This is a genomic window from Bartonella sp. TT110JLCBS (assembly GCF_042193405.1).
In the GTDB taxonomy this organism is placed as follows: domain Bacteria; phylum Pseudomonadota; class Alphaproteobacteria; order Rhizobiales; family Rhizobiaceae; genus Bartonella.
Map to the genome: position 1 here is coordinate 1 of NZ_JBHILT010000008.1, position 57,671 is coordinate 57,671.

55 protein-coding genes and 2 pseudogenes (1 of these 57 running past the window's edge) are annotated in these 57,671 nt (G+C 39.2%); 39 read left to right on the forward strand and 18 right to left on the reverse strand.

Annotation, left to right across the window (positions count from 1 at the left end; all coding sequences use genetic code 11):
• Nucleotides 1–81: 81 nt before the first annotated feature.
• Nucleotides 82–597 (forward strand): hypothetical protein, encoded by a 516-nt coding sequence (locus ACFILW_RS04685; protein WP_375685250.1) that lies wholly within the window; start codon nt 82–84, stop codon nt 595–597.
• Nucleotides 598–722: 125 nt separating this feature from the next.
• On the opposite strand, the gene ACFILW_RS04690 is transcribed toward ACFILW_RS04685, so the two are convergent.
• A complete protein-coding gene (locus ACFILW_RS04690; RefSeq protein ID WP_273756873.1) occupies nt 723–1,028 on the reverse strand; it encodes a BrnA antitoxin family protein in 306 nt (101 codons plus the stop codon).
• Nucleotides 1,006–1,305, reverse strand: a complete 300-nt coding sequence (locus tag ACFILW_RS04695) for a BrnT family toxin (RefSeq protein ID WP_375612484.1) — start codon at nt 1,303–1,305, stop codon at nt 1,006–1,008. The genes ACFILW_RS04690 and ACFILW_RS04695 overlap by 23 nt, the downstream gene beginning before the upstream one ends.
• 194 nt (nt 1,306–1,499) lie before the next feature.
• Here ACFILW_RS04695 and ssb point away from each other — a divergent pair, with 194 nt between their 5' ends.
• Together ssb and ACFILW_RS04705 are read left to right on the forward strand one after the other, a co-directional pair.
• On the forward strand, nt 1,500–1,943 hold the full coding sequence (gene ssb / locus ACFILW_RS04700) for a single-stranded DNA-binding protein (RefSeq protein ID WP_375612485.1): 444 nt from the start codon (nt 1,500–1,502) through the stop codon (nt 1,941–1,943).
• 53 nt (nt 1,944–1,996) lie between these two features.
• Nucleotides 1,997–2,491 carry a hypothetical protein gene (locus tag ACFILW_RS04705; RefSeq protein WP_375646523.1) on the forward strand — a complete coding sequence of 165 codons (495 nt, stop codon included), beginning with the start codon at nt 1,997–1,999 and terminating at the stop codon, nt 2,489–2,491.
• A 7-nt stretch (nt 2,492–2,498) separates the two neighbouring features.
• On the opposite strand, the gene ACFILW_RS04710 is transcribed toward ACFILW_RS04705, so the two are convergent.
• A complete protein-coding gene (locus tag ACFILW_RS04710; RefSeq protein ID WP_273758872.1) occupies nt 2,499–3,203 on the reverse strand; it encodes a hypothetical protein in 705 nt (234 codons plus the stop codon).
• Between the two features lie 68 nt (nt 3,204–3,271).
• Nucleotides 3,272–3,649: a hypothetical protein gene (locus ACFILW_RS04715; RefSeq protein ID WP_375646524.1), complete on the reverse strand. Its 378-nt coding sequence runs from the start codon at nt 3,647–3,649 to the stop codon at nt 3,272–3,274.
• A gap of 297 nt (nt 3,650–3,946) precedes the next feature.
• Here ACFILW_RS04715 and ACFILW_RS04720 point away from each other — a divergent pair, with 297 nt between their 5' ends.
• The 22 genes and pseudogenes from ACFILW_RS04720 to ACFILW_RS04825 form a co-directional block, all read left to right on the forward strand.
• Entirely contained in the window at nt 3,947–4,261 is a 315-nt protein-coding gene (locus ACFILW_RS04720) for a hypothetical protein (RefSeq protein ID WP_273724397.1), read from the forward strand.
• Nucleotides 4,242–5,567 (forward strand): PBSX family phage terminase large subunit, encoded by a 1,326-nt coding sequence (locus ACFILW_RS04725; RefSeq protein WP_375685251.1) that lies wholly within the window; start codon nt 4,242–4,244, stop codon nt 5,565–5,567. Before ACFILW_RS04720 ends, ACFILW_RS04725 begins: the two co-directional genes overlap by 20 nt.
• On the forward strand, nt 5,552–7,606 hold the full coding sequence (locus ACFILW_RS04730) for a portal protein (protein WP_375646527.1): 2,055 nt from the start codon (nt 5,552–5,554) through the stop codon (nt 7,604–7,606). Before ACFILW_RS04725 ends, ACFILW_RS04730 begins: the two co-directional genes overlap by 16 nt.
• 11 nt (nt 7,607–7,617) lie before the next feature.
• Complete coding sequence (locus ACFILW_RS04735) at nt 7,618–8,529, forward strand: hypothetical protein (protein ID WP_375685252.1); 912 nt, start codon at nt 7,618–7,620, stop codon at nt 8,527–8,529.
• Between the two features lie 96 nt (nt 8,530–8,625).
• Nucleotides 8,626–9,768, forward strand: a complete 1,143-nt coding sequence (locus tag ACFILW_RS04740) for a N4-gp56 family major capsid protein (RefSeq protein ID WP_375685253.1) — start codon at nt 8,626–8,628, stop codon at nt 9,766–9,768.
• A 19-nt stretch (nt 9,769–9,787) separates the two neighbouring features.
• Nucleotides 9,788–10,237, forward strand: a complete 450-nt coding sequence (locus ACFILW_RS04745; protein ID WP_375685254.1) for a hypothetical protein — start codon at nt 9,788–9,790, stop codon at nt 10,235–10,237.
• A 72-nt stretch (nt 10,238–10,309) separates the two neighbouring features.
• Nucleotides 10,310–11,008, forward strand: coding sequence for a hypothetical protein (locus ACFILW_RS04750; RefSeq protein WP_375685255.1), 699 nt, complete (start codon nt 10,310–10,312; stop codon nt 11,006–11,008).
• Entirely contained in the window at nt 11,008–12,465 is a 1,458-nt protein-coding gene (locus tag ACFILW_RS04755; protein WP_375627859.1) for a hypothetical protein, read from the forward strand. Before ACFILW_RS04750 ends, ACFILW_RS04755 begins: the two co-directional genes overlap by 1 nt.
• A gap of 41 nt (nt 12,466–12,506) precedes the next feature.
• A complete protein-coding gene (locus ACFILW_RS04760; protein ID WP_375612500.1) occupies nt 12,507–12,890 on the forward strand; it encodes a hypothetical protein in 384 nt (127 codons plus the stop codon).
• A 1-nt stretch (nt 12,891) separates the two neighbouring features.
• Nucleotides 12,892–13,947, forward strand: a complete 1,056-nt coding sequence (locus tag ACFILW_RS04765; RefSeq protein WP_375646532.1) for a tail fiber domain-containing protein — start codon at nt 12,892–12,894, stop codon at nt 13,945–13,947.
• Nucleotides 13,947–15,710, forward strand: coding sequence for a hypothetical protein (locus ACFILW_RS04770; protein ID WP_375685280.1), 1,764 nt, complete (start codon nt 13,947–13,949; stop codon nt 15,708–15,710). Before ACFILW_RS04765 ends, ACFILW_RS04770 begins: the two co-directional genes overlap by 1 nt.
• Entirely contained in the window at nt 15,703–17,940 is a 2,238-nt protein-coding gene (locus ACFILW_RS04775; protein ID WP_375685256.1) for a hypothetical protein, read from the forward strand. Before ACFILW_RS04770 ends, ACFILW_RS04775 begins: the two co-directional genes overlap by 8 nt.
• Nucleotides 17,940–18,932, forward strand: a complete 993-nt coding sequence (locus tag ACFILW_RS04780) for a transglycosylase SLT domain-containing protein (protein ID WP_375685257.1) — start codon at nt 17,940–17,942, stop codon at nt 18,930–18,932. The genes ACFILW_RS04775 and ACFILW_RS04780 overlap by 1 nt, the downstream gene beginning before the upstream one ends.
• Nucleotides 18,925–19,902 (forward strand): tail fiber protein, encoded by a 978-nt coding sequence (locus tag ACFILW_RS04785; protein WP_375630251.1) that lies wholly within the window; start codon nt 18,925–18,927, stop codon nt 19,900–19,902. Before ACFILW_RS04780 ends, ACFILW_RS04785 begins: the two co-directional genes overlap by 8 nt.
• Before the next feature lie 9 nt (nt 19,903–19,911).
• Nucleotides 19,912–20,163: a hypothetical protein gene (locus ACFILW_RS04790; protein WP_375612617.1), complete on the forward strand. Its 252-nt coding sequence runs from the start codon at nt 19,912–19,914 to the stop codon at nt 20,161–20,163.
• 17 nt (nt 20,164–20,180) lie between these two features.
• Nucleotides 20,181–21,890, forward strand: a complete 1,710-nt coding sequence (locus ACFILW_RS04795) for a hypothetical protein (protein WP_375632561.1) — start codon at nt 20,181–20,183, stop codon at nt 21,888–21,890.
• A 13-nt stretch (nt 21,891–21,903) separates the two neighbouring features.
• Complete coding sequence (locus tag ACFILW_RS04800) at nt 21,904–22,569, forward strand: lysozyme (RefSeq protein ID WP_375612619.1); 666 nt, start codon at nt 21,904–21,906, stop codon at nt 22,567–22,569.
• Nucleotides 22,566–22,793 carry a hypothetical protein gene (locus ACFILW_RS04805; protein WP_375612620.1) on the forward strand — a complete coding sequence of 76 codons (228 nt, stop codon included), beginning with the start codon at nt 22,566–22,568 and terminating at the stop codon, nt 22,791–22,793. The genes ACFILW_RS04800 and ACFILW_RS04805 overlap by 4 nt, the downstream gene beginning before the upstream one ends.
• A complete protein-coding gene (locus ACFILW_RS04810) occupies nt 22,726–22,944 on the forward strand; it encodes a hypothetical protein (protein WP_375685281.1) in 219 nt (72 codons plus the stop codon). Before ACFILW_RS04805 ends, ACFILW_RS04810 begins: the two co-directional genes overlap by 68 nt.
• Nucleotides 22,925–23,143, forward strand: a complete 219-nt coding sequence (locus ACFILW_RS04815; protein ID WP_375685258.1) for a hypothetical protein — start codon at nt 22,925–22,927, stop codon at nt 23,141–23,143. Before ACFILW_RS04810 ends, ACFILW_RS04815 begins: the two co-directional genes overlap by 20 nt.
• Nucleotides 23,144–23,216: 73 nt before the next feature.
• Nucleotides 23,217–24,002 (forward strand): DNA adenine methylase, encoded by a 786-nt coding sequence (locus tag ACFILW_RS04820; RefSeq protein ID WP_375685259.1) that lies wholly within the window; start codon nt 23,217–23,219, stop codon nt 24,000–24,002.
• A 64-nt stretch (nt 24,003–24,066) separates the two neighbouring features.
• Nucleotides 24,067–24,420, forward strand: a pseudogene (locus ACFILW_RS04825) (helix-turn-helix domain-containing protein); the annotation flags it as partial.
• Between the two features lie 124 nt (nt 24,421–24,544).
• Here ACFILW_RS04825 and ACFILW_RS04830 read toward each other — a convergent pair.
• Nucleotides 24,545–25,900: pseudogene (locus tag ACFILW_RS04830) on the reverse strand (MFS transporter); the annotation flags it as partial.
• Nucleotides 25,901–26,214: 314 nt separating this feature from the next.
• On the opposite strand from ACFILW_RS04830, the gene rpsO reads away from it, so the two are divergent.
• From rpsO to ACFILW_RS04845, 3 genes are all read left to right on the forward strand, one after another.
• On the forward strand, nt 26,215–26,484 hold the full coding sequence (gene rpsO, locus ACFILW_RS04835) for a 30S ribosomal protein S15 (RefSeq protein WP_375611819.1): 270 nt from the start codon (nt 26,215–26,217) through the stop codon (nt 26,482–26,484).
• Between the two features lie 248 nt (nt 26,485–26,732).
• Nucleotides 26,733–28,925, forward strand: coding sequence for a polyribonucleotide nucleotidyltransferase (gene pnp / locus ACFILW_RS04840; protein ID WP_375611820.1), 2,193 nt, complete (start codon nt 26,733–26,735; stop codon nt 28,923–28,925).
• Nucleotides 28,926–28,997: 72 nt separating this feature from the next.
• Nucleotides 28,998–29,993, forward strand: coding sequence for a class I SAM-dependent methyltransferase (locus tag ACFILW_RS04845; RefSeq protein ID WP_375613304.1), 996 nt, complete (start codon nt 28,998–29,000; stop codon nt 29,991–29,993).
• A gap of 19 nt (nt 29,994–30,012) precedes the next feature.
• Here the strand turns inward: ACFILW_RS04845 and hslU are convergent, their stop codons facing one another.
• Together hslU and hslV are read right to left on the reverse strand one after the other, a co-directional pair.
• Nucleotides 30,013–31,323 (reverse strand): ATP-dependent protease ATPase subunit HslU, encoded by a 1,311-nt coding sequence (hslU, locus tag ACFILW_RS04850; RefSeq protein WP_375623021.1) that lies wholly within the window; start codon nt 31,321–31,323, stop codon nt 30,013–30,015.
• On the reverse strand, nt 31,324–31,905 hold the full coding sequence (gene hslV / locus ACFILW_RS04855; RefSeq protein WP_375685260.1) for an ATP-dependent protease subunit HslV: 582 nt from the start codon (nt 31,903–31,905) through the stop codon (nt 31,324–31,326).
• Nucleotides 31,906–32,122: 217 nt separating this feature from the next.
• Between hslV and ACFILW_RS04860 the strand changes: the two genes are divergently transcribed.
• The 4 genes from ACFILW_RS04860 to ACFILW_RS04875 all read left to right on the forward strand — a co-directional run bounded on the left by ACFILW_RS04860 (nt 32,123) and on the right by ACFILW_RS04875 (nt 36,634).
• Entirely contained in the window at nt 32,123–33,112 is a 990-nt protein-coding gene (locus ACFILW_RS04860; RefSeq protein WP_375685261.1) for an asparaginase, read from the forward strand.
• Nucleotides 33,113–33,234: 122 nt separating this feature from the next.
• Nucleotides 33,235–34,233, forward strand: a complete 999-nt coding sequence (coaA, locus tag ACFILW_RS04865) for a type I pantothenate kinase (protein ID WP_375685262.1) — start codon at nt 33,235–33,237, stop codon at nt 34,231–34,233.
• Between the two features lie 13 nt (nt 34,234–34,246).
• On the forward strand, nt 34,247–35,614 hold the full coding sequence (locus ACFILW_RS04870) for a M17 family metallopeptidase (RefSeq protein WP_375685263.1): 1,368 nt from the start codon (nt 34,247–34,249) through the stop codon (nt 35,612–35,614).
• A 165-nt stretch (nt 35,615–35,779) separates the two neighbouring features.
• The gene (locus tag ACFILW_RS04875) at nt 35,780–36,634 is read left to right on the forward strand and encodes an NlpC/P60 family protein (protein ID WP_375685264.1); all 855 of its coding nucleotides are present in this window, start codon (nt 35,780–35,782) and stop codon (nt 36,632–36,634) included.
• Nucleotides 36,635–38,091: 1,457 nt separating this feature from the next.
• On the opposite strand, the gene mutT is transcribed toward ACFILW_RS04875, so the two are convergent.
• The 3 genes from mutT to ACFILW_RS04890 form a co-directional block, all read right to left on the reverse strand.
• Entirely contained in the window at nt 38,092–38,505 is a 414-nt protein-coding gene (mutT, locus tag ACFILW_RS04880) for an 8-oxo-dGTP diphosphatase MutT (RefSeq protein ID WP_375623010.1), read from the reverse strand.
• 124 nt (nt 38,506–38,629) lie between these two features.
• On the reverse strand, nt 38,630–39,862 hold the full coding sequence (gene argJ, locus ACFILW_RS04885; RefSeq protein ID WP_375685265.1) for a bifunctional glutamate N-acetyltransferase/amino-acid acetyltransferase ArgJ: 1,233 nt from the start codon (nt 39,860–39,862) through the stop codon (nt 38,630–38,632).
• Between the two features lie 131 nt (nt 39,863–39,993).
• The gene (locus tag ACFILW_RS04890) at nt 39,994–40,947 is read right to left on the reverse strand and encodes a peptidylprolyl isomerase (RefSeq protein WP_375623006.1); all 954 of its coding nucleotides are present in this window, start codon (nt 40,945–40,947) and stop codon (nt 39,994–39,996) included.
• A 434-nt stretch (nt 40,948–41,381) separates the two neighbouring features.
• Here ACFILW_RS04890 and secA point away from each other — a divergent pair, with 434 nt between their 5' ends.
• The 4 genes from secA to prmC all read left to right on the forward strand — a co-directional run bounded on the left by secA (nt 41,382) and on the right by prmC (nt 46,689).
• A complete protein-coding gene (gene secA, locus ACFILW_RS04895) occupies nt 41,382–44,099 on the forward strand; it encodes a preprotein translocase subunit SecA (protein ID WP_375623004.1) in 2,718 nt (905 codons plus the stop codon).
• Nucleotides 44,038–44,535 (forward strand): Fur family transcriptional regulator, encoded by a 498-nt coding sequence (locus ACFILW_RS04900; protein WP_375623002.1) that lies wholly within the window; start codon nt 44,038–44,040, stop codon nt 44,533–44,535. Before secA ends, ACFILW_RS04900 begins: the two co-directional genes overlap by 62 nt.
• 214 nt (nt 44,536–44,749) lie before the next feature.
• On the forward strand, nt 44,750–45,826 hold the full coding sequence (prfA, locus tag ACFILW_RS04905) for a peptide chain release factor 1 (RefSeq protein ID WP_375685266.1): 1,077 nt from the start codon (nt 44,750–44,752) through the stop codon (nt 45,824–45,826).
• On the forward strand, nt 45,823–46,689 hold the full coding sequence (prmC, locus tag ACFILW_RS04910) for a peptide chain release factor N(5)-glutamine methyltransferase (protein WP_375685267.1): 867 nt from the start codon (nt 45,823–45,825) through the stop codon (nt 46,687–46,689). The genes prfA and prmC overlap by 4 nt, the downstream gene beginning before the upstream one ends.
• Here prmC and nrdF read toward each other — a convergent pair.
• The 4 genes from nrdF to nrdH are packed head-to-tail and all read right to left on the reverse strand — an operon-like array spanning nt 46,686 to nt 50,426.
• Nucleotides 46,686–47,660 (reverse strand): class 1b ribonucleoside-diphosphate reductase subunit beta, encoded by a 975-nt coding sequence (nrdF, locus tag ACFILW_RS04915; RefSeq protein ID WP_375685268.1) that lies wholly within the window; start codon nt 47,658–47,660, stop codon nt 46,686–46,688. The two genes, prmC and nrdF, sit on opposite strands and share 4 nt — an antisense overlap.
• 11 nt (nt 47,661–47,671) lie before the next feature.
• Entirely contained in the window at nt 47,672–49,822 is a 2,151-nt protein-coding gene (nrdE, locus tag ACFILW_RS04920) for a class 1b ribonucleoside-diphosphate reductase subunit alpha (protein ID WP_375622994.1), read from the reverse strand.
• A complete protein-coding gene (gene nrdI, locus ACFILW_RS04925; protein ID WP_375613294.1) occupies nt 49,804–50,202 on the reverse strand; it encodes a class Ib ribonucleoside-diphosphate reductase assembly flavoprotein NrdI in 399 nt (132 codons plus the stop codon). The genes nrdE and nrdI overlap by 19 nt, the downstream gene beginning before the upstream one ends.
• Nucleotides 50,202–50,426 carry a glutaredoxin-like protein NrdH gene (gene nrdH / locus ACFILW_RS04930; protein WP_005774163.1) on the reverse strand — a complete coding sequence of 75 codons (225 nt, stop codon included), beginning with the start codon at nt 50,424–50,426 and terminating at the stop codon, nt 50,202–50,204. Before nrdH ends, nrdI begins: the two co-directional genes overlap by 1 nt.
• Before the next feature lie 681 nt (nt 50,427–51,107).
• Between nrdH and ACFILW_RS04935 the strand changes: the two genes are divergently transcribed.
• Genes ACFILW_RS04935 through ACFILW_RS04945 form a run of 3 tightly spaced genes read left to right on the forward strand, consistent with a single transcriptional unit; the run spans nt 51,108 to nt 53,658 of the window.
• Nucleotides 51,108–51,860, forward strand: coding sequence for an ABC transporter ATP-binding protein (locus ACFILW_RS04935; protein ID WP_375685269.1), 753 nt, complete (start codon nt 51,108–51,110; stop codon nt 51,858–51,860).
• A 3-nt stretch (nt 51,861–51,863) separates the two neighbouring features.
• Nucleotides 51,864–52,733 (forward strand): metal ABC transporter permease, encoded by an 870-nt coding sequence (locus ACFILW_RS04940; RefSeq protein WP_375685270.1) that lies wholly within the window; start codon nt 51,864–51,866, stop codon nt 52,731–52,733.
• Between the two features lie 10 nt (nt 52,734–52,743).
• Nucleotides 52,744–53,658 (forward strand): metal ABC transporter solute-binding protein, Zn/Mn family, encoded by a 915-nt coding sequence (locus ACFILW_RS04945; protein ID WP_375685271.1) that lies wholly within the window; start codon nt 52,744–52,746, stop codon nt 53,656–53,658.
• A 604-nt stretch (nt 53,659–54,262) separates the two neighbouring features.
• On the opposite strand, the gene ACFILW_RS04950 is transcribed toward ACFILW_RS04945, so the two are convergent.
• From ACFILW_RS04950 to ugpB, 4 genes are all read right to left on the reverse strand, one after another.
• Nucleotides 54,263–55,309 carry a sn-glycerol-3-phosphate import ATP-binding protein UgpC gene (locus tag ACFILW_RS04950; protein ID WP_375685272.1) on the reverse strand — a complete coding sequence of 349 codons (1,047 nt, stop codon included), beginning with the start codon at nt 55,307–55,309 and terminating at the stop codon, nt 54,263–54,265.
• 2 nt (nt 55,310–55,311) lie between these two features.
• Nucleotides 55,312–56,163: a sn-glycerol-3-phosphate ABC transporter permease UgpE gene (ugpE, locus tag ACFILW_RS04955; protein WP_375646016.1), complete on the reverse strand. Its 852-nt coding sequence runs from the start codon at nt 56,161–56,163 to the stop codon at nt 55,312–55,314.
• Between the two features lie 10 nt (nt 56,164–56,173).
• Nucleotides 56,174–57,058, reverse strand: a complete 885-nt coding sequence (gene ugpA / locus ACFILW_RS04960; protein ID WP_375622981.1) for a sn-glycerol-3-phosphate ABC transporter permease UgpA — start codon at nt 57,056–57,058, stop codon at nt 56,174–56,176.
• Nucleotides 57,059–57,153: 95 nt separating this feature from the next.
• Nucleotides 57,154–57,671 carry the 3' end of a sn-glycerol-3-phosphate ABC transporter substrate-binding protein UgpB gene (gene ugpB / locus ACFILW_RS04965; RefSeq protein WP_375622979.1) on the reverse strand. The gene runs 817 nt beyond the window's last position, so only the last 518 of its 1,335 coding nucleotides appear in the window; its start codon lies off the right edge, out of view; it ends in the stop codon at nt 57,154–57,156.

Genomic DNA, 57,671 nt, shown 5'->3' on the forward strand with positions numbered 1-57,671 from the left:
AAAGCGTTCTCAATTACGAACCTCTTATAGACGAGATCAATAAAGAGATCAAAAAATTATCGAAAACCGCAGGAAATGAATATGTTGACAGATAAACAGCTAAGAGCCTTGTTTGGCATTATAACTTTTATATCTTTATGTTTTTTAGGAATTAAAAAAAATCCCTACTTTATTCAAAGTATTTTGACATTCGCATCTGTTTCTTTGGTAATAGTCACAGTGGTTTTTGCAATTTTATGCAATTCTCATATTCCTTTTGAGTTGCAGAACAATCCAAAATACAAACGCGGCAATACAACAGGTTGGAAGACATTAACACGTGATTTACAACAGTATTTGCACAGACTTTTAAAGCTAATAAGTTTAGCGCTTGTCGTTTTAATTTTTCCAAATAGTTATAAAGAAACTGTTTCTTTACCTTTCATTTCTAAGTACGTGGAGTATAAGCTTTCTTTTCCATTGGATACTGTACTTTGGTACTCAGATATTGCTCTTTGGTATTCTTTTTTAGTTTGTGTATTTTTCCTTATGTTACGTACACGCAGTTTAATAAATATATCTATTTACACACTACAGTGCTCAGTTAAAAAGCTATAGTAAAATTTCCGATTTTATAAAACTGTTCAGATTACGTTGTCTCTTCTCAACGTTCATAGATGAGATCAACAAGGAGATAAAAAACTATCGAAAGCAGTTTGATACTCTTTGTAGCAGGAAAGAGATCAACGCATTGAACGAAGCATGGCGTCACGTAAAATTGCGTTAATCCGTGTTTGATATCCTTTCCCTTGACTTTTAAGCCACGCTAGAACGTCTGAATCCACACGTACTGTTGTGACAGTTTTGGTTGGTTTATAGAATGGATTGCGAACGGCGTTTTTCCAAAATGCATCATTGAGTGACGGAATATCACTATGATCAATTGCACTGTCCGGCATTGCAGCCAGCTTATCAACTTCAACTCTCTGTTTATCTGTCAAAGGTGATAAGTTACCTACATCAATTTCATAAAGAACTTTCTTCTTCATAACGTTTCCTTTCTTTCGAGTTAGCTCGCCGCGCTGAAATAATACGGATTACTTCTATACCATCTTTATCATCATGGACAGTATGCGCCACGAGCAGCAGTAAAAAACCATCCACAAGACCCAAAGTTTGCCAACGATATTCTCCGTTTTCAATACGGTCTTGTTTAACCATGGCGAACGGGTCTGCAAAAACACGAGCAGCAATTTCAAAACTGACACGGTGCTTTCTAAGATTACTTTTCGCTTTAGCTTCATCCCATTCAAATCTTATTTTCATATCTTATGTTAATACATTTATGTATGTATTTCAAGAGTTTTAAATGAACACTGAACTATTTATGTTTTTTTGCATATTAAATATAATTTTATATGTTAAAAAACAATAATATCATTTTGAAATAATTGAAAAAATAAGCAAATCATGCTAAGATTTTCTATGTATTAAAGTACAAGTTTAAGGTAAGAAAAAACATGCTAAATAAAGTGACATTAATCGGGCGTTTAGGTGCTGATCCCGAAAGCAAAACAATGAATTCTGGAGCAGAAGTAGTCAATTTTCGTATGGCAACTTCTGAGAGCTATACAGATAAAAATACTCATCAAAAAGTAGAGAAAACTGAATGGCATTCAGTTGTGATTTTTAATCCACATTTGGCAAAAATTGCACTTCAGTATCTCAACAAAGGTTCAAAAGTTTACGTAGAAGGAAAATTACAGACACGCAAATGGCAAGATAAAAATGGGCATGACCGTTACACAACAGAGATTATTTTACCACAATTCAAAGGCGAGTTGTATTTGCTTGATGTAAAGAAAGATCAATCTGCCCCTTCATCTATTACTTCTCAAAATTATGCTATCGCTTCAGGTGCCGCTGATCATAGTGCATCTCTTAATGACAGCATACCATTTTGATTGATAAAATATAACAAAGAGAAACATGTGGGCTCCCACAGATTAGGGGATGTATGAAGAAGAAAGATGCTTACATTTCACAAGTGAAAGTACGTCAAGATCCTGTTAATCAATTGGCAATTGAAATGCGTGCTAAACGCTTTGGTTTGACTATTGAAGAGGCTAAAAATCCGCTTGCTGGTACTTATGTTGGGCGGCTGTGTTTGCAAGGCATGCTTACTCAAGACCAGTATGATGCTGCGCAAAAATATCTTGAAGTGAAAAATGACTATTTGTGTGCAAAAGGTTTACCAAGCGCTGTTTATGATGAAATACCATCATCTTCTGATGACAAAGCAAGAGAAAAATGGGTTGAATTTGCAACAGAACAGTTTTCTAATATGCAAGAGGCGATAAAAGAAACACAACATCTCTATAGACAGTATAATCTTTATGCAGCAATACAATATATTGTTGTCGAAGACAAAACATTACCACATCTTGTGAATTCATTGCGGGTCGCTCTTAACGCGCTTCATAAATATTTTGACAGAAAAACTAAATGGTAAATGTTTGTTATAATGTTTCAAAGGCAGTTGATTGCTCTTCTGATATTTCGGCTATAAATACTGCGTGAGAAAAGCTAAATAATATATATACGAATAGCTCAAAGAATGCGATATAGAATACAATACCCATAGAGAGGTTTTCGCGAAACTGAATCCAGAGAAGCATTGTTTGTAGTAAAAATGAAACAGGTAGCGCTTGTATTCTATATTGGATTGGTGCCATACAGACTGTAAGGGGAAGAGTAAGCATTAAAATAATTGTCCCTAACAAATAAGGGGCAAAAGAGCGGGGGAAAAACGTAGCAATGATGTACCCTGTAGAAAACATAATTATAAAGGTAACCACTGCTGTGAAATAGGAGAGTGCCATAAGGCGTAAGAATAAAAATAAGCTGCGTTTAGCAAAACGAAAGTAATAATTTATCGTTTTTTCTCCGTTTTTTTTCTTAATCGCTTTATGTTCTCTAAATCTTTCTCGTTTCTCAATTATTTCGTTCCATTTGCTTTTATCCTTTGTAAAAGCATAATCGATAGTTTCTAACGTTGGCAGTATTATTGTTAATAGTATTTTTCCTACTAAATTTAGGAACTCTTTTAGAGTTTCAAGTATGCCCCCTAGAAATAATCCAATGCCGTAAATTACTAATATAATAATATCAATTAATATTGGGATTATTAAGATAAGGATTACAATTCCTATAATAAACCACATTTTCTCCCCTTTTTTATTAATTATCAATCATAGTATTGAACCTTTAATTGATTTTTTCTCAACCAGATTCATTCTTTTTCTGTTGTTGCCAAAGCTTTTATTATTATCTTGGACAATTCCTCATTAATTATTTCCTCTTCAACCGCTTGAAGTTCATTAATTCTTTGATCTTTCCAATCAGACGCTGCCTGATAATTTTCAATTAAGCGATCATGTTCAAAATTTGCTTTTATTCCTAGGTAATTTCTCCAAGCAAACAACGAAATTGCTACCACTAATAAAAAGTTTCTTGAAAATTCAAGATGCCAAAGCACCCCGAGTACTATGACCAATAAAAGAGTACCTTGAAATTCTGTATTCCGACCATTCTCTGCTTCTTCCCACATGTCAGAGACTATAGCCCATAGTATGAGTATACCCACTATTACTATGACAATATCACGCATTGTTCTCCCCCGCTTTTTATTAGTTTCTAGTCATATAATTGATTCGTTTAGAAGATACAATTGTGAGTGGTTGGTTGTTAAAGACACTAGATTTAGGTAAAAAAAATAAAAAATACACAATATAGTGATTTTTTTGTTGACAGGATATGAAAAATAGTGTTTTATGGCGTTGCTGTACTAGTCGAATTGCGTCTAGAATTACGGTAAAGGTATAACCTTTCTTATAAGTTTATATGATTGTTCAGAGCCCTGCTTTTGCGGGGTTTTTTATTGTCTTGTTTACAAAAAGAAACACACATGAAAACCACTGAAAAACTTGCAAAAAGAACGCCCCCAAAGGCAGGTCAAGGGCGGGTAAAAGGTGTGCCAAATAAAACGACACGTATTTTGAAAGAAGCAGTGCTTAAGGCAGCAGAGCGCGCTGGTAAGAAATATGGTGATGATGGTTTGGTCTCTTATCTAGAAAAACAGGCAATCAAATGCCCCGCTGCTTATTTGGCATTGTTGGGGAAGATTTTGCCTCTTCAAGTGACAGGGGAAGATGGCGGGGCGATTAAGATGATAACGCGTGTGGAAATCGCGCCTTTAGTTCATGACAACACGACAGATTAATATTGTTCCAAAGCTTATACCGATTTTTACAGATAAGGCTTTGGTGCGTGCGGCTTGGGGTGGACGAGGGTCTGGAAAGACAAGATCATTTGCCTTGATGGCTGCTTTAAAAGGCTATCAATTTGGTAGAAGAGGGATATCAGGCACTATACTTTGTGCACGTCAGTTTCAAAACTCGCTAGCAGAAAGTTCATTGGAGGAAATTAAACGCGCCATTGAAGCGCATGACTTTTTAAAGGACTATTACAAGGTTGGGGAGTCGTCGATTAAATCGATAGATGGTCGTATAGCCTTTCAGTTTTCTGGTCTGGACCGGAATATTGCAAGTATCAAGTCTATGGGGCGTATTTTGCTTTGTTGGGTTGATGAGGCAGAGCCCGTTACAGAGACAGCTTGGCAAACGCTTATACCGACTTTGCGTGAAGAAGGAGAGGGATGGCGGGCAGAGTTATGGGTGACATGGAACCCGTTGCGAGAGAATGCCCCCGTTGAGAAGCGGTTTCGCTTTTCAGACAATGAGGCAATCAAACGTGTTGAGATCAACTGGTCAGACAATCCGAAGTTTCCCAAGATCTTGAATGAAGCACGACTTGATGATCTGAGAAACCGCCCCGAGACCTATAAGCATATCTGGGAAGGGGATTATCTGAAAGCGGTTCAAGGTGCTTATTATCAAAAGGAAATGTTGGCAGCCGAGCAGGAGGGGCGGATAGGGCGTGTTGCTCGTGACCCCTTGATGCAAATACGTGCTTTTTGGGACATTGGGGGTACGGGCGCCAAGGCAGATGCAACAGCGATATGGATAGCGCAATTTGTTGGTAGAGAGATCAGAGTGCTTAATTATTACGAAGCACAGGGGCAGCCTTTATCGGAGCATATCGGTTGGTTGCGTCAAAATGGTTATGAGAAGGCGTTGATGGTTCTCCCCCATGACGGTGCGACGAGAGACCGTGTGCACAATGTGAGTTTTGAGAGTGCTTTAAATGATGCGGGTTTTGAAACGCAAGTGATCCCTAATCAAGGGGCAGGGGCGGTTAAGATGCGTATAGAGGCGGTGCGTCGTATTTTGCCGTCTGTTTGGTTTAATGAAGAGATGACGGTAGCAGGGCGCAAAGCACTGAATTGGTATCATGAGAAATGGGATGAGAAGCGCGGCATTGGTTTGGGTGCAGAGCATGATTGGTCGAGCCATGGGGCGGATGCCTTTGGTTTAATGTGCATTGTCTATGAAGCCCCCCATGTCAAACCCAAGCAAGAGCGTTATTGCACTATGGAAAGAGAAGCGGCATCATGGATGGCATTCTAGATCAAGACTTTCAAAAAACGACAATCCTTGATGAATATGAACTCTATAAGCGTTTAAAGTCTTGGTACGCAGAAGATGTTGAACGTGTCAATGAATGGCGTGAACAGGCGCGTGAAGATTTTGATTTTTATAATGGTCGTCAATGGGCAGAGGAAGATCTTGCGGTTTTAAAAGAGCAACGCCGTCCTGTCATGACTTTTAACCGCATTGCACCCCTTGTGAATGCTATTGTTGGGGCGGAGCGTAATAATAAGCGCGAAGTACAGTTTCAACCACGGCAAATGGGAGCAGCAATACCCAATGAATTGCTTACTGGAGCAGCAGAATGGTTTCGTGATGAGGCGGAGGCGGAATATGCCGATTCCGATGCTTTTCAGGATATGGTTATTTGCGGTATGGGCTGGACAGATACGCGGCTTGATTATGATACAGATCCCGAAGGGATACCTGCTGTTCAACGTTTAGATCCCTTAAAAATGGTTTGGGATGCTAATGCTGTAAGACCAAATCTCATTGACGCACAGCGTATGTGGTATGTTGATCGCAAATCCGTTGAGGATGCTAAAAGTCTTTTTCCTGATGTTGCTGTTGAAGATCTTAACGCCGATTGGGCTATCGATAGTACAACCGCTTCTGAGGATTCTCATGTGTCGCTTGATGCGTATCAAGATGACTCCAATGCGACTTCTCTCTCAGATCCGTATTCTGGGAAACGCTATGTTACGCTGGTTGAATGCCGTTGGTTTGAATATGAGACCACTTACAAGGCGCCTGATCTTCAAACCGGCCAGATGCGCAACTATAGCAAACAGGAGTTTGAACAGCTTCAAAGGGTAATGCCACAATTACAAGGGGTGTGTTTTAATAAAAAAGTGGTGAGACGCGCTTTTCTGGGACGACGTCTTTTAGCAAAGCCCGATAAGCCATTAGCACCTGATGGGCAACTTGGGTGGGAGTGTATCACGGGCACGCTGGATAAGCTTAAAAACCAGTTTTACGGGATTGTTCGCCCCGCAAAAGATCCACAAAAATGGTCGAATAAATATTTTAGCCAAGTGATGTATATCCTTAATAGCCAGTCTAAGGGCGGCTTGATGGCAGAACGAGGCGCTTTCGATGATGATCGCCAAGCCATGGAAAGCTGGGCGCGAACGGATACGATTACTTGGGTTAAAAATGGCGCGCTTACAGGAGGGAAAATTCAACCAAAGCCAAGTGCACAATTTCCCAATGGATTTTTCCAGCTGTTTAATGAATCGCGTGAAGCGATAACGCATGTAACAGGGTTATCGGCTGAGTTTATCGGAACACGGGAGGTCAACCAAGCCAATGTGCTGGAAAATACACGCCGGCAATCAACGCTTAATTTGCTTGCGGGGCTGTTTGATAATCTCAAGCTTTATCGGTGTAGGCAGGGAAAGATTATCCTTTATCTTATCCAGAATTATCTCTCTGATGGGCGTCTGGTACGTATTTCTGGACAAGAGAATGCCCAATATGTGCCGTTGACGCGTGAAGCTGTTACGACGCTTGAGTATGACATTATTGTTGATGATTCACCGACAAGCCCCAATGAAAAAGAGAAAACTTTTGCGACAATTACGCAGATGTTGCCATTGCTTGGTGGGTTCTTAACACCGGAGATGATTCCAGATCTTTTAAAGCTTTCCCCACTACCGGCAACATTGGTAGCAAATTTAACGGCAAAAGCACAGCAGGCACAACAAGAACAACAGCAACAGCAGATGATGCAACAAAGCCAAGGGGCGCAATTAACTCCAGAGCAACAAGCAAAGATTACTGTTTTACAGCAAGAAGCGCAAGCAAAGAGCACACTCTATCAACTTGATGCGCAGCAGAAACAAGCGGCATTGCAGCAGAAAAATATCGAACTTTTCTTGAAACAAGAACAAGCGCGCATGCAGCTCGAACTTCAACAGGCAAAAAATGAGATAGCGCAGCGTGATTTAGAACGCAAAGCTTTACAGACACAGTTGGAACACTATCGAGTTTTGACAAAAAATATAATAGCACATTGAAGGGACAGAATATGGAAGAAGAGTTTACGCCAGAAGAACAAGCAATCTATGATGAACATTTTGCCAGTGATAATGTTGTTGAGTTGGTCGAGCCAGAACAAGTTGAGGAAGTTTTTGATGCAGAGGAAAGTTCTGAACAGCCAGCTGTAGAACCACCTCAAGAGCAGCCAAATTCTGATGTAATAGAATCTGATAAACTAGAGCAAGAGCGGCAAGCACGACAAAAGGCAGAACAAAGCGCCATTGAAGCGCGTGAATTGGCTATTGAACTTGCGCAAAAATATGCCGCAATGCAGGAAGAAATCACGCGCCGCCGTGAGGAAAATATTCCCTCCCTAGAAGACGACCCAAAAGCACATTTTGCATGGCTTAGTCATAAGGTACAAGAACAACAGAAATTGCTTGATGAGTTTTCTCATATGAGAGAGAGCCAAGAGCGCATGAGTCAAGAGGAATATGAACGCCAAAAGTTGGGGGATTATTTCGAGGAAGCTAAAGCGCAAGTACAAGATAAATATCCAGATTTAGACAGTATCACGGACTATCTCTATGAAAGAGCAGACAGTGTCTTACAAGCGCAAGCAAGCCTTTATCCGCAATGGAAAGACCCAGAGGCACGGCAACAACAAATTGGTGCTGAATTGCGCCAAATATGCCAGCAGTGTCAGAAAGCTGGTATAAACCCAATTGAGGTGCTGGTACAAAAAGCAAAAGCTTTTGGCTATAGTGGAGCGCCCGTTAAGGACGAAGTAGGAGCCCTTCAAGAGCGCTCTCAAGCAGCGCGGACACTTACAGCGCGCGGCGGACAAGTTCCAACAGGCGGTATGGATGTGAGAACGCTCTTTTCCATGCCAGAAGCCGAATTTGCTGTATGGGTTGAGAAAAATCCCGAAAAATTTGAACAAATTATGAGCAGAGCGTGAGATGTGCGTGGTGACGCAACAGAGAGAACCAAGTGATTGTTATCGTTTGGGGGTGCCGCAAGGCGAGTTTTAAAACCAAGAAAGGCATTGATTGAAATGGCAGTAACACAGGTAAATCTTAATGACCCATTAGCCGTTGGCGTTTGGGCTAAGATGCTAAACACAGAAACTTCAAAAGCGTTGCCCATTGCACCGCTGATGGGAAAAGGAAAAAACAGCATTATTCAAGTATTGGATATGCTAGGAAAATCCGCTGGTGACTCTGTGACGAGCGGATTAAGAGTCCAACTTATGGGGGATGGCGTTAGCGAGGGACAAACGCTGGAAGGCAATGAAGAAGCACTCCAATTTATGAATGAAACGGTGCGTATTAACGAGCTTTCTCATGCTGTACGCGTAAAATATGAAGGCACCATTGATCAACAACGTGTTTTATTTAATTTACGAACAGAAGCAAAGGATGGGCTTGTTGATTGGTATGCAGATCGCTTAAGTTTGATGTTCTTCATTCAGGCAGCAGGTTATACAGCACCATGGATTCACTTCGAGGGACGCACCATAACCCTTAAACCCGTACACTATGGTTTTAATGCTCCGTTAGAGCCAAGCAAATTGCGTATTATTCGCCCAGCTAAGAAAAAGACTGATGAAGAACTTACAAAAGACGATGTTTTTACATTAGATCTTATAGATCAGGCTGTTGAACGCGCTAAACTTGCTAATCCACGTTTGCGCCCTGTTCGTGTTGATGGAAAATCGGCATATGTGATGTATCTCCACCCAACACAGGTGACCCAATTGCGTACCAATACAAAGAGCGGGCAATGGTTAGACATTACCAAGGCAGCTTATGATGGCTCTGGAGCTAAGAACCCAATTTTTAATGGTTCTTTGGGGATGTATAACGGTGTCATTTTGCGTGAAGCTGAACATGTCCCCAATGGTATCAATTCAAAGACACAAGAGCCTGTTCCCTCTGTTCGTCGTGCTGTGTTGCTTGGTGCGCAAAGTGTTATCATGGCTTATGGGCGCGTTGGCAATGGAGCAACAGGAGGCGATGGGAAAGGGGGAACACGCTATAAACTTGTTGAAGAACTGTTTGATTATCAACGTGAATTTGGGGTTGCAGCTAAAACCATTATCGGCATGAAAAAGTCACGCTATACCTTGCCGCATTCTGATCAAGGGGGACAAGACTTTGGTACCATTGTCATCCCTTCTTTTGCTGAAGCAAGCTAATTATTAAAGGATGACAATTATGGCAGAAAAATCGCTAATTACACAGGAACCTGATGAAACCGTTGAGACTGTTGAAACCGTTGGCATGATAGATGAGGGATTGCCACCTGTTTTGCAGGGACGTAACAACTCTACGCAGCAGGTTAGTTTTTTACGGGCGCGTATTAAATGTACAGACCAAGGGTTGATAACGAAAATTGGCGTTCTACCCCGAGGGGCTTTTATCAAAAGCATTACAGCTTATACTATGGAGGATTTTGAAGATGTAAAAGCTACATTTGGAAAAGAGCCTCATGGTAATGATTATGGAGATGTATGGCTTCGGCAATCTACCGATGGCAATGTGTACATACCCATGGAGGAACGAGATGTTCCATTAGAGGCTGAAAATACGATTTACATGACACGAGACAAGAAAAGCACCAAAGGTGATGCTGAGGTGATTGTTGAGTTTTACACTAATCGTTAAAGGCAAGGGGGCGTTTATTGTTTGCGTCCCCCTCCTATACAAGATGCCCCAATACATTTGGAAGAGGCTGATATGACAATAATAGTACAGACAGGTGGTCCGATTGGAGACAAACAGACCATTGCTCCTTGGGATAAAAATTTTATCCAGATGTTAAACGATATTCAGGATGAAATAGATGATCAAACAGATGAGTATGTTGATCAAGTGCAAAGGGCGATATTTTCGGCTATTCGCTTTTGTGAACGATTGCCTTTTTATTTCAATGAAAGCCGCGAAGTTGTTTTTACCACTCTAAAGGGCAAAAGCCGTTATGGCGCAGAGGAAAATCCAGTTATTCCGGCTGCTGTTCGCATTGTTGATGCTTACGTTTATGAAGATAATCACAGCAAAGCAAAGCTTTTGCAGGTAGATCCGCTTGTTATTGAGAATCTTGAGGATGATTGTAGCCATGGCATACCTACCCGCTATGCTTATTTTGAACAAAAGCTTATTTTGTATCCAATCCCAGACCGTATCTATTCTATCAGGCTTATTCTTGATCCTATAAGAATAAAAGACATTGAGAGTGCACAAGAAGCTTCAATATGGTTTTTGGAAGCCTATGAACTGATCAAAACCCGCGCAAAATATGAAATTTATACCAATATTATTAAAGAACCACAGATGGCTGCGGCAGCTTTTGCCATGTTTCAAGAGCAACTCGATGCGCTACAAATTGAGACTTCACGGCGCAAGAATTTGTTGAGAGTTCAACATACGGATTTCTGATGACCTTTATTCCTATTGCTGAGTATAGACCAGATGTTGCATTTATTAATAGTGGTTATTCTAGTGAGATCGTGAACGTTTTACCTGCACCAAATTCGTATATTCCGTTTCCCATTGTGGCGCCGGTCTCAGATCCTTTTCCGGATGTGATTTTGGGGGTCTATGCGGTGCGCTCATTGGGTGGTGTGCGCATCATTGTGGGTGCACCAACAAAACTTTATGAATATGACAACAGCACGCGCGGCTGGAAAGACATTAGCAAACCTCACACACAATATCACGCCAATGAGACTGCACTTTGGTCTTTTGCCTCCTTTGGTGATCATATCATTGCTGTTAATAGCAATGACCCACCACAAATGCTTTCGTTAAAAACGGATGAAAGGTTTTGTGATTTGAGTGGTAATCCCCCGCGTGCTGGACTTGTGCGTGTGTGGGGTGATTTTGTTTGCCTGATGCAATTAACAGATAAGCCAAACCGTGTTCAGTGGTCCGGTTTGAATGATGCGACACATTGGACGGTTGGGGAGAAAAGTTGCGATTATCAAGATTTTCCCGATGGAGAATATGTTCAAGGGTCTACGGAATCAACAAATCCACTTATTTTCATGCGCTCCGCCATTTATCATGCAACCTTTGTACCAGGCTCTAAAATTATATTCAGTTTTGCAAAAATAAAAGACAAAATAGGGGCGAAAAGCAGCACAGCAATTGCAAGCCGTGGAGACTGTACTTTCTTTGTCTCTGATGATGGTTTTTATCAAATCAACAGTGCTGGTGAAATGCTCCCTATAGGCTTTGGTAAAGTCGATAAAACCATCTTCACACTTTACAATAATTTTGCCATTGATGAGATGAGAGCATGTATTGATCCGGTCTATTCTCGTGTTTATTTTTCTATCAATGATAACACTGAAGGGATGCATATTTATGTTTATGATTGGCTTTTGCAAATATGGAGTGTCATTAAGGGGCAAAACCTTCTCTTATTTCCCCTTTTTGCAGCCGGTTATACATTAGAAGGCTTAGACGAAGTACAAGAGAGCTTGAAAGATTTACCAGCTTCTCTTGATAGTAAGATGTGGCAAAATGGTGCGCCTGTTTTGGGAGCTTTTACGCCAGACAACACATTTGGTTTTTTTGCGGGTCCTCCAATGGAAGCAGTTATTGCTTCACAAATTGTGGGGGATACGGGCAGGCAAATCAACCTGATGAGTGAGGCTTTTGTTCAAGCGGATACAACAAAAGGTTTTTTAAGTGTTGGGGCGGCTTTTATCATTGATAACAAGAACCAATTAAATTGGGCTAAAGAGCGTTATGCCGGCTATAATATTGGGATGTATAATATCCGCTCACGGGCGCGTTATCACGCTTTGCGTCTGAGAATACCAGAAGGCACTCCATGGACACATATAACAGGCTTTGATGTAACGCTGAAACCCGCGGGCATAAGATGAGTTTTAAGATCTATAATACAGAAAAATGGAGCGCTGAACAAATGGCGCCCTATTTTGACAATGTCATAAAATCGATAGCTTATTTTAATCAAAAATTCCCTGATGATTATAATACAGAGACCATTTTAAACGATATTTTGAAGGGAGAAAAAGTTCTTTGGATTATCGTTGATGCGCATGAAAACTTTATGGCGCATGTCACAACACAGTTACAAGAACTCGTCACTGGAGCATTAAGGGCGGTTGTTGTCACGCTTGGTGGAAAGGGAGGAGCACCCTTAACAAAGCTTATCACTCAGATTGAGGCCTATTACAAGAAAAAAGGGGCAAAAGAGCTTGTCATCATAGGCAGGCGAGGGTGGGAAAAATCTCTTAAAACGCATGGATATCTCGTTAATCTTTTAGAATATAGAAAGCAGCTTTAACATGGGAAAAAGTTCTAAACCAATCCAGAATACCCAAAACACGACGCAAACAAATGAACCCCCTGCATGGGCAAAAGGTATTTTTGAACACGCAGCTCAAGATGCCATGACTTTTTATAACCAAGGCAGCGGAAAAGCCGTTTATGACGGGCAGCGTGTTGCGGGTTTAAGTGATCAAACAAAGAATGCGATTAATGGGCTTAGCAATAATACGCATAACTATGATAACAACACTTTAAATGGATTAGCCACAGGGCAAAATTCAACAAGCCAAAACTTAAAGAACATGGCTTCAGGGCAACAAATAGGCAATAACCCTTACTTTAATGAAGCACTTCAAAACGCATTAAATAAAGCAACAAGCTCTATTAATAGTTCATTGGCAGGTGCTGGGCGTTATGGTTCGGGTGCACATACCGGCGTTTTGGCTGATGAATTAGGGGGCATAGCAACACAAGCTTTATCACAGCAATATAACCAAGATGTCAACAACATGATGAATGCCAATGGTCTCATTGACCAAGCAAATCAAAATCAGTTGGCGGGTGCCAATAACTTCTTTCAAGGTCAAGGTCAGGCAAATCTTAATGCGTTGACGGGAGGGAGTGTACTTGATGCCAATCATCAACGGCAATTAGATGAAGAGCGGCAAAAATGGGAGCAGCAGAACAATCTTGATTGGGACCAGTTAAGTAAGTTGCTTACAGCTGGTGGGGCTGTTGCTGGAAATTATGGAACGCGAACAGGACAAATGACGACATTGACTCCACAGCCAAAACCTAATCCGTGGGAGATTGTTGGAAATGTTGGAACTATCCTTGGTACTTTTGCTGGGCTTAGTGATATCAGAGCAAAAGAAAACATCAGAGAAGCTGGGCAGAGAAATGGCTATAAACTCTATGAATACAACTACAAGGGGCACCCAGAGCGCTATCGCGGGGTGATGGCACAGGATGTTTTGAAGTCAAAGCCAGAAGCTGTTTTCTTGCATAAGGCGACAGGTTTTTTGCATGTGGATTATAGCAAGCTTGGCTTTGAGATGGAAAGGGTGCAGTGATGTTTTGGCGAGAAGAATTAAATGCATTAGAGCGTGAAAAAGCTTATAGAAAGCGTAAAGCGTTGGAACTTGCTGCTTTTAGCACAAACTCTTTTGATGCGAGCAATGGGGATAATACTCCACAAAAATTGAGTCCTACAGAGCTTATTCGTGGTTCTCAAACAGGGACAGAACAAGCTGGGAAAAAAACGCCAGCAGAATTGATTATGTCTACAGATGATTTAAAGCGCCAAATGCCTCCATTACCGGATGCTTCAAAGGATACTGTTAAGATACAAGAGGCGCCAGAGCAACAAAAGTATGACTTCTCAGATCAGGGAGGTGTTGCATCAATGATCCCTCAATCTCCACTTGTTGGGAACATTGATCAGTCTAGTGGGGATGAAGCTGGGCGACAGCAAAAAGATGTGATGGATTATATTGCTCAACTTAATGAGAAATCTATAGCGGAAAACTCTTTGAAAAACAATTCTGGAAATGATGAGGAAAAGCTTTTTGAGGCACCCATAGGAGAAGAAAAACATTTGAATGCACACTTACCAGAAGAGGAACATTTAAAAGCAAGTGGTGATCTTGAACAAAAAACAGATTATATCAAGTCACTTGATAACTTTGTTCAGACAGGAGCAAATCCAAGTAGCTTATGGGAGCGTTTTAGAAAATCAGAATTTTCCGAGCATTTAATGGATTTTTTTGCAGGGCTTGCGTTAGGAAAGACACCACAAGAAAGTTTTTCAAATGCATCTATCCTTATGCGGCAGGGCAACAAGGAACGCGCACAACATAAACAAACTTTGCAATTTTTACGCTCTAAAGGGTATAGCGATGAAGATGCGCAAGCACTCACGCAATATCCAGATCTTGCCATGAAAGTAATTGGCAACACGTTAAGCCCTCAAGAAGGTTATAGAACATTGACAGCAGAAGAAAAGGCAGAGCAGGGATTGCCTGAGGATATGGCTTTTCAAGTTTCAACAAGTACAGGGAAAATTATCCCAGTCCAAGGGGGACAACGTTCCATGGCTTCTGGATTAGGGGGAAATACTGATAGCATGCTGTCAAAGCCTGAAGCAGGTTATATGCTTGTTAAGGATGAAAATTCCCCTCATGGTATACGTGCGATGCCAATTGCAGGCAGTGGTGCAGAACATAAATTAATTCAAGAACAGAAAGAGGAGGAGCGTAAAGAACAGCAAGTGAAAATGCAAATTCTGGATACAGCAGACCGGTCAAATCGTATACTCTCGTCATCTAAAGAATTGCTAAAAATTGTTGAGGAACACCCGCATGTTGTTGGTTTCACGGGTTCTATAATGTCGTTCCTTCCTAATTCTCAGGCAAAAGATTTTGGGCATATGCTCGATTCATTGAAGGCAAGTATCGGGCTTGATGCCTTGAGAAAAGCAAAAGCATTTTCACCAAATGGCGCATCTGGCTTTGGGAATTTGTCTAATATGGAATTGCAAGCATTGCAAAACTCTGTAGCAGCACTGTATCAAGATCTTTCTGCAGAGCAAATGAAGAAATCTTTAAAAACAGTTATTGACACTTTCAATAAATCCAATGCAGCAACGCGCGCAATTCTTTTTGGTGGTGCAGAAGCAACAAACGAGCTCGTTCGAGCCGCCTATGGGCAAGATGCTTATAAGGGAAATCATGCACAGTCAAATGATCCACTAGAAAAACAGATAGAAGCATTGCCGGAAGGCATGTTGTTCGTTGATAGTGATGGACGCATTAAGGAGAAACAAACCAATGGCTGAAGTAATCCCCCCTCTTATTAATCGTAAAAACACAAGAGTCATTGGGCATATAAGTGACTATACACCAGAACAGCTTCAAGAGCTTTTCGCGAAGAATAAGGAAAGGCTAAGTGGTTCTGTTACAGGAAATAATGGTGCAACAGAGGAAGATGGTCCACATCCAAGTGTTGCGGGTGCTTTTGGATGGGGAGCTCTTCATGGGTTAACTATGGGCTATGATGATGAAATAGCCGGAATATCAGAAGCGGGTCCTATTGCTTATTGGATGGGAGATAAAGAGGCAGTCAAAAAGTATAATGAAGTGACAAAGCGATGGCGTGATTATCAAAGAGCGGCGAACCGAGATCATTTTTATGCATCTCTTGCGGGGAATTTAACGGGTGCTGCGGCACCCGTAATTGCTTCTGCCCTCTTTCCACCCGCGGCAGGGGCTACTGCTGCTGCTCGTGCGGCAATTGGGGCTGATGTTGTGCTGGGAGGAAGAGCTGGTGTTGCAGGAGCACAAATAACCAGTAAAGCTTTAGCAGCAGGAGAAAGGGCGGTGCAATCTGCTTTAGCAGAGGGTGCGGAACGGGCAGCGGCAAAAGCTGCAGGTGAAGCAGCAATGAAAGCAGTAGCAAGTAAAGAGGCGGCAAAATTTAGCTTGGGGCGTGCAGCAAAAACTGGAGCCATTTATGGTGGAATAGCAGGCAGTGGTGAGGGAGAAGGGCTTGCAGATACTCTAGTGTCTGCTGGGTTTGGTGCAGGGCTAGGCGTTGCAACACCATTTGTTGCCAGTGGTGTATCAAAAGCAACATCTTTTGCGACAAGATCACTAAAAAAAACGCCTGCTATTGTGAAAAAAACACCTGCGGCTCTCAAAAACACAGTTGGAAAATTGTTTGGTAAAACTGAACCAATAACACAAGGTGTAGAAAAAGAAGCATTTCAGATAAGCGATAGAGCGCTTAGGGATGTAAGCCAAACTTTAGGGGATGAAGGTGTTGATAAACTTGAAAGGGCATTAAAACAGCGAGGTCCTGATTCAATGATTATTGATCTTCATGATGGGCTTGCTACAAGAGCTTTTAAGGCAGCAAAAAAAGACCATGATACATATTCGCTCATAAGTAATCGTTTGAATGAAAGGCAAGATGCGAGTGCATTGCGGGTAAAGAATGCGTTGACAGATGTGATGGGTCCAAAAGTAGATACGCTTAATTTAAAGCAAGAGATTATCAAACAAGCACAGAAAAAGGCTGAACCATTTTATGAGAGGGCGAAAGATTCTCCCATTTCTAATGCTGTTCGTGAAGATTTATCGCGGTTGCAAGAAACTCCTGCCTTCCAAAAAGCCTATAAAAAAGCAATTGCGCAAATGCCAAATGAAGCGGATGCAACAGTTATAGAGAGCAATGGATATCCAAAGCTGAATATGCGAATTTTACATAAGATGAAAGAGGTTTTGGATGATCAAATTAATTCTGCGCGCATCAAAGGAAAACAAGGATATGCGCGAGATTTGACTCTGTTCAAACAACGCATTCTGGACGTTTTGGATACGTCCTCTCCAGATTATGCTAAAGCACGGAAAATTTATTATGACGAGCGTACTATTGGTGATGCCCTCGAGCAGGGAGAGCAAGCGCTGAAGAAGAGCGTTAATCTCGACACAATCAACAGTCAACTTTCGGATTTTGGGTTGATGGAAAAAGATGCGTTTCAAAAAGGTATACGGTCGCAAGTAGAACATGCGGCAGGCAATGCACAGAATTTTGACCACAATCTTTTGAGTTTGTTTGACACAAAAAATGGTCAAGAAAAATTGCAGCGGAGTTATGGTGAGGATAAAGCAAAACAGCTTATGAAAATGTTGCGACCAGAAGTGGAAAGAACAAAGCTTTTTGCACGATTGCCAAACCATATAGGTGAAGTGGAAGAGAGGGGGGCACAACAGACTATGGGTGTAGGAAAGATTGCTTTCATCAAGGCAGTTGTAAAAAATTTCTTAGAGAAATTTGGACGCAAATTCTCAAGCGTCCATAAAGATACTGAGAGAGATATTGCAGCGCTTATAACAGCGCGGGAAAAAGGAGATTTTGGGTTAGCAAGAGAAAAAGCCGTTGAATTAATTAAGAAGTTTCATGAAGCAGAAAAGAAACGCTTAATAACCAAAGAAGACCACACAAAATTCTTCAATTTTCTTGGCATTCTTTTGAATAGCAGTGCTGATAGAACGGTTATAAACTAATGATCAATTTTCATCCCAATGTGAAGCGTGCTATCTCACAGGCAGCACAAAAATATGGTTTACCAGAAAGCTTTCTTGAACGTGTTGCTATGATAGAAAGTAATGGTAATCCAAATGCAAGAAATAAGAACAGCAGTGCAGGGGGGCTGTATCAAATTCTCGATTCAACAGCAAAACACTATCAACTGAATGACAAGTTTGATCCCTTTCAAGCAACTGATGCTATGGCACGGTTAACGAAGGATAATACGCGTTATTTAGCCACAGCATTAGGCAGAGAGCCATCAGAGGCAGAGCTTTACCTCGCACACCAACAAGGACCAGCAGGGGCAGTAAAACTTATCAAAAATCCACATATTCCAGCAAGCCAGCTTTTAGGTCGACAGGCAGTCACACTCAACGGTGGCAACATGGAAGCTACAGCAAGGGATTTTATGAATCATATTTATGGACTTTATAATAAAACGGGAGATGCTTTGAAGAAAACGATACAGCAAAACCAAAGCAATGGACAAGCAGCACCAAACGAGGTGGGGCCTTTGCGTGGGTTTGAGAGGCTTCAAAAGACAATTCAAGGTAATCAAGTGGGGCAAGGTGATCAAGGGGGCAACCAATTGATGGCATATGACACGCCATTCCCAAACAGAATGATGGCACCTGAAAGCAGAGACAATTTAACAGGACAGGTTATGGAAACCACACCATTACAAGCACAAGGTATTGATGCAGGTGCTCTTAAAAAGGGCTTTTCCGGTTTGCTTCATTTAATGAGAGAGAATGGAGAACGACAAAAACAGCAGGCACAGATGGTACAGCAACAAATGTTACAGCAACCAGTCATGGCGGGTTTCTCACAATCGACTGGGGGACCGACAGATTTAACACCTCTCATTGATCCCTCTAGGCGGCAATCTGTTGGTTCCTATGGGCGGCAAAAAGAAGAGCAATTGCGCGAAGAGCTATTAAGAAGAACGGGGGCTTATCATGTCTGATATTTATGACTGGTCACTCACAGCTGATCAAAATGCCAATTCCGATAGTATCATTAATTGGGCAGAAGGGCAGCCACCTAGTTCTGTTAATGATAGTGCGCGGGTCATGATGCAGCGTATACGTGAATATCTTGCCGATAATGGTGGTTCCCTTGACTCAAAGTTTATTGTGAATGGAAAGGAACAAACAACATCAATCACGTTGACGACGGTTTCGCCAATAGCAAAATATAAAAACGATATCATTATCCGCTTTAAGGCGCGTGGTATAAATATTGGTACGACAACAATAAACATGAATAATATAGGAGCAAAGCCACTCTATAAAGCCACCAGCACGGGAATAGTATCATTGACAGGTGGTGAGTTACAAACAAATGGTATTTATGAAATAGTCTATAATGATGGCGTATCAACAAAAGGTCTTGATGGCTGGTATCTTTTAAACCCTACCCCCATTCCACCACCGAAGGTCGAAACCTTTCCTTGTGGTTTTATTGCGACCTTTGCTATGCAAGAAGTCCCAAACGGCTGGCTTTTATGTGATGGCGCTACTTATGAACGCAAGGATTATCCGCAATTATTCAAGGCGATAGGGGATAAATGGGGAAAAAACAGCGATACAACCTTTAAAGTTCCAGACTTTAGAGGAATGTTTTTGCGCGGCTTTGATAATGGGCGCGGTTTAGATCAAAATAGAGACTTCGCAGAGGTGCAAAAAGACAGCATTAAATCTCATACACATGCTTGTACCATTGAAGAGGCAGGTCAACATACGCATAAGCATGATTATTCTATGGTTACAAGAGTTGGTCAAATAGGTGGCAGAAATCCTGCTTTTGGTAATTCATATTATACAAAAGATACACAACCTGCTGGAGTGCACACGCATAAGGTAACGATTTCTTCAACGGGCGAGGCAGAAACACGCCCTGTTAATGTACCGGTTGTTTATGCCATAAAATCGTGAGTTTTTCAAATGATCAATAATCCGTCTGCTATTGATGATATTGCGGACGCGGAGCAAATCCGCGTCCTTTTTTATGCAAGCAATCGAATGGTTCATGCACCCTTAAATAAGGTACTTGATCTTGTCAAAAGCGACATACAGCATGATCTTTTAAGCGCTTTGGCAGAATATAAAGAAGCGACAGATAAACGCATAGAGATCATGCAAAAACTTATTGATGAATTGCAGTCCTCTCTCTCTCATAACAAGACAACGAACTGATTAAGGAATGAAACGCGATGCCATTACCCTATCACACACATATATTTAAGCTTGAACCAGCAACAAAAGAAGAAGTCAAAGAAGGTGTTTTAGATAGTAAGGCTCTTGCACCTGTTTCAGTGGGGAGTGCAGCAGCTTATGAGGTAGAATATTTTGCAACCGCTGCTCAAGGAAAAAAGGCTGATGATGCTATTGCAAAGAGAGATATTGGAGCTCTTGCTTACAAAAATAAGGTCACAATTCACGATATTGAAGCAAGTGGTGAAGCGCATGAGAATGCGATTTTATCAGGCGCTGGCTGGGTAAAAATATCGCCTTTAGGGATTGGCGATATGAAGGCTGCTACATATGATCCCGACAATGTGGGGGCAAATGCATTTTCTATGGAAAATATGCACGAGGGTCCTACCAAAAAGATCTTAACCATAGAGGAAAGATCAAAGCTACGATGGTTGAGTTCTACGCAGCCAACGATGGAAAAATGGCGGAGGGGAGATGAAGGTGTTTATTATCCCATATCTCCGGTAGATCTCAAAAATACCATTCGTTATTTTGTAGGCTCAAAGTCTTTTGGTATGTCAAAATCAGTTTATGATCCAGATAAAATAGAAAAAGATGTATTTGATATGGAGAATATGAAGGAAGGGAAAAAGCATCTTATCTTAACTCCTCCAGAACGTGCACAGATTGCAAAAATTGATAAAGTTGAAGATGTTGCACAACAAGGGATTCATGTTGCAAGTGAAGCGAAGAACGTTGCAGATATTGCATTAAGAACAGCAAATGATGCAAAAGCTTATGCAGTAGATGCAAAAAAAACGGCTGAGACAGCACAAAAAACGGGAGACAGTGCAAAAGCTGAGGCAAATATTGCGCAAACAGCAGCCGATAAAGCGCAAGATACAGCACATAGTGTACAGAAAAAAGTTGATCTCATTCAACCTCTTGCCAAACAAGACTGGATTGATGGCACAAAAACAGTGGATGCACTTATCTCACCAGCCAAACTGATGGCTTCAATCAAAGCAAATAGTAGCAATAGCAGCGGCGGTAGTAGCGGCAACAATGGTGGCGGGGTTAGAAAACCTGTTGAAATTCTGATGACAGAAAGCGGAGATATTCCATTGCCTGATGGTATTACTGCTGACACCGATATCGAAGTATGGGCTTGGGGCGGTGGAGGTGGTGGCGTTAAGGATGGTGGTGGCGGCGGCGGTCAATGTGTGCATGTTAAAATGAAAGGTTCTGATTTAGATAAATTAAAAACAGCTTACATTGGTCGTGGTGGTAAAGGCAATGACAGTAACATTTTGTGCAATGGTGGTAGAACAATGATCAAAGGGCTTGTTACAGCAGAAGGAGGATATTCCGTTTCCATGACTCTCGTTAACTTTGGAGGGAAAGGCGGCGATGGAGGAGGAAACAGGGAGGGCAGCAGTGGTGAAAGCTTTATTTTTTCTGGTGGTAATGGTGGAGGGAGTGGAATAGACGGCAAGAGAGCTGGTACTGGTGGAAGTTCTTTTCTTGGCGGCGGCGGCGGCGGTGGCGGTAAATGTAAGGGTTCTATCATGGGGCAGGGTGGTGAGAGTTACAAAGGTGGTAACGGTGGTAGAGGTGGTAAAGAATGTGGCGGCGGCGGCGGTGGATATTTTGATGGGAAACACGGAAGCGACAAAATTGGCGGCGACGGCGGTGATGGAGCAGTACTCATAAAGGTATATTTATAAGGTGAATTGAACAATGGCACGGAAAATAAGTAAAGACTGTTTATACTGTTTAAAAAAGTGGGAAGGTTTGCGCTTGCAGGCTTATCAAGATGCTTCTGGCATATGGACGATTGGTTATGGTCATACGAAAAAAGCCGGTCAACCAACAGTTGTTGAGGGTATGGTGATTACAGAAAAAAAAGCTGAAAACATGCTTTTAGCAGATTTGCGGCAATATGAGAGGGCGGTAGAAAAAGCAGTTTGTGTGAATTTAAGCGACGAGCAGTTCGGCGCTCTTGTTTCCTTTTGTTATAATGTGGGTATTGCAGCTTTCCAAAACTCTACATTGCTTAAAAGGCTTAATCGGGGGGATTATGAAGCGGTACCAACCGAATTGCAGAAATGGACCAAAGCGGGAGGCAAACGTTTACAAGGTCTCGTACACCGGCGTGTAGCAGAGGCAGGGCTATGGGCGAAAGGGGCTTATGTTTCTTCTAATTATCAAACAGTAGAAACGAAACAACCAACAGGGTTTCTCAAAGCAGAAGCATTGGCACCGATTATTGGTTCTTTCTCAGGTCTTGGTGGGTTTTTAGCGGGCAATGGACCAATCCAATGGGCTTTAGCCGCCATTATGGTTTTAGCGGCATGTACTGGCATTTTCTTTGTTGCTAAACGCTTTCAGGAGCACCGCCTATGATCTTATGGATGAAAAGAAACTTGATGGTAACAGGTGCGGCTTTAGCCGCTTTTTTTATTGCCTTAGCAAAAGCTTTTACTCTTGGGAAAAAAGTAGAGCAACAAAAGCAAACAGAAAAAGCTTTAAAAGCAGCCACAACACGGCTTGAGGTGGAAAGTGAAGTTAATCAAAAAAGTGATGCTGATATGCGTGCTGCTCTCTCTCACTGGTTGCGCGACAAATAAATATGCTTCTTCTTGTGTTGGCTGGTTGCCAATTTATTTAGACAAGAAAGATCTGAACGCCATCAGTTCCAATTTAGCAAGAGAGATCTTAAAGCACAATAATCTAGGTGAACGCTTGTGTGGGTGGCAACATGGTAAGAAAAAAAGCTGAAAAACATACAGAGCTTACAGAATCGGAAAAAGAAATGCTTCAAGAAATGATCATCACCTATCAAAGCGTGAAAATGATGTCTCGCTTGATGAAGTGGATAGCATTTTTTATCTTTTTGCTTATCCTTGATTTTGCTCGTCTTATGGATGCGCTAGATAATGTCATTGCACATTTAAAGCAGTGGTTCTCAAAACATTAGCTTCACTAAATCTATCCTTAAAATATGAAAAAATGATTAGGCTTGCAAAAGCGTGAAGGAATGGACTTCGCTTATGAAAGAAGAAAGTTTTACACAAACATTGTTTACGTGGATGGGGGGAAAACATCGTCTATGTAAGAAAATTATACCGATTTTAAATAGCATTGATCATGGAACCTATGTTGAACCGTTTTTAGGTTCAGGTGTTATTTTCCTAAACAAAAGACCAGTGAAATATTCAGTTATTAATGATCTGAATGGAGAGATCACGAATCTGTTTCAATGCGTTCAAAATGACTTTGATGATTTAGCCAAACGATTGGAGTGGTTTGTTTGTTCGAGACAGTTGTTTTTTGAACTTGCATCTATTGCCCCAGAGAGCCTCACCAAAATTGAAAGAGCTGCACGCTTTTTGTTTCTCCAACGTTGTGTCATGTATGGGAAAGAAGATTACTATTCTTTTAGCTTTGTAGGAAAAAAAACGGTAAGCTTTAATCCGGACAAACTTTTAGCAAGGATGAAACGTGTTAGAAAAAAACTGCTTGATACCACTATCTTAAATTTATCGTGGGAACGAGTTGTTGAACTTTTTGATGCACCCAACAGTTTATTTTATCTAGACCCGCCTTATCTTGTAAAGAAGAAACGTTATAGTTCTGGGAATTTTGTTGAAGATGATTTTGTGAGTATGGCAAAAGTTCTCAAAGGCATCCAAGGTAAATTTGTCTTGAGTCTGAATGATTGTGATGCAGTTCGAGAGATCTTTAAAGATTTTGACTTTTTAGAAGTTGATACTGTTTGGACGGCGGGTATGGCAAAAAAAACACCTCGAAAAGAAGTTCTGATTCGCAATAATTGAGGAAAATCATAAAAAGATTTGTTAGAATCAGAAGAAATATTTTTTCTCTAACAGGACTTTTTTGATGTTAACACCATTTGGTAAAACCTTACGCAAACTTCGCATTGATCATTCAGAACGCCTTTTAGATATGGCTAAAAAATTAGATATATCTGTAGCATTTTTATCATCTGTAGAAATTGGCAAAAGATCTGTTCCTGTAGGATTGGAGGAAAAGATAATTGAACTCTATGCTTTAGATCAAGAGGTAGCAGAAATTTTGAGAAGAGAGTCGGATTCTTGTCGCAAGAGTTTCATTATAAAGCCTTCTGATATTTTCAGATGTGAAACTGTTGGTATGTTTTCTAGACTGATAAACATTATTTCACAAGAAGATTTAGAACTATTAAAAAAATTATTAGAGAAAGCTGGCAAAAAGAATGCGCTTTGTAAAGGAAAGTGTGAAAATCCTATTCCCGAACCTTTATTTATTTATCCCGAACCTTTAAAAAAGTCATATAAAATCAAAAAGTTATAGCACTATAAAAGTGCTGTGGCGGAGGGCGTCGACGCGTCATCACTTTGAGAAACTCTTCAAGATCATTTTCATGAATTTTATAATCGATCATTATCATAATCGGGCCACTTCTTGCTTTGAGGTCGAGTAATAATTCCGGCTCTCTAAAATGATCAAGAGGATTTAAATCTATCTGAGGAATTTCTTGAATTCTAAATTTTACCCCTGCAAGAGCACCAAAAATCAAGAATAAAGAACAAACGCTCAAAGCAATTGTTGGAGAATAACCATCAGCTAAACCTCCCCAGATTGCACTTCCAATAGCCATCCCCCCGGCAGATGCCGTTTGATAAAGAGCTAAAGAACGTGCAACAACCCAGCGTGGTGTAGAGAGTTGTACAGATGTATTAAACAATGATAAGGCCAAAACCCAACATAACCCTGCAGGAAATAAAGCAATATGGCTTATAATCAGTGAACGACTGATTCCCAATAAAAAGCAAGAAAAGGCGAAACCAATAAATGCACTTGCAATAATTGTTTCTGAACGAAAATGATGCCGTACAACTGCATTAATAATACCTGCTGTCATGGCTCCTAACCCAAAACAACCGAGCAATGTACCATAAAGAAGGGCACTTCCTCCAAGAACTTTATGCGCAACAATTGGCAAAAGTGCTAAAATAGAAGTTGCTCCTATACCAAAAAGGAACGCTCGAACCATAATACTTAAGAGATTAGGTGACATCGCAACATAACGCAAACCATCTGAGACAGCTCCTAACAGCCTTTCTCGTGGCAATGAGTTGTTTTCATAATTCGACTTCCAGAAAAACAACGCACCAATAAGAGGAATATAGCTTATAGCATTAAACAAAAAAGCAGCCGATGCCCCTAAAGTTGCAATGATGGCACCACCAATCGCAGGACCAACACTCCGCATCAAATTAAAGCCGACACTATTCAAACTAACAGCAGCAGGAATATTTTCCCTGCTCACAATATCTCCTATCGTTGCTTGCCAAGAAGGATTATAAAAAGCTGTGCCACATCCAATCAAAAACGTAAAACATAACAAAAGCCAAGGTGTTAGAAATCCCATATAGGCTAAAACAGATAAACTCATCGATATGACCATCATCATAATCTGTACACACAACATAATTTGACGCCGATTAAAATTATCAGCTAATGCCCCTGCCATCAAAGAAAACATAACAAGTGGTAATGTTGTGGCACTTTGAACTAGCCCAACCATGGAATGCGAAGAACTAATCAACGCCATTAACCACCCTGCTCCAACAGCTTGTATCAGCCCCCCTAAATTAGAAATAAGAGTAGATGACCATAAATTTCGAAATACCGAATTACGAAAAAGTTTTAATGTTGAAATGCTCTGCATCTTTTCCCTCCAACGCTATTTATCACTTTTGTTACCACTCACACACACTCATAATCTTTGTATCAAAAGGATGCATAATTGTTTAAAACACTTCTCATAAAACTCTATTTAAATCAATATTTCAAAACAAAAGCTTTTATTTAAAGAAAGACTTCAAAATGCTGTCAAGGACTAGTATTTTAACCTTCTTTCCTATATAAGAACGAAAATAGGTAAGAGTCTTCGACTTTTCCTGTTTTCTCACAGACCCTTGCTGAACGACATCTCGGCTATGGGTGGCTTTATGTTTCTTCGTTTTTGGAAAGGATAATACGATGTCGATTACAGCTGAACGTAAAAAAGCTCTTGTCGCAGAATACGCAAACAAAGTTGGTGATACAGGATCACCAGAAGTGCAAATTGCTGTACTTTCTGAACGTATTTCTAATTTAACAAACCACTTTAAATCTCACAAAAAAGATAATCATTCTCGTCGTGGTCTTTTGAAGATGGTATCTCAACGTCGGCGTCTTCTTGATTATCTTAAAGGAGTTGACCAAAATCGTTATCAGACACTTATAAAGAAGTTAGGTTTGCGTCGCTAAAAGAAAAATGGAAGTGGTATTAAAAAAACACCCATTTTTTCAACGTGTTGCTTTTAATTAAAAATTTTAAAAACTGATAAGTTATTATGGGATAGAACTGCTCATCGTTTCGCATTTAAGCAGTTTACTTCTCTTTTCTCGCAACAAAGATAAAAAGTATGTTGTCCACCCCAGATCTTGGAAGTATGCTACGCAAAACCAGAATGTGAGCAATCAAAGATTTAAACACTGGTCATTAAGGATAAAAAATGTTCAAAACGCACAAGATAGAAATTGAATGGGCCGGGCGTCCGCTCACCCTTGAAACAGGGAAAATAGCGCGTCAAGCTGATGGTGCAGTGATTGCTACCTATGGAGAAACTATTGTCTTAGCAACCGTTGTATCGGCCAAAATCCCAAAACCAGACCAGGACTTTTTTCCACTCACCGTTAATTATCAAGAAAAATCCTATGCTGTTGGTCGAATACCTGGGGGCTATTTAAAACGTGAAAGTCGACCAAGTGAAAATGAAACTTTGGTTTCACGTTTGATTGATCGCCCAATTCGTCCCCTTTTCGTTGAGGGATATAAAAATGATACACAAGTTATTGTTTCCGTTATACAGCATGATCTCGAAAACAATCCCGATATCCTTGCGATGATTGCATCTTCTGCGGCATTGACCCTGTCAGGTGTTCCTTTCATGGGGCCTATAGCCGGTGCCCGCGTTGGCTATTGTAATGGACAATATATTCTTAATCCTCATATCGATGAAATGCCTGAATCAAAACTTGATCTTGTTGTTGCTGGAACAGAAAGTGCTGTTTTGATGGTTGAATCAGAAGCACAAGAATTACCGGAAGATATCATGTTGGGGGCCGTAATGTTTGGTCACAAAGGCCTTCAACCTGTCCTTGATGCCATTATAAAGCTTGCTGAAGTTGCTGCAAAAGATCCTCGTGATTTTGTTCCTGAAGATCTTTCTGAGCTTGAAAAAGCGATGCAGAAAATGGCAGAACAGGATATACGAAAGGCTTACACAATTACTGATAAGCAAGAACGTTATGCTGCAATTGATGCACTAAAGACAGAAATCCTCAATAAATTTATGCCAGAACCAGAAAAAGACTGTCAATTTAGTGCAGATCAAATTGCAACCGTATTTAAACAGTTGCAAGCAAAAATTGTTCGCGGAAACATTCTTGATACCCAAAAGCGGATTGATGGACGCAATCTTTCTACCGTACGCCCTATCCAATCAGAAGTGAGTATTTTACCCCGCACACATGGATCAGCACTCTTTACCCGCGGAGAAACACAAGCGATTGTCGTTGCAACATTGGGAACTGGTGAAGATGAACAATATGTTGATTCTTTGACAGGAATGTATAAGGAAACATTCCTTCTCCATTACAATTTTCCACCATTTTCAGTGGGTGAAACGGGACGCCTTGGTTCTCCAGGTCGTCGTGAAATTGGACATGGCAAATTGGCATGGCGGGCAATTCACCCCATGTTACCAACGAAAGAATCTTTTCCTTATACCATTCGTGCTGTCTCAGAAATCACTGAATCCAATGGCTCTTCTTCTATGGCAACGGTTTGTGGAACCTCACTTGCTCTTATGGATGCTGGTGTTCCTCTAGCACGCCCTGTTGCTGGTATTGCTATGGGCTTGATTAAAGAAGGAGAACGCTTTGCTGTTCTTTCTGATATTTTAGGGGATGAAGATCATCTTGGAGATATGGATTTTAAAGTCGCAGGAACAGAAAATGGTATTACTGCCTTGCAAATGGATATCAAAATTGATGGTATTACCGAAGAGATTATGAAAATCGCGCTTGAACAAGCCAAAGGTGGACGAATCCATATCCTTAATGAGATGGGGAAAGCTTTAACCAGTGCACGTGCTGAGCTGAGTGAATTTTCTCCACGAATCGAAGTTATGAATATTTCTGTCGATAAAATCCGTGATGTTATCGGCTCTGGTGGTAAAGTTATTCGGGAAATCGTGGAACAAACTGGAGCAAAAATTAATATTGAAGATGATGGTACCATTAAAATTGCTTCTGCTGATGCTAAAACCATTGAAGCAGCAAAACGTTGGATCCATTCTATTGTCGATGAGCCTGAAGTTGGTGCTATCTACCAAGGAACAGTTGTAAAAACTGCAGAATTTGGTGCATTTATAAACTTCTTTGGTTCTCGTGATGGACTCGTTCATATCTCTCAGCTTGCATCAGAACGCGTCACCAAAACAACAGATATTGTAAAAGAAGGTGACAAAGTTTGGGTTAAATTAATGGGCTTTGATGAGCGTGGAAAAGTTCGGTTATCAATGAAGGTCGTTGATCAAACAACCGGAAAGGAAATCACCGGTGATAAAGCGATGAATGAAGAAAAGTGCGTGGATGAAAAAAAACAACCTGAAAATAAGCGCCGCCGTAAGAAAGAAGAGTAAGTTTTTCCTCTTATCGTATCATGAAATGCCATCCCAATATTGGAGTGGCATTTTTCTTTGAAAGAGTCATATGTGTTATTATTTTTGCCTTTTGAAAATCATGAACTCCCGTATCCTGATCCAAACCAGTGTTGGCTAAGTTTTGGTTTAACACAAATCCCAGCTCCAGAATGGGCACAAAATTTAAAAGTTATTACGCCTTGGCGACCAGATTTTTTAAAATTTGTCGATACTCAATTTCACTGCTCTCCTCAAATAGATAAAACTTTCAGCTATGATGGTGCATTTTTACATTTGAGCAAATATCGTGGTTTGAACCAAAATTGTTTTCTTGATTTATTAGAATGCGTTAAACCCAATGGATGGATTGTAATCAGTGGGAATAAAACTGCTGGTGCTGCTTCAATGATGAAATGGGTCAAAACAATTGTTCCCATCACCAATAAATTGTCTAAAAATCATGGTCTTGTATTTTGGTTGCAAGTTCCTCAACAAATTGAGAGACATAACATTGCGCAATTGCGCTCACCACCGCTCACTTTTGGTAAATTTCAAACCACTTCTGGTATGTTCTCACACGGACGTATTGATCCAGGATCTGCTGCCCTTGCTTCTTATATGCTCAAAGTTATTTCTGGAAAAACGGCTGATTTTGGTGCTGGATGGGGTTATCTTTCTCACGTTGCGCTTGAAAGAAGTGAAAAACTCACCGCTCTAGACCTTTATGAAGCAGACTACAATGCTTTGAGAGCAGCAAAACAGCACCTTAAATCCATAACAGCTCCTTTTCCAATTCATTTTTATTGGCATGACCTTGTACATGAACCTATCACAAATCTATATGACACAATCATTTCAAATCCACCGTTTCACACACAACAAACAACAGATGTTGCATTAGGAAAAAATTTTATTATAAATGCTGCAAAGTGCTTAAAGCCAAGCGGCAGTCTGCTTTTTGTTGCAAACCGCCACCTGCCTTATGAAACATTATTAAAAAATATTTTCCGCACAGTGTTGATACATGAACAAGCCCATGGTTTCAAAATTATCGAAGCACGCAGATAAACAGAACAAGCAATAACTTTCAAAGAATAAAACGTGAAAGATCGATATCAGCAGCAAGCTCGCCAATAGATTTTCTCACGTAAGCAGCATCAATTTTAAACGATGTTCCAGCTTTATCAGGTGCAGTGAAAGAAATCTCATCCAAAACGCGCTCCATCACTGTTTGCAAACGACGTGCCCCTATATTTTCAATCCTTGCATTTAAATCTACAGCAATATCTGCTAAAGCATCAATTGCATCATCGGTAATTTCCAAATGAACCTCTTCCGTTGCCATAAGAGCGATATATTGTTTAATCAAACTAGCTTCTGGTTCCGTTAGAATGCGCCGTAAATCTTCCCTTGTTAAAGGGTTCAGCTCCACACGGATGGGCAAACGTCCTTGAAGTTCCGGTAATAAATCAGATGGCTTGGAAACATGAAATGCACCTGAGGCAATAAAAAGAATATGATCTGTTTTGATTTGCCCATATTTTGTAGCAATTGTTGTTCCTTCCACCAAAGGCAAAAGATCACGTTGAACGCCCTCACGCGAAATCGCAACACTTGCTCCACCGTCTCTGGTTGCAATTTTATCAATTTCATCAATAAAAACAATACCATCATTTTCAGCAACACGAAGCGCCTCTTGAATAATTTGCTCCTGATCAAGGAGTTTTTCAGATTCATCATCAATGAGCGGTTTAAAAGAATCCTTTACTGTCGTTTTACGGACTTTTGTACGACTGCCCATTTTGCCCAAAATATCTGATAAATTCATAATACCCATTTGTGCCCCAGGCATACCAGGAATATCAAAGGTTGAAGCACTATTGCTATTATTATCGGCTACTTCAATTTCAATCTCTTTCTCATCCAATTCACCTTCACGCAATTTTTTACGAAAACTATCACGGGTAGCAGGACTTGCTGTTTTACCAACAAGGGCGTCTAGAACGCGCTCTTCAGCATTCACGTGAGCCTTTTCTTTTATTTCATCCCGTTTCTTTTCACGTACAAGAGAAATGGCAATTTCAACAAGATCTCGAATAATTTGCTCAACATCACGTCCCACATAACCAACTTCAGTAAATTTCGTCGCTTCTACTTTCACAAAAGGTGCTCCAGAAAGTTTTGCTAATCGACGTGCGATTCCTGTTTTACCAACACCTGTTGGCCCTATCATTAAAATATTTTTTGGCATAACTTCTTCACGCATCGGCTCATCAAGCTGTTGCCTACGCCACCGATTGCGCAGTGCAATAGCTACAGAGCGTTTGGCATCATTTTGGCCAATAATAAAACGATCAAGTTCTGAAACAGTCTCACGAGGGGAAAATACAACACACATTTAAATAGCTTTCTCTAAAGAAGATAATTCTGCATCCAATGTTTCAATCGTAAAATGATCATTGGTGTAAACACAAATTTTAGCGGCAATAGCCATAGCTTTACGAGCAATAGTTTCTGCATCCAAATCCAAGTCCATGAGTGCCCGCGCAGCCGAAAGAGCAAAATTTCCTCCAGAGCCAATTGCCATAACCCCATCTTCTGGTTCTAAGACATCACCAAGCCCTGTTAGAGCCAAAGTTACTTTCTTATCAGCCACGAGCATCATCGCTTCAAGACGACGCAAATAGCGATCTGTTCGCCAATCTTTTGCAAGTTCTACACATGCACGCATAAGCTGATCAGGATATTGCTCAAGCTTTGTTTCCAATCTCTCCAGTAATGTAAAAGCATCTGCCGTAGCACCTGCAAAACCAGCAACAACCACTCCGCTTTTTCCAAGACGACGGACTTTACGTGCATTGCCTTTCATAATCGTTTGTCCAAGAGAGACCTGACCGTCACCAGCCATCACAACTTTGCCACCTTTTCGTACCGTAATAATCGTTGTACCATACATTATGTCTGGCTTATGTTCTATCATAAGGAAACTCCTTAATATTAACTTTTCTTTTTAATATTGTCTTTTCATACAATGTAAAACTCAATTACTATTGTCCTATTTAAGAACATATACAGAAAAACACAATGATTCAGCATAACTCAATTTTTTAAAATTGAAAAAATGATATCATTGTTGTCAATGTAAATTACTGCTAAATAGCTTTATTTAAACAGTTTGTACCCTTTAGAGGAAAATTATGAAAAAAATAGCCATAGGAACCTTAGGTGGAACAATTGCAATGACTGCTGATAGTTCTGGCCATATGCAACCGACTTTAACCTCAGATAACCTCATAAAAAATGTTCCTAATTTAAATGATGTTGCTGATATTCATGCACAAACATTAATACAAATGCCAAGTGGATCTTTATCTTTTAAAATTCTTTTTGAAATAATCGCTTGGGCAAAACAACAAATAAACGCTGGTGCAGAAGGTATTGTTTTAACGCAAGGTACTGATACTCTGGAAGAAACAGCTTTTTTTCTTTCTCTTTACTGGAAGGAAGCTGAACCACTCATTATAACTGGTGCTATGCGTATGCCTCATGAAGCAGGCGCTGATGGACCAGCTAATATTTTAGCAGCAACTCGTGTCGCGGCAGCCCCACAAAGTCGTAACAGGGGCGTTCTCGTTGTCATCAATGACACAATTCATTCACCTTATTGGCTGTATAAAAGCCATACCGTCAAAATTGAAACATTTCAATCAGGCCTCGCAGGTATTTTGGGAACTATTTTAGAAGGAAAACTCATTTATTTTAATGATCGAAAATTTTTCCCAAAAACGTTTGATCTTCCCCAAAATCACGATCATCAAATTGCACTCCTCTATTCCTCTTTATCATCTGATGCACAATTAATGAGATTCTGCCTTGAAAGTGGGTATTATGCTGGGCTTGTTATAGCTGGTTTTGGTTCAGGACACTGTAGTTTTCAAGAAGCAGACCTTGTACAACAATATGCACAAAAAATACCAATTATTATTGCTAGTCGTTGTTGTAATGGCTCAACAACTCGTATAACTTATGGCTATAAAGGCTCAGAAATCGATATGATTGCTTCTGGTGCTCTCATGTCTGGTTATTTATCAGCCGTAAAAGCGCGTCTACTTTTATGGGCTTTTTTGGCGCAAGGGTACTCATTAGCACAAATCCGTGCAAACTGGAATGACTGGACTATAAGTTAATGAAAAATGATCTATTATCTTAAAAGAAGAGAGCATGCAAAACAAAATTTATTTGAAAATAAAGCCGCTCTTTTGTCTGCTCTTAATCAATTGCTGCTGCAAAAAAATCTCGACAAATACAAATGATTGATACGACTATACAAAAAATTAATCAGAAAGATAATCTGGTCAAATCCGTTTCTGACCGATATTCACCCTATCGTGTTTTTACTGCACAAGAATGGTCAGAGTTTCGTGAAGACACACCTCTTACTTTGACTTTTGATGAAATTAAGCGTTTACGCTCTATTGATGATCCTATCGATCTTAAAGAAGTCCAACGCATTTATCTTTCTTTATCGCGTCTGTTATCATGCCATGTTGAAGCAGTACAGGAACTTTTTCACAAACGTCAGCAGTTTCTCCATCAAGAAGAGAGTAGAAAAACGCCCTTTATTATTGGAATTGCTGGTTCTGTAGCTGTAGGAAAATCAACCACGGCTCGCATTCTTCAAGAACTGTTGAAACGTTGGACATCTAGTCTTAAAGTTGATCTAATCACAACGGATGGTTTTCTCTATCCTAACGCAATCTTACAGCAAAAAAATCGTATGAATCGTAAAGGATTTCCTGATTCCTATGACATTAAAAAACTGCTGTGCTTTCTTTCGGCTATAAAAGCAGGTATCGGAAATGTCCGTGCCCCACTTTACTCACATATGACCTATGATGTTCTAGAAAATCAGACAATTACCATCGATCGTCCTGATATTTTAATTGTTGAAGGTATTAATGTATTACAGGTCAGTGATCTTCCTAAAGATGGAAAAGCTATTCCTTTCGTATCAGATTTTTTTGATTTTTCAATCTATGTCGATGCCGAAACAGAAATCATTCGTCACTGGTATTTGGAGCGCTTTAAACGTTTGCGTAAAACAACTTTTCAAAATCCTGAATCCTATTTTCACCGTTATGCCCACCTCAATGAAAAAGAAGCCTCAAAAATCGCTGAGGATCTTTGGCAAACGATTAATTTAAAAAATTTACAGGAAAATATATTGCCAACACGACCACGGTCAAATCTCATTCTACGAAAGGGAAAAAATCATTTGGTTGAATATGTCGCACTTAGACGACTATAAGGATCTCATAACTATGCAGCACCACCACATTCATTTTACCTCAACGCGTATCGATAACAGTTGCCCTATCATCTTGGTAAACCAAAGAAGTCTTGCTAACTTATCACTTGATGCATCAACAACAGCATGGATAAAAGTTAATGACTTTACTGGCAAAGCAGGACAAATACTCTTTGTTCCTCACGAAACGGGGCATTTAAAAAAAGTTTTATTTGGAATTGGCGATGGTAACGATCCTTTTATCACAGGAGTTCTTGCTCAAAAACTTCCTGCTGGTCAATGGCATTTAGAAGGTACAACCTCTGATGAAATAAATACCTATCTTGGATTGGCATTTGGTAGCTATCAATTTAATCGCTATCGTCAAAATTCTTCTTTCAAATCATTATCCATCCATGTCAATGAGGCCGTTGATCTTAATGAACTCCAACGAATTTATGAAGCTGTCTTTTTCGTCCGTGATCTCATTAATATTCCAGCCAATGATATGAACACTGACGCTCTCGAAGAAGAAACTCGGCAACTAGGGAAAATTTATGGTGCTCATGTCCAAAGTATTTGTGGAGATGATCTCTTAACCCATAACTTTCCAATGATTCATGCCGTGGGACGAGCAGGCAGTACTGCACCACGATTGATTGAGTTACTCTGGGGGCAAGAACATCATCCTAAAATAACGTTGGTGGGCAAAGGCGTAACTTTTGATACTGGAGGACTCGATATTAAATCAGCCAATAACATGTTGCTTATGAAAAAAGACATGGGGGGTGGGGCAAACGTTTTGGGATTGGCTAAACTTATCATGGATGCAAAATTGCCTTTCCGTCTCCGTGTTTTGATTCCAGCCGTAGAAAATGCAATTTCTGCGAATGCTTACCGACCAAGCGATATTCTCAAAAGTCGTAAAGGCTTAAGTGTTGAAGTAGGCAATACAGATGCTGAAGGGCGACTTGTTCTTGCCGATGCACTCACCTATGGTGATGAAGAAAGTCCACAATTCATGCTTTGTATGGCTACTTTAACAGGGGCAGCCCGTATAGCATTAGGACCAGATCTTCCCGCATTTTATTGTAATGATTCAATATGGGCACAACAAATTTCTGAATCTGCTCATGCTGTCTTTGATCCTCTTTGGCAAATGCCCCTTTGGAAACCTTACCAAGAGATGTTATCATCACCAATTGCTGATCTTAACAATGTAACTGGAAATAGCTTTGCTGGTTCTATAACAGCTGCTTTATTTCTTAATTCTTTTGTTGAAAAAGCTGAACATTTTGCGCATTTCGACCTTTATGGGTGGGTTCCAAAAGAAAAACCAGGGTACCCTATTGGTGGATCAGCACAAACTATTCGTGCCCTTTATAATATTTTTAAAAAATGAATTTTGACACAAAATATCCACAAAAATGGACAATTTTGCAATTTCAAGAACAATTGCTATCGTTTTAAACTGTGTTCTTAGTTGTGTTTGAAGATAGAAACCTTACCAATAGAGTTTCCATGAGTTTATTTAAAGGTGAGAAACAAAAAAATGGAAAGCAAAAAGATGAACTCTAAAGACCCAAGACTCCATGCATTCAGAGATGATCTAGCAGATCAACGTCTTGAAACAGAAATTACCGCTCAGCGCTTTGTTCAAGGTGAAAAAAGACGCGTTAATACACCGGTTGCTGGACTTTTTAAAGAAAATAATAAAAAAAGTGAAAGACAAACAGAATGCTTATTCGGAGAAGAACTTCTCATTTTTGAACAAGGGGAAACAATGTCGTGGGGACAATCACTCAAAGATGGTTATGTTGGTTATATTGATACAAAAGTTCTTTGTACATCAACCATAAAACAAACGCATGTGGTTTCGGTACCACGCACATTTAAATATTTACAAGCTGACTTACATGGACCGATAGAGTTCCCTTTATCTATGGGAAGCAAAGTCAGTGTTGCTGATGAAATTGAAATCCGTGACACACGGTATTCTATTCTTGAAAATGGAACAGCAATCATTACGAACCATCTCAGCCCCATTGGACGCGTATATGAAGATTATGTTACGGTTGCAGAAACCTTTATCCGTACACCTTATCTTTGGGGTGGGGTCAGCGGTTTTGGAATTGATTGTTCAGGACTCATCCAACTCTCGATGATGATGACCGGTCAAATAGTTTTACGTGACACTGATATGCAGCAAAAAACTATAGGCAAGCTTCTTACAGACACTGATAAACTTCAACGAGGCGATTTGATTTTTTGGAAAGGTCATGTTGCTATTATGGTTGATCATGAAAATATTATTCATGCAAGTGGTTTTTCTATGGACGTTATGATCGAGCCATTGGAACAGGCAATTACGCGTATCGCTAAAAAAAATCAATATCCCATCGCAAAACGCCGTCCAATTTAGGAGACTTAATATATACCTCTTATAAAAAATTAATTGAATGTTTTTATTATACAATAAATTGATTTATAAGGATAATTATCCATCATTCACTCTGCGTCAAGCATTCTAAATATCGTAAAATTCTCTTATTTCAAATCTGTTTTTATGTTGAATCAATCAAAATCGCTTGCCTGTTTATCGCAAGCGAAATTGATGTATAAATAAAAATATCCCTTCTGAATGCTCTCAAATACCAAGAGCTATCATAATAACATTGGGACCAGCTTACTCCTTCATAAGCGTAAAGATGGTGGTGCTCAATGGCTTTATCGTTATACCATTCAGGCGCCAGTGCGAAATGGACTTGGGTACTTTAAGAAATGCCTTTTTAAAACAATCTCATAAATATGCAACGCAATAGCGTTCTGTATTATATGAGGGGTGTGCCCCCATTGTTCGAAAAGAGCATTTTTGATCTTTTCTTAAAGCTCATATCCAATATTCATTTAGAAGTCTTTATTAATATTCGCCTATCTTTAAATAGTGTAAAGACTCATCAACAGGCTTACTGAATAATATGTATTAAAATATCATACAGTTAATTATAATCATAAACTCGTATGACACCATTTGAATCAGCGTTTTCGATATTATCATATTTCACTGTTTCAAACACCTTTATTACAAACCAATAGAGAAATGAGCGTATTCTTTTCAAAAAAAATGAAGATTGCACAATTCCTTATATTTTTATCTCTTCCATTCTGAATGAAATATATAAACTTCATAAAACACTCTCACATTAATTTGTATTTCTCATTTATATACTTAAGTCAGATAGCTTTTTCCTCATCTCTCATACTATAATACAATCCCCTAAGTACTCTTCTCTTCATGTTTTTCTTTTATATTTAATAGTTCATTAGCCATATATTTTATTCAGTTTAAAATTATTTTTCACATTACATACTACCCTTTTTATGAGTACGTTATTGAATTTTTTTGATTGAGAAACAATAGAGCATCAAGAGAAATAATGAAGCGATAATGTATAATTATCAATCATAAGCTATTATGAAATAAATACTCCTAATATTTTTCGGTGCATCCAAGACAATCTCTCAATGATAATCGCAAAAAGTATAAATCCATTATCTACCACCATTTTTATGCTTATGAAGCGTACAAAGGAACCATTATACACTTTTGCCCATTCTCAATATTGCGATACCCCCTAGTTGTTGGAGAGCGTTTTTTCAGCACGTATTTTATTTTTTTCTTAAATAACTTTATCCACATGACCCTCTCCGCTTGGAACGGGCAAAAGAATGGTTTTGATTAATTTAACATAAAACAGATTTGAAATGAGAAAAATTTTTACGACTCTGAACTTCCTCATTCAACATGAAAATTTAAAATTATCATTTTAAATCAATATATTGAATTATATTTAAACAATATTTGCTTCTTATAACACATTAAAGAAGATGATTTTTCAATACCTGAACCAATGGTTTATCAGCATTAGGCATAGGGTATTTATCAAGATCATTAATAAAAACCCATTCTAAATTTTGCCCTTCTCGTCCTTGCGCAACGCCCTCATAATGGTAACAAAGATACAATGGCATTAAGAGATGAAATGTTTCATAGCTATGGCTCGCAAACGTTAAAGGGTGTAAATTATTTGGTTGAACATAAATACCAAGCTCCTCTTCTAGTTCACGAATCAATGAAATTTCTGGAGTTTCACCTTGCTCAACCTTTCCACCAGGAAACTCCCATAAACCAGCCAGTGATTTTCCTTCAGGACGCTGTGTAAGCAAAACACGATTATTCTGATCGAACAATGCGCATGCAACAACAAGAAGAATGGAACTTTTTATACACATATCACTCCCCAATAGGGAACATAAAGATAACTGTCTTTTCTATCATATCCCCTCTGCTCCTAAAAGAGCTCACATACCCCATTTTCTCTGAAAATAATAAGTTGTTAAATATAAAGTGCATTCGTTAACTTCTATAATCGCTGTTGATCATAACGTACCCTTTTGTTAAATCGCAAGACCAAACTGTCGCCGTACCATTACCCAAACCGATATCAACACGAATTGTTATGTGTTTACTTTGCATATAAGTACCTATTGCTTCTTCACAATACTCAGGATCTCGTTCGCCATTAATCGCCAAACGATGTTCACCAAACCAAATCGTTAACAGATCACGGTCTACTTCAACACCTGCCTTACCCACTGCCATAACAACCCGCCCCCAATTGGCATCTTCACCGGCAATTGCTGTTTTTACAAGGGGTGAATTTGCAATTGAGAGAGCAATCGTTTTTGCAGCATCGTTTGTTGTAGCACCAATTACATTAACTTCAATTAAATGACGAGCACCTTCACCATCACACACCACTTGTAACGCAAGCTCATGCAAAAGTGCACTCAAGTGCTTTGAGAACACTTCATAACGCGGATCTGTTTTACATCTAATGCAAGGAAAATTTTCTTTTCCTGTCGCAAACATCATGAGTGTATCTGATGTTGAGGTATCGCTATCAACCGTGATTGAATTGAAAGAGCTCTGAACCGCCTCTGACAACATGGATTGGAGTGCATCCGAAGAAATGGTAGCATCACTAACCACAAATGACAGCATTGTCGCCATATCGGGTGCAATCATACCAGCACCTTTTGCAATTCCATTAATGGTAACATGCTCTCCCCCACAGTCAAAAGTGCACGTAGCAAGTTTTGGAAATGTGTCCGTTGTCATTATGGCTTTTGCAGCTTCCAACCAATTTCCCTCTTCTGCTGTCTCTGTCATACTGGGTAACAGATTGACAATACCCGATGCATCCATTGGCTCACCAATAACACCCGTAGAAGCTATAAAAATTTCATCTTCTCTAACCTTTAAAGCGTTCGCTGCTGCACAGATGATTGCATTGGTTGTGTGCTTTCCTTTGCTTCCTGTAAAAGCATTTGCATTTCCAGAATTCACAATAACCCCCCTCGCAACCCCATGAGGAAGCGATGCACGACAATGCTCTACAGGGGCAGATGGACATTTTGAACGGGTAAAAACACCGGCCACACTCACTGGTTTATCGAATATGATGAAAAGAAGATCTGTACGATTTTTATATTTAATCCCAGCTTCAGCTGTTGCTATCCGTACACCAGATAAAGGAGAAAGCTCCTGGATCTTTTGAGGCGACAAAGGAGAAATTTTCAAAACCACAATATGCTTTCTATAAAAACGAATGAAATGATTGCAGATCAATAACCTCTCATAGAAAACTGCTAGTTTTTTTGAACAAAACTAACCTAGCAAATTATCTATTAAAGAGGCTATCCACCTATTTTTCCTAGCTACTCCGTATCTTCTTCATCGGATGTCTCATCGGGAAGTAGCGTCCCATTTTGATGAAGCGATTCCATGATTTTTGTAACATTAGGATCAGGGTATTTCACATCTATCTTGCTACGCAAATCAACAATCAGTTCTTGATAGCGCTTTTTTATCAGCTGTGTCCGCAACATCTCTTTAACATCATCAAATGCAGGCGGTTGTTTTACACGACGATCTTCTAATTTAATAATATGCCAACCAAAAGGACTTTCAACGGGTTGTTTCGTGTATTCGCCAACTTTCAAACCAAATGCTGCATCTTCAAAAGGCTTGACCATTTGACCATGGCTAAAATAACCAAGATCACCCCCAACGGCAGCAGAACCATCTGTTGAACTTTTCTTTGCAATCTCTTCAAAATTTTCGCCTTTATTCAAATGCTTAATGATAGCTTCTGCCTCTTTTCTCGTTTTGACCAAAATATGACGCGCTTTAACCTCATCCTCTTTAGGTAAAGCCGCAACTTCTTGCTTATAAAGAGCTTCCAAATCAGTGTCCGATATTTTGTCAACAATCGCCTGTTTAAAATAAAGCTGCTGAAGAACATTGTCACGCATGACTGCCATACGTTTATCGTAAGCTTCTGTCTTATCAAGACCTTTGCTTCTTGCTGCTTTTGCAAGTGCCTGCATATCTAAATAAGCTTTTAGAACCATCATACGGCGTTGTTCATCAGGAAAACGTGCTAAATTAGGATTTATTTCAAGCGCTAAATCATCTAATTGGCCTGCTGTAATATTTTTCCCATCAATAACCGCCATAATATGAGAAGGAGAAACGGATTTTTCAGAAGCTTTCTCTAAAGTCTTTAAATCATTCGACGATGAATTCAAACCTTCTTGGGCTTTCACCCCTAAACTTGTACTTGCCAATAAAGTTGATGCTAAAAACAGCGTGATAAAGTTAAATTTCATAAATATACTCCTTAAAAATGAAGGCAGGTTCAAGATTCCAATTTTCTTTACCATAACACTTTAATCTTTAAACATAGAGAAATAAATTGGTAATTTATTTCAAAAAAGTATAAAATTGTCCTTTTATCTCAGTTTCTCCAATCCTATCTAATGCAGATGAAAAACATGATAATAGAGAAAAATGACATATTGTATCTTAAATTACTTTGTATTGTATCAATTAAATAGCATACTTAAAGTTGACATAGAGCGCTTAGCCTCTTATCTCTACTTTACAATTAAAGTGGAAAATTGCACACCAGCAAGTATAATGGTACCATCTGCATTTCATGATGTCTCTAATGATATCAGATAACTTGAAAAAAATGTAGAGTATGGGGAAAGCGTATGAATTACCCAACAAGAGTGACAACAATTAAAAGAAAGGGCCAGAGATGGTCAGTTTAGGTGTTTTTGCCCGTAAGTTTTTTGGTTCTGCTCATGAGCGACATCTCAAAGCACTCCGCCAAAAAGTTGCACAAATTAATGCTTTGGAAGAACAATTCGTAAAATTAAGTGATGAGCAGCTTTGCCAAAAAACAGATGCCTTTCGTAAACGTCTTCGTGAAGGTGAAAGTGTTGATTTGCTCTTACCAGAAGCTTTCGCAACTGTTCGTGAAGCCGCAAAACGTGTTTATGACATGCGTCCTTTTGACGTACAACTTATTGGTGGAATGGTCCTTCACGACTGTGGCATAGCTGAAATGCGTACAGGTGAAGGTAAAACATTAATGGCAACTCTACCAATTTATCTCAATGCATTGGAGGGTAAAGGCGTTCATGTTGTGACAGTAAACGATTATCTCGCTAGTCGTGATGCTGAAACAATGGGAAAAATTTTTAGTTTTCTAGGACTTACAACGGGCGTGATTCTTCATGACCTTGATAGTGATGCCCGCCGAGAGGCCTATGCATGCGACATCACCTACGCCACAAATAATGAACTAGGTTTTGATTATTTGCGGGATAATATGGCCTTCGATCGTAGTCAAATGGTCCAACGTGGACATCATTACGCAATTGTCGATGAAGTTGATTCGATTCTTATTGATGAAGCCCGTACCCCCCTTATTATTTCTGGTCCTCTAGAAGATCGTACTGACTTCTATAACCTTATTGATACATTTATTCCTGCCTTAACTCCAGAGGACTATGAAATAGACGAAAAACAAAAAACAACGACCTTTACCGAAGTTGGTACTGAAAAAATTGAAAAACTGCTTGAACAAGCTGGGCATCTTAAAGGTGAAAGTCTTTATGACATAGAAAATGTCGCTATCGTTCATCATGTCAATAATGCTCTAAAAGCCCATAAACTGTTTTCTCGCGATAAAGATTACATTGTTCGCAATGATGAAATCGTTATTATTGACGAATTTACAGGGCGAATGATGCCTGGGCGACGTTATTCTGAAGGACTTCATCAAGCTTTAGAAGCTAAAGAGCATGTTGCTATTCAACCAGAAAACCAGACACTTGCTTCCATCACTTTCCAAAATTACTTCCGTATGTATAGAAAATTATCTGGCATGACTGGAACGGCAACAACAGAAGCCGAAGAATTCAGAAATATTTATGGTCTTGACGTTGTTGAAGTCCCTACAAATTTGCCAATACAACGTATTGATGAAGATGATGAGATTTATCGAACAGCAGAAGAGAAATATCGAGCAATTGTGCGTGATATCCGTCAAGCACACGAAAAAGAACAGCCTATTCTTGTTGGAACAACCTCTATTGAAAAGTCAGAACAATTGGCAGAGCGTTTGCGAAAAGAGGGCATTACCGGTTTTAGAGTCTTAAATGCTCGCTATCACGAGCAAGAAGCATACATCATTGCGCAAGCAGGAGTTCCTGGAGCTCTCACCATCGCAACCAACATGGCGGGACGCGGTACGGATATACAGCTTGGTGGTAATGTTGAAATGCGCATCCGGCAAGAGTTACAGGATATCCCTGAAGGTCCAGAGCGCACAGCTAAAATTGAAGAAATCAAAAAAGATGTTCAGAAGCTTAAAGAAAAAGCTTTAGCAGCTGGAGGGCTTTATGTTATCGCTACTGAACGTCATGAAAGCCGTCGTATTGATAACCAGCTTCGTGGACGTTCTGGTCGCCAAGGTGATCCTGGTCGCTCAAAATTCTTTCTCTCTCTTCAAGATGATCTTATGCGTATCTTTGGCTCTAACCGTATGGATGGTATGCTGCAAAAACTTGGATTGAAAGAAAATGAAGCCATTATCCATCCATGGATTAATAAAGCCCTTGAAAAAGCACAAAAAAAGGTCGAAGCACGAAACTTTGAAATTCGTAAAAATCTGCTAAAATATGATGATGTCATGAATGATCAACGCAAGGTTATTTTTGAACAGCGTATGGAGGTCATGAACGCAGATGATTTAACAGAAATGATCCATGAAATGCGCGATGAAGTCGTAGAGGATCTTGTAGAGGCCTATATTCCTTCAGGGACATATTCTGAAAAATGGGATGCAAAAACTCTCGAAGAAGAGCTTCAACACCTCTTTAATCTTGAGCTTCCAGTGGAAGAATGGGCAAAAGAAGACGGAATTGCCGAAGAGCAAATTCTAGAGCGTATCTCAGATGCTGTTACAAAACTTGAAAATGAGCGTACTGAACGTTACTCTCCAGAAGTTATGGCTTATTTTCACAAAGCAGTATTGCTCGAAACTATTGACACGTTATGGCGTGAACATCTGGTAAGTCTAGATCATTTGCGTTCTGTTGTTGGTTTTCGTGGTTATGCTCAACGGGATCCACTCAATGAATATAAGACAGAATCTTTTGAACTCTTTCAAAGTATGTTGAAAAATTTGCGCAAAATTGTCACTTCTAAACTTATGCGCTTTGAAATTATTCAACACTCCACAGAACCGACCATGCCTGAGCAAACTGATGCTGCTTCTTCTATCTTTAATGATCAAAGTCAAGAAAATGGTCCCACCTTATGGGCAAGATCACAAGAAAATAGATTTGTTAATCCACAAGATCGTGACCCTAATGATATAACCACATGGGGAAAAGTTGGACGTAATGAGCGTTGTCCTTGCGGTTCAGAGAAAAAATACAAACACTGTCATGGAACCTTTGTTTGAAAAGCAAACTATGCAAATGAATAAAAAGCGAAATTATGAGCAAGAATTACGCACAGCTGGTTTAAGAGTAACACGCCAACGACGTATTATTCTTGATATTTTGAATGATACAAATGATCATCCCAATGCATTTGAAATTTTTCAGCGTGCAAACAAAGTGGATTCGAGTATTTCACTCTCGACGGTTTATCGAACCATGAAAACATTAGAAGGAAATGGAACAATCCATCGGCATACTTTTAGTGGTGGTCCATCTCGTTTTGAACAAGCAGATGGGCAACATCATGATCATCTCATTGATATAGAAACAGGACAAGTTATCGAGTTTCATTCTGATGTTATTGAAAAACTGCAAGAGGAAATTGCAAAATCCCTTGGCTATGATATTATTAATCATCGCCTTGAGCTTTACGGAAAAAAACTCTTAAAAAAATGATTATATATCATTAGATAAAAGACCTCTGGCAAATCAAATTTTATAAAAATTTACCTTTAAAATATAATAGTTTTCATTGGCAAAAAAAAAGAATTGCTTTATTACCTCTTTTTGTATGATGCTATGCGGTAATTCATTGCCAATATTATAACAAAAAATCATTGCAACAAAATACTATAAAAATTGTATTATGAAAAATTAGGCCAATATTATCATGGTTTCTTTGCCACAAGATCGTATGAGACAGCTTGAAAAGCGCTTTGAAATAATTGAAAGCCAAATGACGACGAATCCAAATGCTGAAACATATGTCAAATTAGCTTCTGAATATGCAGAACTACAACCCGTTATTGCCTCTATACGCGCATTAAATGCTCTTTACGAAGAGATTACAGAATTAGAAACGATTATCAACGATAAACAAACAGATATAGAGATGCGTAATCTTGCCCAAGAAGAGCTACCATCGTTATATAAAAAAGTAGAGCAATTTGAAAAAGAACTCCAAATTCTGCTTTTGCCTAAAGATGTTGCTGATGAAAAAAACGCTATTGTTGAAATTCGAGCAGGAACGGGTGGATCAGAAGCAGCACTTTTTTCCGGTGATCTTTTCCGCATGTATGAACGTTATGCCCATGCTCACAATTGGAAAGTAGAAGTTATTTCAATCAGTGAGGGGGAAGTTGGTGGATATAAAGAGATTATTGCTACCATTTCAGGAAAAGGAGTCTTTTCTAAATTGAAATATGAATCAGGGGTTCATCGTGTGCAACGTATCCCCGAAACAGAGACAGGTGGACGTATCCATACATCTGCTTCTACCGTTGCTGTGCTTCCAGAGGCTGAAGAAATTGATATCGATATTCGTCCTGAAGATATTCGTATCGACACAATGCGTGCATCTGGAGCAGGAGGACAGCATGTTAATACAACGGATTCAGCTGTTCGTATCACGCATATTCCAACAGGAATTATGGTCGTACAAGCAGAAAAATCACAACATCAGAACCGAGCACGAGCCCTTCAAATTTTACGGGCACGCTTATTCGATATCGAACGACAAAAAGCGGAAAGTGAACGTTCAGCTTCCCGTAAAAGTCAAGTTGGTTCTGGTGATCGTTCAGAACGTATTCGTACCTATAATTTTCCACAAGGACGCGTCACGGATCACCGTATTAATCTAACCTTGTATAAGCTTGATCGCATTCTAGAGGGAGATCTTGATGAGCTTATTCATGCACTCATCTCAGATCATCAAACAACACTGCTGATGGAAATGGATAATAATTGAGCAAATATTCTTTCAAGAATGTCATCCAGCAAATGCAAGAAAAATTGCGCACGAAAGGAATTGCTGAAGCCAATCTCGATGCGAAAATACTCGTTGAATGGATAACAGGAATAAATGCTGCTGAAAGAATTTCTCAACCGGATATGCCTCTAACTTCTGAGCACATTACACAAATAGAACAGGCTTTACAACGGCGTATTGCAGGCGAACCCGTTTACCGTATTATAGGAGCACGAGAATTTTATGGTATATCTTTTACATTGTCTCAAGAGACGTTAGAACCACGCCCTGATACAGAAACGCTGATAGATCTTGTTCTCCCTTTTCTCCAAAAACAGGTCGAAAATTCAAGAAGAACAACATTCCTTGATATGGGAACAGGAAGTGGCGCCATTGCCATTGCACTCCTTAAACAAATTCCCCAATCCTATGCGGTGGCAGTCGATATTTCTGAAGATGCCCTTAAAACAGCGAAAAAAAATGCAAAAAATGCTGAAGTAGCACACCGCTTCACACCTCTTCTTAGCGACTGGTTTGATTCTGTCGCAGATCGCTTTGATTTCATTATTTCCAATCCACCTTATATTCCCGCAAAAGATATCAAAAAACTTGCAAAAGAAGTGCGCTTATATGATCCATTGCGCGCTCTGATAGGAGGGGAAGATGGTCTTGATTTTTATCGAAAACTCGCCCATGAAGCAGCCAACCACTTAAAAGAAAACGGCTATGTCGCTGTTGAAATTGGTTTCTCTCAAGAAAATGAAGTTTGCAATCTGTTTGAAAAAAATGGTTTTCAATGTTTAGAAGTGCGCAAAGATCTCTGTGGGATACCTCGCGCTCTTCTGTTTACATGCAAATATTAAAATTCCCAATCATCATCCGTAGTAGCAACCGCCTTACCAATGACATAAGAAGAACCAGACCCTGAAAAAAAGTCATGATTTTCGTCAGAGTTTGGTGATAAAGCTGCCAAAATAGCGGGGTTAACATGACAAACCTCAGGTGGGAAAAGAGCTTCAAAACCCAAATTCATTAAAGCCTTGTTTGCATTATAATGGAGAAAAATTTTAACATCTTCCGTCAATCCAAGTGCATCATAAAGATCTTCAGTATATTTGCACTCGATATGATAAAGGTCAAAGAGCAAGTTAAAAGCAAAATCTTTAATTTCTTGCTTTTTGGCTTCATCAAGCTTTGCAAAGCCTAATTGGAATTTATAACCTATATAATAACCATGAACAGCTTCATCACGAATGATCAGTCGAATGAGATCTGCTGTATTGGTTAACTTAGCTCGGCTGGCCCAATACATTGGTAAATAAAAACCAGAATAAAATAAAAAGCTTTCCAGTAAAGTAGAAGCAATTTTTTTCTTGAGTGGATCATTTGCTTCATAACGTTCAAGTACTAATCTAGCCTTTTTCTGCAAATGAATATTTTCTTCCGACCATCTAAATGCATCATCAACTTCTACCGTCGAGCAAAGGGTTGAAAAAATAGAGGAATAAGAACGTGCATGAACCGCTTCCATGAAGGCAATATTCGTCAAAACCGCCTCCTCATGCTCTGTTATCGCATCAGCCAACAGTGAAATGGCTCCTACAGTATTTTGAATTGTATCGAGAAGCGTTAATCCTGTAAAAACACGAATTGTTAGCTTGCGTTCTTCATCCGTTAAGCTTGACCATGAGGGAATATCATTGGAAAGCGGAACCTTTTCAGGCAACCAAAAATTTCCAGTTAAGCGGTTCCATACTTCAAGATCTTTCTCATCATGTAATCTATTCCAATTAACAGCACACACAACAGGATTTTTGGTTGTAATCTTGGTCATATGATGATCTCCTATAAACTACACGAAACACAGCCATCTACTTCTGTTCCACTCAATGCTACTTGCCGTAATCGTACATAGTAAATACTTTTTATCCCCTTTTTCCAGGCATAAATTTGTGCGCGATTAATATCACGTGTAGTAGCCGTATCAGGAAAAAATAATGTTAATGAAAGACCTTGATCAACATGCTGTGTTGCCGCAGCATAGGTATCTATAATTTTTTCAGGACCAATCTCATAAGCATCTTGGTAAAAATTCAAATTCGTATTATCCATATAAGGAGCGGGATAATAAACGCGCCCAATTTTTCCCTCTTTGCGAATTTCGATTTTTGAAGCAATCGGATGAATAGAGGAAGTGGCATGATTAATATAGGAGATAGATCCCGTGGGAGGAACTGCCTGTAGATTGCGATTATAAAGCCCGTACTCAACAACTAAATCCTTGAGTTCCTGCCAATCCTTTTGACTTGGAATAACAATATTGTTCCGCTCAAAAAGCTCTTGCACAAGCGCAAATTGCGGTTTCCATTCTCTTTCAATATATTTTTCGAAAAAACGTCCATCTGCATAAGCTGATTTTTCAAACCCTGCAAACATTTCTTGACGTTCGCGCGCAATTAAATTGGAAGCACGTATGGCGTGATATGTCACAATATAAAAATAGATATTGGTAAAATCAATCGCTTCTGGAGACCCATAATAGATCTGCTCACGCGCTAGAAACCCATGCAAATTCATTTGTCCCAAACCAATCGCATGACTTTCAGCATTGCCTTTCGCAATGGAAGGCACACAATCAATATTGCTCATATCCGAAACAGCAGTCAGAGCGCGAACAGCAGATTCCACGGTCTGTCCAAAATTAGGACTTTCCATTGCTTTGGCAATATTCATGGATCCAAGATTACAGGATATATCACTTCCAATCGTGCGATAAGTTAAATCTGTCTCCAGTTCACTCGCCTCACTCACCTGCAAAATTTCTGAACATAAATTGCTCATACTTATGCGCCCAGCTATCGGATTCGATCGATTAGCAGTATCCTCAAATAAAATATAGGGATAGCCCGACTCAAATTGAATTTCCGCTAATGTCTGGAAAAAAACGCGTGCACTTATTTTCTTTTTACGAATCTTTGCATTATCAACAAAAGAACGATAATGCTCCGTTAAAGAAATATCGCTAAAGGGCTTACCTGTCACACGCTCGATGTCATACGATGAGAAGAGATACATATCCTCATTATTCCGTGCAAGCTCAAAAGTAATATCAGGAATAACAACACCAAGCGAAAGCGTTTTAATTCTAACTTTTTCATCAGCATTTTCACGCTTTGTATCCAAAAACTTCATAATATCTAAATGATGAGCATGCAAATAAACAGCTCCAGCCCCCTGACGTGCCCCAAGCTGATTGGCGTAAGAAAAAGAATCTTCCAAAAGTTTCATCACTGGTAAAACACCTGAGGACTGATTTTCTATTTGCTTAATTGGCGCTCCAGCTTCCCGCAAATTCGTTAAACAAAGCGCCACACCTCCACCACGTTTTGAAAGCTGCAAAGCCGAATTAACCGCACGACCTATCGATTCCATATTATCTTCAACACGTAGCAAAAAACACGAAACCAATTCACCTCGTTGTTTTTTCCCAGCATTTAAAAATGTCGGTGTTGCCGGTTGAAAACGTCCTGTAATAATTTCATCCACAAAACTTTCAGCAAGAGCTTTATTCCCTTGTGCCAAATATAAAGCCACAAGACAGACACGATCTTCATAACGTTCAAGATAACGTTTCCCATCAAAAGTCTTCAGTGTATAGCTGGTATAGTACTTAAATGCGCCTAAAAAGGTAGGAAAACGAAACTTAAATGCATAAGCACGTTTAAAAAGCTTTTTAATAAAAGAAAAATCATAAAGCTCAAATAAAGCTTTTTCATAATAACCTTCTTCTATTAAGTAATCTATTTTTTCCTTCAGGTTATGAAAAAAAACTGTATTTTGATTAACATGCTGAAGAAAATATTGCCGTGCAGCAAGCCGATCCATATCAAATTGAATATGACCATTTTCATCATAAAGATTAAGCATTGCATTCAACGCATGATAATCTGTAATCTGATCCGATTTCTGCGATTGTCCTATACCAATTGTTTCCAAAATCTTTCCAATCCCTTTTTTACATAAATAACGTCTTCATCAGTTCCACGCAGCTCAAAACGATAAAGGCAAGGTACACAACATTTTTCAGCAATAATTTTACTTGCTAAATTATAATAGCGACCAAAATTACGATTCCCACCGCCAATAACACCACAAATTAATTTTCGGTTCTCAGCTTCATTAAGAAACTGGACAACGGCTTTCGGCACGGCCCCTCTTCCTTCGCCATCTGCATATGTAGGAACAACCAATACATAAGGTTCACCAACCAATGCAGAAGGCTTTCTTTTATCAATTTTGAAGAGTCGTTGACCAAGCTGCGAGACAAAATGTTCTGTATTACCCGTTGCACTCGAATAATAAACAATAAGCCCCATTAAGCACAAAGACCACTAATCATATCTGGTCTAAAACCAGACCAATGATTTTCACCACAAACAACGACAGGAACCTGACGATACCCCAGAGATTGAACAAAACTGTATGCTTGTTCATCACAAGAAATATCAACAACACGATAATGAATGCCTTTTGCATCAAAAGCGCGGCGTGTAGCATCACATTGGACACAAGATGGTTTGCTATAAATAGTGATCGACATTTTCTTCAACTTTCACAATTCCAAACAATCAACCCTGAAAGGTCAATCTAATAATTTTATAGGTACTCAAGAATAACAAAAAACAGAAATTGTACGCAAAACATGTGGTTATTTTCAAATAATACACTGCTTCCTGAACATAACAGAATTCCTCATCAAATAACTTCAAAAACTATGATGAGAATAAGCGATTATTCTACAACTTAAATGGCAAAGCCCCCTAGTTATAAAACAATCTTTTGTTTGCATTACAATTCCCTCCTGCTGTCTAAAAAACTAACGTTCTAAACCACCGTTTTTCAAGAGCTCTGTTTTACTCTTTTACGGCAAAAATCAATTACAAAAACGAAAGGGAATCCTTCCAAAAGAGATTCTTCAGTAAAAATACTGCTATACCTTTGGCCAATAAACTCTTTACAATAATGGAAATAACTTAGATACCAAACGAAACACACTAACACCCTCTCTTGTGCTTATTTAGAATCACCAATCATTTTGATACTATATATAGTATATACTCTCTCTCTTTCGTCAAGGTGAATTCAATTATTATTTTTAATTTTCCACGATCTTCACACTAAAATTTTCAGTACTCAAAACTATGTAATAATATAACATTTTGTTGACAAACGTTATATTATTACATAGTTTCCCAAATAATAAGCAATGATGGTAAAAAATATGGATCTGCACTTCAATAAGACAACATTAGGCTATAGGAATAGAATAGCAATAAAGAACTTTTCAGCAAAGTTAAAAGCTGGTTCATTGGTTGCAATAACAGGTGATAATGGCGCTGGAAAATCAACACTGCTAAAAGCCATCGCCGGATTGATTAAACCTCTTAAAGGAAAAATTACAAAACCAAAAAAAAGCCGCATTGCTTATCTTGCTCAGCAATGTGATGTAGATCAAACATTTCCAATTGATGTGAAAACGCTTGTAAAAACAGGATTGTGGTCTTTTTGTGGATTATGGAAAAACCAGCGCCCTTATGATTCTAAGATTCAAAATGCTCTTAAAATGGTTGGGCTTACAGAACTCGCACCCCGTTCGCTTGAAACATTATCAGGCGGGCAATTGCAACGCGCTCTTTTTGCACGTATCATTGTACAAGATGCCAATATTATTTTGCTTGATGAACCTTTCAATGGTGTAGATCATAATACCCAAAAAGATCTTCTTGCACTGATTACATGCTGGCAACAGCAAGGACGCACAATTCTCACCGCACTCCATAACCCTCTCATCGTGCAAGAATTTTTCCCCCAAATGATTCAAATTGATCAACAAAACGCCTTTTATGGAGAAACAACACAGTTTTTAAACAACACCATTCATCACGTTATGCCACCTCTCTCATCCAATTCTTTCCCTGTTAGCGCACAAAAACAAAATCTTCCCATCAATGATCCTCTCTTTCTTAGGTTATAAGACGTGTATGCATTTTTTCTTGCCCCCTTTGTTGATTTCCAATTTATGCAAAACGCCCTTATCGGTTCTATTTTCCTGTCTATTAGCGCTTGTCCTGTTGGTGTATTTTTGATGCTCCGTGGAATGAGCTTGACAGGAGATGCTATTTCTCATGCCATTCTTCCTGGTGTTGCAACTGCTTTTCTGATTTGTGGTTTTTCCCTCACATCTATGACACTTGGTGGCATCTTCGCTGGTCTTATTGTTGCTTTAGCAACCATTTTGATTTCACGAAACAGCTTTCAGAAAGAAGATGCATCAATGACCGTCTTTTATCTTATTGCACTCGCGTCAGGTGTTATTATTATCTCACTGAAAGACTCAACAATTGAGCTGCTTCATCTCTTATTCGGATCGGTTCTTGCACTTGATGCACAAGCCCTTTGGTTAATCACTACTATAATGCTGATTACACTCTGCAGCCTTTGTATTTTTTGGCGTGCACTCGTTTTAGAAAGCTTTGACCCCCTCTTTTTTAAATCACTCTCTCCATTGAGTAAATATATTCATATTTCATTGCTTGGACTTGTGGTGTTGAATCTGGTTGGAGGCTTTCAATCACTAGGAACATTACTCTCCGTTGGCATTATGATGATTCCAGCCATTACAGCCCGTTTTTGGTTTTCACGGCTAGGCCCTATTTGCGCGCTTTCCACTCTTTTTGGAATCATTTCTAGCGTATGTGGTCTCCTGCTTTCTTTTCATCTTTCACTTCCCTCCGGCCCAGCTATCATCATGGCCGCAGGATTTATTTATCTTGTTTCCTGTTTGATAAGCCCACGTGGCTTTATTGTAACATGGTTTCCCCACCTCTTCTATACCTCCTCACTTTAAGGAAAAAAATGTGCCTAAGTTTGCTCAAAAATTTGCTCTTCTTGGAGCTTTATTGCTTGCCCTTTCTCCATTTTCTGCTTCTGCACACAATAAAATCAAAGTTGTTGCGAGCTTTTCTATTCTCGCAGATCTCGTCAAAAATGTAGGAGACAACCATATCTCTATGACCACTTTTGTAGGTCCCAATGCGAATACCCACACTTATGAACCTACCCCCCATGATGCTCAAGCTCTTAGAAATGCTCAAATTATTTTCATCAACGGGCTTCATTTAGAAGGATTTATTGATCGCCTCATTACAGCAAGTGGTACAAAAGCACTTCTTGTCAAAGTTAGTGATAATATACCCCCTCTCAAAATGAAAAAACAAGAACATGATGCCCATCATCACAGCGTTATTGATCCACACGCTTGGCAAACAATTCCCAATGTCGAAATCTATGTGAAGAATATCGCTGCTGCTTTTTGTAAAATCGATCCACAATCCTGTACCAGCTACAAAAAAAATGCCGAAACCTACATCCAAAAACTTAAAATAGCACAAGATACCCTGAAAACAAAAATTGCTGCCATTCCTAAAGATAAACGTATCATTATCACATCTCATGATGCCTTTGGCTATTTTGCCAAGGAATATGGTTTTACTATCCTTGCCCCTCAAAGTGCTTCAACAGAAGCTGAAGCAACCGCAGCCGATGTAGCCAAGCTTATCAAACAAATTAAAGCGAATAAAGCAGCTGCCCTATTCGTTGAAAATATCTCTAATCCCCGTCTCATAAAACAGATTGCAAAAGAAACAGGTTTAACAATTGGTGGAACACTTTATTCTGATGCATTGTCAAACAAAAATGGCCCTGCAGCAACTTATCTCGATATGATGGAACATAATGTAAATACCATCATTGATGCTATCACGAAACCTTAAAAAATCTTCTACGAAAGAGAGAAGAAAAAATTCATAAAATCATAGATCTATGATTATGTTACCAATGATATTCAATCCTCATGATTGGTGACAATGATATAAAACAAAGTTGATTTTACAGAAAAAATTTATACCCTATAGATGCTAAAATGGATCAAAGTTAAGATATAAGGTGCATAGTGCCATCATTTATGAATAATTTTCTCTCTCTATTTTTCTTATTCATTCTTTATAAGATACATAAATTATTACATCAGGAAATAGATAATAATAGATTGTTTTTTATTGATAAAGTACCTTTCTAAATGAGAAGAAATATGGTTAATAAATGGTTATTATCTCTTGATGTTTTTCTACAATGAAAAGAATGTTTGATGTTTGAAAATAATATCCTTCTTATAGACCATAAAAGTGCAAGATTTCATTATATGAGTGTTTCGAATATTCTCAACATCATGTGACAATGGACCATTACCAAAACTTTTAAAATTTTATTTTTAATCTCATCGGTTATACTCTGATTTTGTGAACGTAATCGAGAAAGTCAAAACACAACATTATCATGACGCAGCATAAAAGAGAGTCGTGTCACATCAATTAATGCTTACTTATTATTTGTGCGCTTTCCAGTGTTTTTATTAAAAGTATGAAAATTCTGATAAGCGACAGTGAAACTTAGTTTTTGACCATAGTCGTGTGTCAAGCGCTCTTTTATTTCAATCGTAAAGATGATACCATTCCAACGCGTTAAAACATGGCAACCTGTTCCAATAGGCTTGATAAGCTCAATTTTTGTGTGAAAGACTGGTCCTTTATCTGGATGTTCGCCCAATAAGATTATCTCAGGTCTGAAGGCTAAAAGATCTGTTTCTTCGCTATAAGTAAATGAATGCCCTAAATGTTGTTCTAAGACATGGCGATCAAGAAAATTCATAGGAGGAGAACCAATAAAATCAGCAACAAATGTTGTTGCTGGAGTATCGTAAATTTCCATTGGTGTTCCAATTTGCTCGATAGCTCCTTTATTCAAAACGACTATTCTATCAGCTAATGTCATAGCTTCTAGTTGATCATGGGTAACATAGAGGCTGGTTGTTCCTAATGAACGCTGTAGTGTTTTTATCTCAATACACATTTGTGCCCGTAATTTTGCATCAAGATTTGAAAGAGGTTCATCAAAGAGAAAAACACGGGGTTGACGTACAATCACACGCCCCATTGCTACACGCTGGCGTTGTCCTCCTGATAATTGTCGTGGTTTACGATCAAGAAATGGTTCTATTTCCAAAAGTTTTGCAGCATGTGCGATACGTTTTTTAATTTCTTCTTTAGGGGTTTTTCGATTTTTAAGACCATATTCTAAATTTCCACGAACTGTCATATGGGGATAAAGAGCATAATTTTGAAAAACCATAGCAACATCACGATCAGCGGGTTCACGATCATTGATACGTTCGTTATCAATACGTAGTTCACCTGAGGTAACTTGTTCAAGCCCTGCAATAATACGTAATAAGGTTGATTTTCCACACCCTGAAGGACCAACAAGAACAAGAAGTTCTTTATCGGCAATAGTTAAGTTTAAATCATCAATGACCAGAATGCCGTTGTCATACTGTTTTTTTATATTTGATAACTGGATTATGGCCACAATTACTTCTCCGTTTCAATAAGGCCTTTGATAAAAAGCCGCTGCATGAAGATAACAACAAGAACAGGGGGAACCATGGCAACAACCGATACTGCCATGAGTATATTCCATTGAGGATCATGTTGAAGTGATTCGACAATAAGCTGTTTTAAAATAATAAGGATCGTTTGATGATTTTGATCCGTTGTGATGATAAGAGGCCAGAGATATTGTATCCATCCATAAATGAACATAATGATAAATAAAGCAGCGATATTGCTTTTACTAAGAGGAAGAAGAATATCCTTAAAAAATTTAACTGGACCTGCACCATCAACACGTGCCGCCTCTAAGAGTTCATCTGGAACAGTCAAAAAAAACTGGCGAAATAAAAATGTAGCAGTTGCAGATGCAATAAGTGGAATAATCATTCCACTATAAGTGTTAACCATCCCCAATTTCGCAACAATCTCATAGGTTGGAAGAATACGAACTTCGACAGGGAGCATCAATGTAACAAAAATAAGAACAAAAGCAGTTTTTCGGAAGGGAAAACGCATGTAAACAATTGCATAAGCAGACAAAAGTGAAATAATAATTTTTCCAATACTAATCCCAAGAGCCATAATGAGTGAATTCATTAAGAGTGGCCAGAGGTTGGGCAAACCCAGCTGTGCAAGGCCATCACCAAAGATTGTTTTATAATTTTCCAGAGCATACTTCCCAGGCAAAAGAGGAAGTGTTCCTGAGTTAAATGCTGCTGAACTATGAGTTGATGCAATGATAGCAACATAAACTGGAAAGCAAATAATGATAATACCAACAATAAGCGTTATATGGGTTAGAAATTTCAAAACAGGGCGATTTTCAACCATAACTTATTTCCTAATATTGTACACGACGCTCAATCCAGCGAAATTGGATAAACGTTAAGACAATAACCATCAACATCAATAGTGTTGATTGTACTGCCGATGCACCGATTATTTGATTTCTAAAGCCATCATCATATACTTTATAGACGAGGATGCTCGTTGCACGCGCAGGACCTCCAGAAGTTGTGCTATCAATGATACCAAAAGTATCAAACATAACATAATTGACATTAACGATAAGAAGAAAAAATGTCGTTGGTGAAATTTGCGGAAAGACCACCGTCCAAAATCGTTTAAAGGGACCAGCACCATCAATAGCTGCGGCTTCTATTTGAGAACGCGGAACGGACTGAAGACCTGTAAGAAAAAAGAGAAAATTGTAAGAAATCTGTTTCCAGCTAGCCGCAATGACAATAAGAAGCATCGCTTGATTGCCATTAATACGATAATTCCATAAAACCCCTATTTTTTCGAGAAGAAAAGGGATAATCCCAATAGTGGGATGAAAGATAAACAACCATAATATACCTGCCAATACTGGAGCAACAGCATAGGGCCAAAGCAAAAGCATTGTATAAGCCTTTTTTGCACAGATGACACGATCAACACAGACAGCTAAAAGAAGCGATATTGTCATTGATACGACAGTAACTGAGATGGAAAATACTGCGGTTGTAAGAAGTGATTGCAGATAAGCAGGATCAGAAAGAACGGTTAGATAATTTTCAAAACCAATAAAGGTTGCTGTAAAGCCAAAAGGGTCTTCACGCTCAAAAGATGATTTTATTGCTTGAGCAGCAGGCCAAAAGAAAAACAAAAAAGTCACAAGAAGCTGAGGAAAAAGCAATCCGTAAGAAAGGAGACTATTTTTAAAATATGCATGTTTTTCTTGCATTCGTAGGGCTCTTTAAATGTAGAGACTTTAAAAAGACAAACAAAAAGGACTCAACTGTTTTTGTTGAGTCTTTAATGTTTAACAATAAAACGAAATTAATGATTAGATTTTTCAAATTCACGCAAAAGTTTATTTCCACGTTTAACGGTCTCATCTAAACCATCTTTCGGTGTTTTTGAACCACTAAGAACAGCTTCCAACTCTTGATCAAGAATGGCACGGATTTGTGGTAAATTACCAAATCTTATCCCTTTCGAATTAACTGTTGGAGGATTAAGATTGATCTGCTTGATAGCTATATCGGCACCTGGCGTTTTCTCATAGAAATGTTGTTTTTTGCTCAATTCATAAGTTGCTTTTGTGGTTGGAAGATAACCTGTCTCCTGATGCCATCTTGCTTGATTTTCTGTTTTTGAAAGAAATTTAAGAAAAGCGGCTGCCCCCGCATATTCCTTTGCGGTATGGCCCTTAAACGTCCAAATAGAAGCTCCCCCAATAACTGAATTTTGCGGTGCTCCTTCTACATCCTTATAGTACGGTAGCATACCAACCCCCACATTAAACTGAGCTTCAGAAACAATTCCAGCATATGATCCTGAAGATTGCATTAAAA

Bases quoted from the DNA above. Each gene is read 5' to 3' on its own strand.
- ACFILW_RS04685 (WP_375685250.1), top strand. From the start codon at position 82: ATGTTGACAGATAAACAGCTAAGAGCCTTGTTTGGCATTATAACTTTT.
- ACFILW_RS04690 (WP_273756873.1), bottom strand. From the start codon at position 1,028: ATGAAGAAGAAAGTTCTTTATGAAATTGATGTAGGTAACTTATCACCT.
- ACFILW_RS04695 (WP_375612484.1), bottom strand. From the start codon at position 1,305: ATGAAAATAAGATTTGAATGGGATGAAGCTAAAGCGAAAAGTAATCTT.
- ssb (WP_375612485.1), top strand. From the start codon at position 1,500: ATGCTAAATAAAGTGACATTAATCGGGCGTTTAGGTGCTGATCCCGAA.
- ACFILW_RS04705 (WP_375646523.1), top strand. From the start codon at position 1,997: ATGAAGAAGAAAGATGCTTACATTTCACAAGTGAAAGTACGTCAAGAT.
- ACFILW_RS04710 (WP_273758872.1), bottom strand. From the start codon at position 3,203: ATGTGGTTTATTATAGGAATTGTAATCCTTATCTTAATAATCCCAATA.
- ACFILW_RS04715 (WP_375646524.1), bottom strand. From the start codon at position 3,649: ATGCGTGATATTGTCATAGTAATAGTGGGTATACTCATACTATGGGCT.
- ACFILW_RS04720 (WP_273724397.1), top strand. From the start codon at position 3,947: ATGAAAACCACTGAAAAACTTGCAAAAAGAACGCCCCCAAAGGCAGGT.
- ACFILW_RS04725 (WP_375685251.1), top strand. From the start codon at position 4,242: ATGACAACACGACAGATTAATATTGTTCCAAAGCTTATACCGATTTTT.
- ACFILW_RS04730 (WP_375646527.1), top strand. From the start codon at position 5,552: ATGGATGGCATTCTAGATCAAGACTTTCAAAAAACGACAATCCTTGAT.
- ACFILW_RS04735 (WP_375685252.1), top strand. From the start codon at position 7,618: ATGGAAGAAGAGTTTACGCCAGAAGAACAAGCAATCTATGATGAACAT.
- ACFILW_RS04740 (WP_375685253.1), top strand. From the start codon at position 8,626: ATGGCAGTAACACAGGTAAATCTTAATGACCCATTAGCCGTTGGCGTT.
- ACFILW_RS04745 (WP_375685254.1), top strand. From the start codon at position 9,788: ATGGCAGAAAAATCGCTAATTACACAGGAACCTGATGAAACCGTTGAG.
- ACFILW_RS04750 (WP_375685255.1), top strand. From the start codon at position 10,310: ATGACAATAATAGTACAGACAGGTGGTCCGATTGGAGACAAACAGACC.
- ACFILW_RS04755 (WP_375627859.1), top strand. From the start codon at position 11,008: ATGACCTTTATTCCTATTGCTGAGTATAGACCAGATGTTGCATTTATT.
- ACFILW_RS04760 (WP_375612500.1), top strand. From the start codon at position 12,507: ATGGCGCCCTATTTTGACAATGTCATAAAATCGATAGCTTATTTTAAT.
- ACFILW_RS04765 (WP_375646532.1), top strand. From the start codon at position 12,892: ATGGGAAAAAGTTCTAAACCAATCCAGAATACCCAAAACACGACGCAA.
- ACFILW_RS04770 (WP_375685280.1), top strand. From the start codon at position 13,947: ATGTTTTGGCGAGAAGAATTAAATGCATTAGAGCGTGAAAAAGCTTAT.
- ACFILW_RS04775 (WP_375685256.1), top strand. From the start codon at position 15,703: ATGGCTGAAGTAATCCCCCCTCTTATTAATCGTAAAAACACAAGAGTC.
- ACFILW_RS04780 (WP_375685257.1), top strand. From the start codon at position 17,940: ATGATCAATTTTCATCCCAATGTGAAGCGTGCTATCTCACAGGCAGCA.
- ACFILW_RS04785 (WP_375630251.1), top strand. From the start codon at position 18,925: ATGTCTGATATTTATGACTGGTCACTCACAGCTGATCAAAATGCCAAT.
- ACFILW_RS04790 (WP_375612617.1), top strand. From the start codon at position 19,912: ATGATCAATAATCCGTCTGCTATTGATGATATTGCGGACGCGGAGCAA.
- ACFILW_RS04795 (WP_375632561.1), top strand. From the start codon at position 20,181: ATGCCATTACCCTATCACACACATATATTTAAGCTTGAACCAGCAACA.
- ACFILW_RS04800 (WP_375612619.1), top strand. From the start codon at position 21,904: ATGGCACGGAAAATAAGTAAAGACTGTTTATACTGTTTAAAAAAGTGG.
- ACFILW_RS04805 (WP_375612620.1), top strand. From the start codon at position 22,566: ATGATCTTATGGATGAAAAGAAACTTGATGGTAACAGGTGCGGCTTTA.
- ACFILW_RS04815 (WP_375685258.1), top strand. From the start codon at position 22,925: ATGGTAAGAAAAAAAGCTGAAAAACATACAGAGCTTACAGAATCGGAA.
- ACFILW_RS04820 (WP_375685259.1), top strand. From the start codon at position 23,217: ATGAAAGAAGAAAGTTTTACACAAACATTGTTTACGTGGATGGGGGGA.
- rpsO (WP_375611819.1), top strand. From the start codon at position 26,215: ATGTCGATTACAGCTGAACGTAAAAAAGCTCTTGTCGCAGAATACGCA.
- pnp (WP_375611820.1), top strand. From the start codon at position 26,733: ATGTTCAAAACGCACAAGATAGAAATTGAATGGGCCGGGCGTCCGCTC.
- hslU (WP_375623021.1), bottom strand. From the start codon at position 31,323: ATGTGTGTTGTATTTTCCCCTCGTGAGACTGTTTCAGAACTTGATCGT.
- hslV (WP_375685260.1), bottom strand. From the start codon at position 31,905: ATGATAGAACATAAGCCAGACATAATGTATGGTACAACGATTATTACG.
- ACFILW_RS04860 (WP_375685261.1), top strand. From the start codon at position 32,123: ATGAAAAAAATAGCCATAGGAACCTTAGGTGGAACAATTGCAATGACT.
- coaA (WP_375685262.1), top strand. From the start codon at position 33,235: ATGATTGATACGACTATACAAAAAATTAATCAGAAAGATAATCTGGTC.
- ACFILW_RS04870 (WP_375685263.1), top strand. From the start codon at position 34,247: ATGCAGCACCACCACATTCATTTTACCTCAACGCGTATCGATAACAGT.
- ACFILW_RS04875 (WP_375685264.1), top strand. From the start codon at position 35,780: ATGAACTCTAAAGACCCAAGACTCCATGCATTCAGAGATGATCTAGCA.
- mutT (WP_375623010.1), bottom strand. From the start codon at position 38,505: ATGTGTATAAAAAGTTCCATTCTTCTTGTTGTTGCATGCGCATTGTTC.
- ACFILW_RS04890 (WP_375623006.1), bottom strand. From the start codon at position 40,947: ATGAAATTTAACTTTATCACGCTGTTTTTAGCATCAACTTTATTGGCA.
- secA (WP_375623004.1), top strand. From the start codon at position 41,382: ATGGTCAGTTTAGGTGTTTTTGCCCGTAAGTTTTTTGGTTCTGCTCAT.
- ACFILW_RS04900 (WP_375623002.1), top strand. From the start codon at position 44,038: ATGAGCGTTGTCCTTGCGGTTCAGAGAAAAAATACAAACACTGTCATG.
- prfA (WP_375685266.1), top strand. From the start codon at position 44,750: ATGGTTTCTTTGCCACAAGATCGTATGAGACAGCTTGAAAAGCGCTTT.
- nrdF (WP_375685268.1), bottom strand. From the start codon at position 47,660: ATGACCAAGATTACAACCAAAAATCCTGTTGTGTGTGCTGTTAATTGG.
- nrdI (WP_375613294.1), bottom strand. From the start codon at position 50,202: ATGGGGCTTATTGTTTATTATTCGAGTGCAACGGGTAATACAGAACAT.
- nrdH (WP_005774163.1), bottom strand. From the start codon at position 50,426: ATGTCGATCACTATTTATAGCAAACCATCTTGTGTCCAATGTGATGCT.
- ACFILW_RS04935 (WP_375685269.1), top strand. From the start codon at position 51,108: ATGGATCTGCACTTCAATAAGACAACATTAGGCTATAGGAATAGAATA.
- ugpE (WP_375646016.1), bottom strand. From the start codon at position 56,163: ATGGTTGAAAATCGCCCTGTTTTGAAATTTCTAACCCATATAACGCTT.
- ugpA (WP_375622981.1), bottom strand. From the start codon at position 57,058: ATGCAAGAAAAACATGCATATTTTAAAAATAGTCTCCTTTCTTACGGA.